47 protein-coding genes and 1 tRNA gene (2 of these 48 cut by a window edge) are annotated in these 57,484 nt (G+C 71.9%); 21 read left to right on the top strand and 27 right to left on the bottom strand.

Annotation, left to right across the window (positions count from 1 at the left end; all coding sequences use genetic code 11):
* Positions 1–1,827: the 5' portion of an ABC transporter permease gene (locus IPH07_19975; protein ID MBK6919683.1), read on the bottom strand. Its footprint begins 612 nt before the window's first position; the window shows 1,827 of its 2,439 coding nt (coding positions 1–1,827); it begins with the start codon at positions 1,825–1,827; the stop codon falls past the left edge of the window.
* Positions 1,824–2,462 (bottom strand): ABC transporter ATP-binding protein, encoded by a 639-nt coding sequence (locus IPH07_19970; GenBank protein MBK6919682.1) that lies wholly within the window; start codon positions 2,460–2,462, stop codon positions 1,824–1,826. The genes IPH07_19975 and IPH07_19970 overlap by 4 nt, the downstream gene beginning before the upstream one ends.
* 265 nt (positions 2,463–2,727) lie before the next feature.
* Between IPH07_19970 and IPH07_19965 the strand changes: the two genes are divergently transcribed.
* From IPH07_19965 to IPH07_19955, 3 genes are all read left to right on the top strand, one after another.
* Positions 2,728–4,137: a sigma-54-dependent Fis family transcriptional regulator gene (locus tag IPH07_19965; GenBank protein MBK6919681.1), complete on the top strand. Its 1,410-nt coding sequence runs from the start codon at positions 2,728–2,730 to the stop codon at positions 4,135–4,137.
* Complete coding sequence (locus IPH07_19960) at positions 4,134–5,456, top strand: PAS domain-containing sensor histidine kinase (GenBank protein MBK6919680.1); 1,323 nt, start codon at positions 4,134–4,136, stop codon at positions 5,454–5,456. The genes IPH07_19965 and IPH07_19960 overlap by 4 nt, the downstream gene beginning before the upstream one ends.
* A gap of 165 nt (positions 5,457–5,621) precedes the next feature.
* A complete protein-coding gene (locus IPH07_19955; protein MBK6919679.1) occupies positions 5,622–6,344 on the top strand; it encodes a hypothetical protein in 723 nt (240 codons plus the stop codon).
* A gap of 10 nt (positions 6,345–6,354) precedes the next feature.
* Here the strand turns inward: IPH07_19955 and IPH07_19950 are convergent, their stop codons facing one another.
* The 3 genes from IPH07_19950 to IPH07_19940 form a co-directional block, all read right to left on the bottom strand.
* On the bottom strand, positions 6,355–6,909 hold the full coding sequence (locus tag IPH07_19950) for a hypothetical protein (protein ID MBK6919678.1): 555 nt from the start codon (positions 6,907–6,909) through the stop codon (positions 6,355–6,357).
* Between the two features lie 124 nt (positions 6,910–7,033).
* On the bottom strand, positions 7,034–8,320 hold the full coding sequence (locus IPH07_19945; protein ID MBK6919677.1) for a VCBS repeat-containing protein: 1,287 nt from the start codon (positions 8,318–8,320) through the stop codon (positions 7,034–7,036).
* A 124-nt stretch (positions 8,321–8,444) separates the two neighbouring features.
* The gene (locus IPH07_19940; GenBank protein MBK6919676.1) at positions 8,445–9,398 is read right to left on the bottom strand and encodes a hypothetical protein; all 954 of its coding nucleotides are present in this window, start codon (positions 9,396–9,398) and stop codon (positions 8,445–8,447) included.
* Between IPH07_19940 and hemE the strand changes: the two genes are divergently transcribed.
* Both hemE and IPH07_19930 read left to right on the top strand, forming a co-directional pair.
* Positions 9,389–10,513, top strand: coding sequence for a uroporphyrinogen decarboxylase (gene hemE, locus IPH07_19935; protein MBK6919675.1), 1,125 nt, complete (start codon positions 9,389–9,391; stop codon positions 10,511–10,513). The genes IPH07_19940 and hemE overlap by 10 nt on opposite strands.
* Complete coding sequence (locus IPH07_19930) at positions 10,510–11,040, top strand: hypothetical protein (protein MBK6919674.1); 531 nt, start codon at positions 10,510–10,512, stop codon at positions 11,038–11,040. The genes hemE and IPH07_19930 overlap by 4 nt, the downstream gene beginning before the upstream one ends.
* 10 nt (positions 11,041–11,050) lie before the next feature.
* On the opposite strand, the gene IPH07_19925 is transcribed toward IPH07_19930, so the two are convergent.
* The 3 genes from IPH07_19925 to prmC form a co-directional block, all read right to left on the bottom strand.
* On the bottom strand, positions 11,051–13,525 hold the full coding sequence (locus IPH07_19925; protein ID MBK6919673.1) for a tetratricopeptide repeat protein: 2,475 nt from the start codon (positions 13,523–13,525) through the stop codon (positions 11,051–11,053).
* Between the two features lie 169 nt (positions 13,526–13,694).
* Entirely contained in the window at positions 13,695–14,363 is a 669-nt protein-coding gene (locus IPH07_19920) for a hypothetical protein (GenBank protein ID MBK6919672.1), read from the bottom strand.
* 67 nt (positions 14,364–14,430) lie between these two features.
* A complete protein-coding gene (gene prmC, locus IPH07_19915) occupies positions 14,431–15,378 on the bottom strand; it encodes a peptide chain release factor N(5)-glutamine methyltransferase (GenBank protein MBK6919671.1) in 948 nt (315 codons plus the stop codon).
* A gap of 209 nt (positions 15,379–15,587) precedes the next feature.
* On the opposite strand from prmC, the gene IPH07_19910 reads away from it, so the two are divergent.
* A complete protein-coding gene (locus IPH07_19910) occupies positions 15,588–16,616 on the top strand; it encodes a tetratricopeptide repeat protein (GenBank protein ID MBK6919670.1) in 1,029 nt (342 codons plus the stop codon).
* 16 nt (positions 16,617–16,632) lie between these two features.
* Here IPH07_19910 and IPH07_19905 read toward each other — a convergent pair whose 3' ends face one another.
* The 4 genes from IPH07_19905 to IPH07_19890 form a co-directional block, all read right to left on the bottom strand.
* Positions 16,633–17,238 carry a hypothetical protein gene (locus tag IPH07_19905; GenBank protein MBK6919669.1) on the bottom strand — a complete coding sequence of 202 codons (606 nt, stop codon included), beginning with the start codon at positions 17,236–17,238 and terminating at the stop codon, positions 16,633–16,635.
* A complete protein-coding gene (locus tag IPH07_19900) occupies positions 17,235–18,887 on the bottom strand; it encodes a VCBS repeat-containing protein (protein MBK6919668.1) in 1,653 nt (550 codons plus the stop codon). The genes IPH07_19905 and IPH07_19900 overlap by 4 nt, the downstream gene beginning before the upstream one ends.
* Positions 18,888–18,995: 108 nt before the next feature.
* On the bottom strand, positions 18,996–20,156 hold the full coding sequence (locus IPH07_19895; GenBank protein ID MBK6919667.1) for a class I SAM-dependent methyltransferase: 1,161 nt from the start codon (positions 20,154–20,156) through the stop codon (positions 18,996–18,998).
* A gap of 12 nt (positions 20,157–20,168) precedes the next feature.
* On the bottom strand, positions 20,169–21,467 hold the full coding sequence (locus IPH07_19890) for a c-type cytochrome (GenBank protein ID MBK6919666.1): 1,299 nt from the start codon (positions 21,465–21,467) through the stop codon (positions 20,169–20,171).
* A 55-nt stretch (positions 21,468–21,522) separates the two neighbouring features.
* On the opposite strand from IPH07_19890, the gene IPH07_19885 reads away from it, so the two are divergent.
* The 5 genes from IPH07_19885 (at position 21,523) to IPH07_19865 (ending at position 28,950) form a co-directional block, all read left to right on the top strand.
* Complete coding sequence (locus IPH07_19885) at positions 21,523–22,065, top strand: hypothetical protein (GenBank protein ID MBK6919665.1); 543 nt, start codon at positions 21,523–21,525, stop codon at positions 22,063–22,065.
* Between the two features lie 7 nt (positions 22,066–22,072).
* The gene (locus IPH07_19880) at positions 22,073–23,719 is read left to right on the top strand and encodes an ATP-binding protein (GenBank protein ID MBK6919664.1); all 1,647 of its coding nucleotides are present in this window, start codon (positions 22,073–22,075) and stop codon (positions 23,717–23,719) included.
* A complete protein-coding gene (locus tag IPH07_19875; protein ID MBK6919663.1) occupies positions 23,716–26,835 on the top strand; it encodes a hypothetical protein in 3,120 nt (1,039 codons plus the stop codon). Before IPH07_19880 ends, IPH07_19875 begins: the two co-directional genes overlap by 4 nt.
* Positions 26,836–26,881: 46 nt before the next feature.
* Positions 26,882–27,616 (top strand): patatin-like phospholipase family protein, encoded by a 735-nt coding sequence (locus IPH07_19870; protein ID MBK6919662.1) that lies wholly within the window; start codon positions 26,882–26,884, stop codon positions 27,614–27,616.
* A 122-nt stretch (positions 27,617–27,738) separates the two neighbouring features.
* On the top strand, positions 27,739–28,950 hold the full coding sequence (locus IPH07_19865; protein MBK6919661.1) for a hypothetical protein: 1,212 nt from the start codon (positions 27,739–27,741) through the stop codon (positions 28,948–28,950).
* Positions 28,951–28,974: 24 nt separating this feature from the next.
* Here the strand turns inward: IPH07_19865 and IPH07_19860 are convergent, their stop codons facing one another.
* Complete coding sequence (locus IPH07_19860) at positions 28,975–30,087, bottom strand: choice-of-anchor L domain-containing protein (protein MBK6919660.1); 1,113 nt, start codon at positions 30,085–30,087, stop codon at positions 28,975–28,977.
* A gap of 189 nt (positions 30,088–30,276) precedes the next feature.
* Between IPH07_19860 and IPH07_19855 the strand changes: the two genes are divergently transcribed.
* Positions 30,277–31,188 carry a 3'-5' exonuclease gene (locus IPH07_19855; GenBank protein ID MBK6919659.1) on the top strand — a complete coding sequence of 304 codons (912 nt, stop codon included), beginning with the start codon at positions 30,277–30,279 and terminating at the stop codon, positions 31,186–31,188.
* 39 nt (positions 31,189–31,227) lie between these two features.
* Here the strand turns inward: IPH07_19855 and IPH07_19850 are convergent, their stop codons facing one another.
* Positions 31,228–32,127 carry a serine acetyltransferase gene (locus tag IPH07_19850; GenBank protein MBK6919658.1) on the bottom strand — a complete coding sequence of 300 codons (900 nt, stop codon included), beginning with the start codon at positions 32,125–32,127 and terminating at the stop codon, positions 31,228–31,230.
* 149 nt (positions 32,128–32,276) lie between these two features.
* Here IPH07_19850 and IPH07_19845 point away from each other — a divergent pair, with 149 nt between their 5' ends.
* Positions 32,277–32,546: a hypothetical protein gene (locus IPH07_19845; protein MBK6919657.1), complete on the top strand. Its 270-nt coding sequence runs from the start codon at positions 32,277–32,279 to the stop codon at positions 32,544–32,546.
* A gap of 91 nt (positions 32,547–32,637) precedes the next feature.
* Here IPH07_19845 and IPH07_19840 read toward each other — a convergent pair whose 3' ends face one another.
* Positions 32,638–32,865, bottom strand: a complete 228-nt coding sequence (locus tag IPH07_19840) for a hypothetical protein (protein ID MBK6919656.1) — start codon at positions 32,863–32,865, stop codon at positions 32,638–32,640.
* A gap of 418 nt (positions 32,866–33,283) precedes the next feature.
* Between IPH07_19840 and IPH07_19835 the strand changes: the two genes are divergently transcribed.
* The 3 genes from IPH07_19835 to IPH07_19825 all read left to right on the top strand — a co-directional run bounded on the left by IPH07_19835 (position 33,284) and on the right by IPH07_19825 (position 35,667).
* Positions 33,284–34,816 carry a response regulator gene (locus tag IPH07_19835; GenBank protein ID MBK6919655.1) on the top strand — a complete coding sequence of 511 codons (1,533 nt, stop codon included), beginning with the start codon at positions 33,284–33,286 and terminating at the stop codon, positions 34,814–34,816.
* The gene (locus IPH07_19830) at positions 34,813–35,523 is read left to right on the top strand and encodes a hypothetical protein (protein ID MBK6919654.1); all 711 of its coding nucleotides are present in this window, start codon (positions 34,813–34,815) and stop codon (positions 35,521–35,523) included. The genes IPH07_19835 and IPH07_19830 overlap by 4 nt, the downstream gene beginning before the upstream one ends.
* A gap of 71 nt (positions 35,524–35,594) precedes the next feature.
* Positions 35,595–35,667, top strand: a tRNA-Phe gene (locus tag IPH07_19825).
* A 49-nt stretch (positions 35,668–35,716) separates the two neighbouring features.
* Here IPH07_19825 and IPH07_19820 read toward each other — a convergent pair.
* Both IPH07_19820 and IPH07_19815 read right to left on the bottom strand, forming a co-directional pair.
* Entirely contained in the window at positions 35,717–36,301 is a 585-nt protein-coding gene (locus IPH07_19820) for a hypothetical protein (GenBank protein ID MBK6919653.1), read from the bottom strand.
* Between the two features lie 137 nt (positions 36,302–36,438).
* Positions 36,439–37,737: a hypothetical protein gene (locus IPH07_19815; protein MBK6919652.1), complete on the bottom strand. Its 1,299-nt coding sequence runs from the start codon at positions 37,735–37,737 to the stop codon at positions 36,439–36,441.
* 202 nt (positions 37,738–37,939) lie between these two features.
* Here IPH07_19815 and IPH07_19810 point away from each other — a divergent pair, with 202 nt between their 5' ends.
* Entirely contained in the window at positions 37,940–40,852 is a 2,913-nt protein-coding gene (locus IPH07_19810; GenBank protein MBK6919651.1) for a serine/threonine protein kinase, read from the top strand.
* Between the two features lie 20 nt (positions 40,853–40,872).
* Complete coding sequence (locus IPH07_19805) at positions 40,873–41,475, top strand: RNA polymerase sigma factor (protein ID MBK6919650.1); 603 nt, start codon at positions 40,873–40,875, stop codon at positions 41,473–41,475.
* Positions 41,476–41,505: 30 nt separating this feature from the next.
* Here IPH07_19805 and IPH07_19800 read toward each other — a convergent pair whose 3' ends face one another.
* From IPH07_19800 to IPH07_19790, 3 genes are all read right to left on the bottom strand, one after another.
* A complete protein-coding gene (locus tag IPH07_19800) occupies positions 41,506–42,603 on the bottom strand; it encodes a hypothetical protein (protein ID MBK6919649.1) in 1,098 nt (365 codons plus the stop codon).
* A gap of 92 nt (positions 42,604–42,695) precedes the next feature.
* Positions 42,696–45,338 (bottom strand): glucosidase, encoded by a 2,643-nt coding sequence (locus IPH07_19795; GenBank protein ID MBK6919648.1) that lies wholly within the window; start codon positions 45,336–45,338, stop codon positions 42,696–42,698.
* A complete protein-coding gene (locus IPH07_19790) occupies positions 45,335–46,507 on the bottom strand; it encodes a hypothetical protein (GenBank protein MBK6919647.1) in 1,173 nt (390 codons plus the stop codon). Before IPH07_19790 ends, IPH07_19795 begins: the two co-directional genes overlap by 4 nt.
* Positions 46,508–46,779: 272 nt before the next feature.
* Here IPH07_19790 and IPH07_19785 point away from each other — a divergent pair, with 272 nt between their 5' ends.
* Together IPH07_19785 and IPH07_19780 are read left to right on the top strand one after the other, a co-directional pair.
* Positions 46,780–48,090: a VCBS repeat-containing protein gene (locus tag IPH07_19785; GenBank protein ID MBK6919646.1), complete on the top strand. Its 1,311-nt coding sequence runs from the start codon at positions 46,780–46,782 to the stop codon at positions 48,088–48,090.
* 61 nt (positions 48,091–48,151) lie between these two features.
* Positions 48,152–48,691 (top strand): DUF4112 domain-containing protein, encoded by a 540-nt coding sequence (locus IPH07_19780; GenBank protein ID MBK6919645.1) that lies wholly within the window; start codon positions 48,152–48,154, stop codon positions 48,689–48,691.
* A 26-nt stretch (positions 48,692–48,717) separates the two neighbouring features.
* On the opposite strand, the gene IPH07_19775 is transcribed toward IPH07_19780, so the two are convergent.
* The 5 genes from IPH07_19775 to IPH07_19755 are packed head-to-tail and all read right to left on the bottom strand — an operon-like array spanning position 48,718 to position 54,084.
* Complete coding sequence (locus IPH07_19775) at positions 48,718–50,256, bottom strand: hypothetical protein (protein ID MBK6919644.1); 1,539 nt, start codon at positions 50,254–50,256, stop codon at positions 48,718–48,720.
* Between the two features lie 15 nt (positions 50,257–50,271).
* A complete protein-coding gene (locus IPH07_19770; protein ID MBK6919643.1) occupies positions 50,272–51,438 on the bottom strand; it encodes a DUF2169 domain-containing protein in 1,167 nt (388 codons plus the stop codon).
* Entirely contained in the window at positions 51,435–52,364 is a 930-nt protein-coding gene (locus IPH07_19765) for a hypothetical protein (protein MBK6919642.1), read from the bottom strand. The genes IPH07_19770 and IPH07_19765 overlap by 4 nt, the downstream gene beginning before the upstream one ends.
* A 10-nt stretch (positions 52,365–52,374) precedes the next feature.
* Complete coding sequence (locus IPH07_19760; protein MBK6919641.1) at positions 52,375–53,448, bottom strand: DUF2169 domain-containing protein; 1,074 nt, start codon at positions 53,446–53,448, stop codon at positions 52,375–52,377.
* A 21-nt stretch (positions 53,449–53,469) separates the two neighbouring features.
* Positions 53,470–54,084, bottom strand: coding sequence for a hypothetical protein (locus IPH07_19755; protein MBK6919640.1), 615 nt, complete (start codon positions 54,082–54,084; stop codon positions 53,470–53,472).
* A 137-nt stretch (positions 54,085–54,221) separates the two neighbouring features.
* On the opposite strand from IPH07_19755, the gene IPH07_19750 reads away from it, so the two are divergent.
* Entirely contained in the window at positions 54,222–55,202 is a 981-nt protein-coding gene (locus tag IPH07_19750) for an alpha/beta fold hydrolase (protein MBK6919639.1), read from the top strand.
* A 4-nt stretch (positions 55,203–55,206) separates the two neighbouring features.
* Here the strand turns inward: IPH07_19750 and IPH07_19745 are convergent, their stop codons facing one another.
* Both IPH07_19745 and IPH07_19740 read right to left on the bottom strand, forming a co-directional pair.
* Complete coding sequence (locus IPH07_19745; GenBank protein MBK6919638.1) at positions 55,207–56,535, bottom strand: aminotransferase class III-fold pyridoxal phosphate-dependent enzyme; 1,329 nt, start codon at positions 56,533–56,535, stop codon at positions 55,207–55,209.
* Positions 56,536–56,610: 75 nt separating this feature from the next.
* Positions 56,611–57,484 carry the 3' portion of a hypothetical protein gene (locus IPH07_19740; protein ID MBK6919637.1) on the bottom strand. The gene runs 245 nt beyond the window's last position, so the window shows 874 of its 1,119 coding nt (coding positions 246–1,119); its start codon lies off the right edge, out of view — the gene reads right to left on this strand; its stop codon occupies positions 56,611–56,613.

Raw genomic sequence — 57,484 nt, 5'->3', positions numbered from 1 at the left:
GACCACGCCGACGACTCGCAGCGGTGTTTCGACGCCCGCGAGGTGGAGTCGACGATCGCAGGGGTCACCCTCGGGCCACCAGGCTTCGACGAAGGCCTGGTTCACGATCGCAACGCGCTCGGCGTCGAAGCCATCCGATGCGGCGAAGTTCCGCCCCTCGAGCAGGGCGAGGCCAAGCGTCGCGAACACGCGAGGACCCACGGCCGCGGTCGTCACCAGCCGTGGCGGTGGCGCCGGCCGGTTGCCCGCCGGATCGGTCGAGACGGTGCGCCGAAACTCGTTGGCGCCGAACGGGAGCGCAGTCGCCAGCTCGGCCTCGACCACGCCAGGTTGCGCACGGACGGCGGCGAGGCGTTGCTGCAGCTGCGCGAGGTCGTCGCTCGGGCGGCCGTCGGCCCCACCGGCATCGATCTCGATCGCCGCGAGCTCGTGCACCGCGAAGCCGGGGTCGATCGCGAGGGCCCGCGCGGCGCCGCGGACGAACAGCGCCGCACCGAGCAACGCCGTGAACGACACCGCGATCTGGAACACCACCAGCGTGGCACGGAGCCCGCGGTGCGTGGCTTGTCCGTGGCTCGCGTGATGTCGCAGCGGGCTCGCGAGATCGACCCGTGCCGCGCCGATCGCCGGCAGTAGACCGAAGCTCAACGCGGTCGCGGCCGAGATCGCGATCGCGAACCACAGCACGCCGGGGTCGAGCGCCGGTCGCAGTGACATGCCCCAGAGCATCGGGGGTCTCAGCCACCACAGCAGGTCGCGGATCCACGGCGCCAGGCACAGGCCCACCGCGCCCGCGCCCGCAGCCAACAGCGACGCGGTCGAGACCACCTGGCGGAACAACCGCCACGGGGTCGCACCGAGTGCACCACGCAGCGCGAGCTCGGTGCGCAGCGGCGACGCGCGGGTGATCAGCAGGCTGGCCGCGTTGGCGCAGGCGACCAACAGCACGAAGCCCGCCGCCGTCATCCCGATGCCGGCCGCCAGCACGAGCGCACCGCGTGCGTCGGGACCAAGCAGCGCGTGGGCGAGGGGGACCGCGCGAAGGCGCCGACGACCGACCTCATCGGGGTGCGCCTGGGCGATGGTCTCGGCGATCGCCGCCACGCGGGTGTGGAGCTGCTCCGGCGTGACCCCCGGTGCGAGGCGCACCAGCGCGTCGAAGGCGAGGAAGCGGCGGTGGCCGAACCATGGCAGCGACGGCAGTACCTCCGAGTGGGCCGCGTAGGGCAGGAACAGCTCCGCCTCGAGCATCGTCGTGCCGACGAAGCCCGGCGGGGCCACGCCGATGATGGTGAGCGCGCGGTCTTCGACCGTGAGCGAGCGCCCGAGCACGAGCGGGTCGCCCTCGAAAGCCTCGCGCCAGGTGCGGTCGCTGAGCACGACCTCGAGCACTGGCGCGCCGTGATCGACCGCGTCGAAGAAGCGGCCGAGCTGCGGTTGCAGCCCCAGCACCTCGAAGTAGTTCGAGGTCGCAATCACCGTGCGGCGCGGCTCGGTGCCGGCGGGTGTCTGCACGGTCGCGGTGACGCCCGCCAGCAGCGTGAGCTCGCCGAGCTGCTCGTTCGCGAGCTGCTGTGCGACGTCGAACGCGGTCGGGTCCGACACCGGCATGTGCCCCGGGTTGACGTCGTCGACCGTGTAGAGCGCCCAGACCTGGTCGGGGTCTCGCACGGGAGCGTCGCCCAGCACCAGCGCGCGAACGATCGAGTAGGTCGCGACCGTGAGGCCGATCGCGAGCGACAGCGTCGCGAGCATCGCGAGCGACACCCGTGGTCGTCGTCGCAGCTCGCGTGCGGCGAGTCGCAGGTCGTTCCAGAGGTGGATCATGCCGCCCAGGTCGCGTCCTCTCCGACCACGCGACCATCGAACAGTCGCACGACGCGTTCGGCCCAACGGGTGTGGCGGGGGTCGTGGGTCACGATGCACACGGTCGAGCCGCCGCGGTGAAGCTCTCGCAACAGCTCGAGCACGCCTTCGGCGTTGGTGGAGTCGAGGTTGCCGGTCGGTTCGTCGGCGAGCAGCAGGCGCGGCGCGCCGGCGATCGCTCGCGCGACCGCGACCCGCTGTTGCTGACCGCCCGAGAGCTGACTGGGGAGGTACCCACGGCGGTCGGCGAGCTCGAGTCGGTCGAGCACCTCGAGCACGCGCGCACGACGGCGTCGTGCCGGCGTGCCGCGGTAGACCAGCGGCAGCTCGACGTTCTCCTGCACCGTGAGGTCGGCGATGAGGTTGAAGCCCTGGAAGATGAAGCCGATGTCGCGGTTGCGTAGGCCCGCACGCGCGGCGGCATCGAGCGCGCTCACGTCGTGCTCGCCGAAGTGCATCGTGCCGGTGCTGGGGCGGTCGAGCAGTCCGAGCAGCGACAACAGCGTGGTCTTGCCGGAGCCCGATGGCCCGGAGATCGCGACGAACTCCCCACGCCCGATCGTGAGGTAGACCTTGCGCAGCGCGTGGGTCTCCATGTCCTCACTGACGTAGACCTTGCCCACGCCGTCGAGCCGGAGCAGGGGTTCGCAGGTGGGGCCGGCCGCAGCAGCGTCCGGTGGGTCGAGTTCGTCGCGCGCCACGGAAGTGGCGCGGCTCGCAAGAAGCGTGCCCGCAGCGCACGCGGCCGGCTCGCAGGCAATTGCAGCGGCCCGCGAAACCCCGTGGCGTCATCCCGTGTCCGCAGGTGGGACGAGGATTCCGCAGCCGAACAGGCGCGCGAACCGTCCCCAAGGGGCCCAGATGGATTCGAGCTGCCGTAGATTGAGCGAGTTGTCCACCGACGTCTCTGCGCCCACGCGAGTGCTGGTCGCCGATGATCAGCCCGATGTCCTCGACGCCCTGCGACTGCTGCTGAAGTCGGAGGGCTACGTGGTCGAGACTGCGAGCTCGCCCGCCAACGCGCTCGCGGCCGCGCGCGATCGCGAGTTCGACGTCGCGCTCGTCGATCTCAACTACTCGCGCGACACCACCTCCGGCGACGAGGGCATCGATCTCCTGCATCAGATCCTCGCGGTCGACACCACCTTGCCGGTGGTGGTGATGACGGCGTGGGGCAGCGTCGACGGGGCGGTCGCGGCCGTGCGCGCCGGCGCCCGCGACTACGTCGAGAAGCCGTGGAACAACGATCGCCTGGTGTCGGTGCTGCGCACGCAATCCGAGGTCGGTCGCGTCCTGCGGCACGCGCGAAGGCTCGAGCACGAGAACTCGCGCCTGCGTGACGACGGCGTGGACGAACTCATCGCACGCAGCCGCGCGATGTCGCCGGTGCTGCGCCTCATCGAGCGGGTCGCACCTTCGGACGCCAGTGTGCTGATCAGCGGCGAGCATGGCACCGGCAAGGAGCTCATCGCGCGCGCGCTGCATCGGGCCTCGGCGCGGGCCGCCCGGCCGCTCATCGTGATCAACGCTGGCGGGCTGCCCGACGGCGTGTTCGAGAGCGAGCTCTTCGGCCACGTGCGCGGTGCGTTCACGGACGCAAAGGCTGCCCGGCTCGGCTGCTTCGAGCTCGCCGACGGCGGCACCTTGCTGCTCGACGAGATCGGCAACATGCCGCTGTCGCAACAGGGCAAGCTGCTGCGCGTGCTGCAGACCGGCGAGTTCCACCCGGTGGGATCGTCGCGGGTGCGCAAGGTCGACGTGCGCGTGATGGCGGCGACCAACGCCGACTTGCGCGCGGAGGTCCGTGCGGGCCGCTTCCGCGAGGACCTGCTGTACCGCCTCAACACCGTCGAAATCGCCGTGCCGCCGCTGCGCGACCGCCTCGAGGACATCCCCGTGCTCGCGCAGCACTTCATCGCCCGCATGGGCACGCGCTACCGCAAGCACGTCGAGGGCTGCTCGACCGGTGCCGAGCGATCTCTGCGGGAGCATCGCTGGCCAGGCAACGTCCGCGAGCTCGAGCACGCGGTCGAGCGGGCGGTGTTGCTGGCCGAGGGCCCCCGCCTCGAGGCGGTCGACTTCGGGTTGTACCCCGCCGAGGTGCGTGACCCGGCGGGGTTCGAGGGCATGACGTTGGACGACGCCGAGGCGCTGCTCATCCGCCGTGCGCTCGAGCGACACGCGGGCAACGTCAGTCACGCCGCGGTCGCGCTGGGGCTGTCGAGGAGCGCCCTGTATCGCCGCCTGCATCGGCATGGACTGTCGCCATGATGCGGGAGCGTGCGGGCTACGGCCGTCATGTGGCCGTACGCGCGCTCGCGATCGTGGCGGCTCCGCTGGTGGCCGCGGTGGTGCTGGCTTGGCGCCCGGGTGGGTCGCCCGCCGTGCGGCTCGCGGCCGTGCTGGCCGCAGCGATGCTCTCGGGTGCGGCCGTCATCCTGCTGCTACGGGCCGTGCGGCGACCGCTGCGAGTGCTCGCGAACCTGCTGGGTGGCCTGCGTCGCGGCGACTTCACACTGCGCTCGGCGCTGTCCCACGGCGACGACGACTGGTCGCTGGTGATGGCCGAGGCCAACGCGTTGGCGGACACGCTCGGTGAGCAGCGGCTCGGTGCACTCGAGGCCAACGCCCTGCTGCGCAAGGTCATGGCCGAGATCGAGGTCGCGGTGTTCGCGTTCGACGACGCCCGCGCGTTGCGGTTGGTCAATCGCACCGGTGAGCGGTGGTTGGGCCTGTCGCGAGAGCGTATCGAGGCCCGCACCGCCGAGTCGCTCGGGCTCGCCGAGTTCCTCGAGGGCCCAGCTCCACGCACGGTCGAGCTCGCGTTCCCGGGCGCGGTCGGTCGCGGCGAGCTGCGTCGCAGCGACTTCCGCCAGCACGGACGTCCCCACGTGCTGGTGGTGGTGTCGGATCTGAGCCGCGTGCTGCGGCAGGAGGAGCTCGAGGCGTGGCGAAAGCTCGTGCGCGTGCTCAGCCACGAGATCAACAATTCGCTGACCCCGATCGCTTCGGTGGCGGCGAGCCTGCGATCGCTCGCCCGACGCGAGCCGCGGCCCGAAGACTACGAGTCGGATCTGGGTGGCGGGCTCGCACTCATCGAAGCCCGCGCCGAGTCGTTGCGGCGCTTCATGGCGAGCTATGCCCGGCTCGCGCGGCTGCCGACACCGCGCCGCGAGCGGCTGCGCGTGGGCGAGCTGGTCGCGCGGGTGGCGGGCCTGCACGAAGGCGTCACCATCGAGGCATGCGCCGACGGTGAGCTCGAGGCCGATCCCGATCAGCTCGAGCAGCTGCTCCTCAACTTGCTCGCCAATGCGGTCGACGCCGCAGGCGAGGTCCCGGGTGCCGGGGTTCGCGTGGCGTGGACGTGGACCGCGCGGGAGCTGTGCCTGCGGGTCGTCGACGACGGTCTCGGGCTCGCCAACAGCGCCAACGTGTTCGTGCCGTTCTTCAGCACCAAGCCCGGCGGCAGCGGCATCGGGCTCGCCCTCAGCCGCCAAATCGCGGAGTCCCACGGCGGGTCGGTGGTGCTCCGGAACCGTGGCGATGCGCGCGGTTGCGAGGCGATCGTGCGATTGCCGATCGTTGCTTGATTCTCGCCCGTGCCGAGGTGTGGGACGTGTAGACTGCGGCACCTACCACGGTGAGCGCACTTGGGCCCTTGTGAATCGAACGCCGCGGTCGATGCGTATGGTTGTGGCATCCGGGAACGTTCGAAGGCAGCGCGTTGTCCTGTGCGCGCGCCCACGGTTGATGTGATGACGTTGTCGCGAATCCGCCTGGCGATCTCGTGCCTGCTCCTTGGCGGGGCGGCCTGCTTCGTCGAGCCACCCGACGTCACCGGCCCGGGCACGACCACGTCGACCCAGGAGTGCGTCGCCGGCGGGGTCGGGTGCGCGTGCTACGGCAACGGCACCTGCGACGCCGGCCTCGAGTGCGCCGCGGGCCCGGCGGTCTGCGTGCCCGCGGGCTGCGAGCCGGGGCAGGCGTCGTGCACCTGCGATCACGACGCGTGCCTGATGCCCTTGGTTTGCATCGCGGGCGTCTGCGCGACGCCCCAGGGTGGCAGCTCGAGCGATGGCAGCAGCGGCGACTCGGGCGTCGCCGACGACGGTACCAGCTCGCAGTCGGTCACCAGCGAGGGCGAGACGGCCGCCGACTCCAGCAGCGGTGACGTCAGTGCGGGCTCGACGACGGACGTCGGCCCCAGCTGTGACGAGCTGATGTGCAACGAGTGCCCGAGCTGCGTCACCGAGGAGGACGGCGATTGTGCCGACGACGCGGCGGCGTGCGAGGCACTCGAGGGCTGTCCGGCGGCGGCGGCCTGCCTGGCGAACTGCGGCATCTCGGGGCTGTGCATCGACCCCTGCTGCGGTGGGCTCTCGGCCAGCGCGATCGCGGCGGCATCGGCGGTCAACGTGTGTCGTCGCGACGCCTGCTCGGTGCCGTGCCCGGACTACAACCCCGGCAGCTGCCAGTAGCGCGGTCGGCTCAGGCTGCGGGCGTGACCGTGAAGTCGCCGAACTCGAGCGCGCCGCCGGGCACCGCGATGCCCGTCGGCCCCTCGAAGTTCACGTCGATGGCGTCGCCGTCGGGGTTGTCGACGATCTGGAACACGTTGACCGAGTCGAAGCTCTCGAGCGCACCGGTGTTCAACAGACGCGTGCACTTGCCCCGTCCGCGGAACACGGCGCTGTTGCCCGTGATCGTCACCTGATCGAACTTCTTGTACCGACACGCCACCGAGATCGTCGTGCCCTGCGGCGCGAGCGGGTGGGCGACCAGCGCGAAGTCACCGGTGGCCTTGTTGCCCTGCAGTCGCACGCGGCCGCCGAAGCTGAACGACAGGCGCTGACCGGCACCCGAGACCGTGGCTACCGCTTGGCCACCACCACCACCACCACCACCGCCTCCGGTCCCGCCGCCGCCACCATGGCCGCCGTGATGGCCGCCGTGATGGCCACCGTGGTGATGATCGCCGTCGCCCGCAAACGCGAGGCAGGGGGTCGAGGCGAGGACGAGGGAGACGAGCAGCGAGGCGCGCATGGTGGTGTGCAGGTAGGGTCTCACGACGGCCGCGACGCAGCGAGATTCAGGGCCGGTGCAAACCTCTCCGGGTGCGATCGCACGGATCGAAGACCGAGGGTGCGACATGCTCCGACGTCGCGGTTCATGGGTTCGAGAGCAGCACGCCGACCGTGTTCGACAGCTGGTTGCTGGTCACGAGGTCCGGCACGCCATCCTCGTTCAGGTCGCCCGCGCGGACCGACGAGGGCAGCAGGCCGACGGGATAGTTGGCCGACGGCGTCAGGTTGCCGCTGCCGTCGCCCAGCGTGACGAGCACCGCGTTGTCGGTCTCGTCGGCGGTCGCGACATCGAGGAGACCGTCGCTGTCGAAGTCGCCGGCGGCAAGGGATCGGGGTTGGGTGCCGACCGCGACGTTGGCATGCGGTGCGAAGTTGCCGGCGCCGTCGGCCATGTACACCGTCATCGTCGAGACCCACGAGTTGCTGGCCACCAGGTCGAGCCAGCCGTTGTCGTCGAGGTCGACTGCGATCACGCCGAGCGTGCCGTCGCCGGTCGCGAGGCTGCCTGCGGGCACGAAGGTGCCGTCGCCGACGCCGAGCCAGATGAACACCTGCGCGCCCTCCGAAGCTGCGACCGCCATGTCGAGCACGCCGTCACCGGAGAGGTCGTCGAGGATGACCTCCCACGGGGTGCCGGGCGAGTCGTAGTCGACCGCGATCTCGAACTTGCCGTTGCCGAGATTGCGCAGGATCCGGATCTGTCCGCTGCCGCTGTTCGTGACCGCGAGGTCGAGGTCGCCGTCGCGGTCGATGTCGCCCGCGGCCGACATCACCGGGGTGTCACCGACCGCGTACGGCGTCGGGTCGTCGTAGCTCGCGGGCGACGATGCCATCAGGATGTTGAGGTTGGCGACGTAGGCGTTGGTCACGGCGAGGTCGGGCACTGTGTCGCCGTCGAAGTCGCCGACCGTGATCCCGACCGGCACGTCGCCGCCGGCCATCCACGCCTCGGGTGCACCGAGACCGCCGTGGCCGTCGCCGCGCAGGACCGATGCGACGTTGTTCGGGGTCTCGACGTGATCGAAGTCCGAGTTCGGCACCACCACATCGACGTGTCCGTCGAGATCGAGGTCGGCGAGCGCGAGCGCGCAGGGATCGATGCGCGAGGGGTACTCGATGCTCGGCAGATAGCAGAGCTCGCCCGGTTCGACGATGCCGTTGCCACACGTGCGCGCCTCGGGTGGGAAGTCGGGCGAAGGCGGCACGAAGGCAGCGCTGTCAGAGACCTCGTCGTCGTCGTCGCCACCGCGGCTGTCCTCGACGCCGGGCCCGTCGCTGTCGCTGGCACTGGCACCACCACTGGCGCCGGGTAGCTGACCGAACTCGAAGCCGGTGCGACCGCAGGCGGTTCCCGCCAGCGCCATTGCCATCGCGACATGTCCACGCATCGAGCCCCCCAGGGCGACCACGCCCGAAGCACCAGGGTAGCAGGGCGGCGCCGTCGCAGCACCCGGTCGGGGACGGATGACGCGGGGGGCGAGCGGCGGGTCTGCGTCAGCGGCAGAGGTCGGCATCGATGCCGCCGCTGTCACCGTTGCCACCGGGCGGCAGCAGCACTGGCAAACACGCGTCCTCGCCGGGATGCGCGTACTCGTAGCAGCAGCGCAGGGCGGCGCCGTCGGTCGCACAGGGTGCGCCCTTGGGCAGGCAGCACGGCGGGCCCTCGCGCGGCGTCACGCCCAAGCAGTCGGATCGGCACAGCACGTTGGCCTGCACCCCTTCTTGCGAGCAGAAGGGATACTGCTCGTCGAGGAAGGCGTCGTCGAAGTCTTCTCCGTCGCAGACCTCCGCGAGGCTGACGGTCTCGTCGAAGATCGACACCCGCAGCGGCCCGTCCTGGTTGTAGTTCCCGCAGTAGCCGCAGCTGGTGCGGTCGTAGGTGCAGTTGTCGAGGCAGCGCACCGCCGAGCCCGAGGTGTACGGCAGGTTCTGGTACGGCGAGCGCAACGGCTCGACCTGGTTGGGCTGGCCGAAGTTGGCGCCCGCGCACGGCCGCGGGTTCACGATGTCGCCGCCGTGCGAGATCTCGTCGCACTCTTCGCCGGGTTCGACGATGCCGTTGCCGCACGAATCGCAGGTCGACACGTCGAGCTTGCACGTCGAGGTGCAGGTCGGCTGGCCCTCGCCCCAACACGGGGTGCCGATGTTGTTGCCGTCGCACTCCTCGCCGGCGGCGACGTCGATGATGCCGTCGCCACAGTAGGCGCACTGGGCCTCGTCGTTGATGATGGTGCACTCGACCGGATCGCAGGCCGCGACGCCGCTGGGTCGGTTGGTGCCGACGCAGGCCTCGACGTACGAGTCGGGGTCCGCGGGATCGCACTCCTCGCCCGCGAGGCGATCGGTGGTGCCGTCACCACACGCGCGTGAGTGGGTGAGGTCGATCAGGCAGGCGTCGCCGACCACAGCAGCGGTCACGACCGCGAACAGCAGGCCCCATGGCCTCATCGCTCTGGAGTCTACACCGCCGACGATGGCCGCGCCCACTGGCGGCGCAGCCGCTCGCGTGCGCTGGCGGGGCCCGCGGTATAGTCCGGGGATCGATGGCGCGAGACCACAGCTTCCTGCAGGCCTGTCGCGGTGAACGACCCGAGCGCACGCCGATCTGGGTGATGCGCCAGGCCGGACGCTATCTCCCCGAGTACCGGGCCGTGCGCGCCAAGGTCAGCTTCGAGGAGCTGTGTCGCACGCCCGAGCTGTGCGCCGAGGTGACGCTGCAACCGATCGATCGCTTCGGCTTCGACGCCGCGATCCTCTTCTCGGACATCCTCGTCGTGTTCGACGCCATTGGCGTCCCCGTCAGCTTCAATCCCGCGCCGCAGATCGCGACCCCGGTGCGCACGGCGGCCGAGCTCGACGCGCTGCGGTGGGGCCGCGCCGGTGACCATCTCGGCTACGTGTTCGACGCGGTGCGCGCCTGCAAGGCGGCGCTCGCCGATCGGGTGCCGCTCATCGGCTTCTGCGGCGCGCCGATGACCACCGCGAGCTACATGATCGAGGGCGGCGGTTCACGCGAATTCGAGCACACCAAGGCGATGGCGTTCTGCGAGCCGGCGACGTTCGCTCGCATGCTCGAGCGCATCACCACGCTGCTGGTCGAGTACCTCGCCGGTCAGGTCGCCGCCGGCGCCGACGCCCTGCAGATCTTCGAGAGCTGGGGCGCCGCGTTCGCGCCCGATGACTACCGCGTGCACGTGTTGCCGCACCTGCGCCGGCTGGTGCAGGAGTGCAAGCCGCTCGGGGTCCCGATCATCTTGTTCGTGCGTGGCAACGCGAGCCTGCTGCGCGAGGTCGCGGAGCTGGGTGCCGACGTGGTCGGGATCGACTGGTCGATCGGGATGGCGGAGGCGATCGAGGTGGTCGGTCGCGACCGCGTCGTGCAGGGCAACCTCGACCCGATGACGCTGCTGGGGCCGCCGGAGCTGGTGGCCGACAAGGCCCGACGCATCCTCGCGGCGGGCACCCAGGCGCGCGCGCACATCTTCAACCTCGGGCACGGCATTTCTCGCCACACCGATCCCGCGGTGGTGCAGCACCTGGTCGACGTGGTCCACGGCGGATGAGTCGTTGCACGCCACCGTGGGGCGTCGCCGCCGTCGTCGTCGCGCTTGCCTGCGGTCCGCAGCAGGGGCCCACGACCGCGCCGAGCGGCGCGGCGTCGCCGGCCTCGACGTTGCCACCCAGTCGCCACGACACCGGCGCGCTGCTCGAGGGCAACGTTCCGCTCGCGCAAGGTGGCGTGCTGCCGCTCGTCGAGCTGCGCGGCAAGCTGGTGGTGGTCGAGGTGGTCGACGCGGCGCACCGCGACGACGCGGTCGAGTCGGACTACGCGGCGCTGCAGCGAGAGCTGGGCGAGCGGTTGGTGGTCGTGCTGGTCTCGCTCGATCACGACGGCTGGCAGGATCAGTCACCGCCGTTCGTGCTGGGCTGGGATCCCCAGGGCGCGTTCGCGGCGCGACTGCAGGCGGCGAGCCTGCCGACGGTGCTGCTCCTCGACCCGCAGGGGCGCATCGTCCAGCAGTACGCAGGCGCGCGCACGCCAGGGCATCGCGAGTTGGTCGCGGCCGTGCACGCCCACGCCGCCGGCTGACCGCGTCGCGCTACAGTCGGCGCAGGTTCTCGCGGTAGTCCTTCTCGGCGCGGGTGCCCTTGGCCAGCTCGACCGCGCGCTCGTAGGCGGCGCGCGCCTTGTCCTTCTGTCCGAAGCGCAGCAGGCAGTGGCCACGGATTTCGTGCGCGCGGGCGCTGTCGGGGTCGAGCGCGATGGCCCGATCGGCGCTGGTGCGGGCCGCGGCGGCCTCGCCGACGCCGAGCTCGGTCTTGGCGCGGATCGTCCACGCCTCGGCCGACCACGGCAGCCGCTCGGTGAGCTGATCGGTGATCGTCATCGCGATGCGCTCGTTGTCCTGGCGCACCCACAGGCGCGCCGCGAGCTCCCCTGCGACCAACAGCTCGGGGGCTGGTCGGTTCTCGTCGAGCAGGCGGACGAACGCGGAGCGGGCCCGCGGCGCGGCGACCTTGGGCTTGCCCATGCGGGCTTCGATCGACGCCCATGCGAAGAACAGCCGGCCCTGCTGCGCGTCCGGGGTCGGCGGGAAGCCGCGGCGCACCACCAGCTCGGCGGCCTTGCGATCGAACTGCCGGACGTAGGTCTCGGCCAGCAGCACCCGCGCGTCGATGTCGACCGGGTCCTGCTGCACGATCGCGGCGAGCGATCGCTGCGCCTCGACGACGTCGTCCTTGTCGCTGCCGACCAGCAACATGCGTGCCCGTGCGCGCGCGATCGCGTTCGGTGCGGCGCCCAGGGCCCGTGCGCGCTCGAGCACCGCCTCGGCATCGACGTCGCGCTCGCCCAGCGCGGCCGCGAGATCGACGTAGCGCACCAGCGTGTCGGCGGTGACGCCGGGAACCTCGACCAGCTCGGTCGCGGCCGCGAACGCGCGGCGCTCCTGGCCGGTGTCGGCCCACAGCTGGACCTGTCGCTCGCGGTAGCGCGGCAGCGTCGGCGCGGTCTCGACTGCGCGCTGCAGCAGTTGCTCGGCCGCGGTCATGCCCGCGGGGTCGCGCGCGCGCCGGCGATCGGCGATCTCCGCCAGCAGCAACATGGCCTCGGCCGGCAGCGGTTCGCGCTCGACGGCGCGTTCGAGCGCCTGCTTGGCCTTGCGCAGATCGACCTCGCCGTCCTGCAGCAGCAACGCCTCGCCCAGCCCGGTCCAGGCGCGTGGGGAGTACGGCTCCTCCTCCGCGAGTGCCTGCAGCTTGCGCAGCGCGACGGTCTTGTCGCCGGTCCGCAGCTCGACGCGCGCCCGTGCGACCTCGATCTCGATGCGGCCTGGGAGCAGCTCGTCGACGCGGCGGATCCACGGCTCGGCCTCCGCGAAACGTCGCTGCTCGACCAGCGCGAGCGCCTGGACGTACGCCACGCGGGGTTGCTCCTGCGGCAGCTTCGCGAGCTGCTCGAGCGCGGTCATGACGTCGCCGCGCACGTAGGTCATCCACGCGCGATCGATCGCGATCTCGTCGGCGGGCAGGTCGGCGCCATCGAGCCATGCGTCGGCGGCATCGGCGGCCCCGGCCTCGAGCGCGGTGTCGATCGCGAGCCGTACGGCCAGGCGATCCCAGCGCGGGATGCCCTCGCGGGCCTCCTCGAGCCGCGTGAGCCCCTCGTCGAGCTCACCGGCGCGCACGTGCACGACGGCGCGCGCCAACAGTGTGTTGTGGCGGTCGCGCAGCGGCAGCGCCTCACCGACCTCGAGCAGCTGGTCGGCCACGCTCGCGACGCCCGCGGCCTCGCGGCCGAGCAGCGCGTTGAACAGCGCCTCGTCGGCGGCCAGGCCCAGGTGCGCGCGTGCCAGCTCGCGCGCACGCTCCAGCTCACCGAGCGCCTCGGTGGGTCGGTCGAGCTGCAGCAGCAGCCGCGCTCGCACCCGGCGAAGCGCAGCGTTGGCGGCGCTCTCTCCGAGCGCGGCGTCGACCGCTGCGAGCGCGCGCTCCAGCTCGTCGTCGTCGTCGGGATGGTTGGAGATCGCGAGCTGGCCGGCGAGCCAGGTCGCCTCGGTGCGCACCAGCGGATCCTGACTGCCGTCGAGCTCTGCGAGAATCGCCGCGGCACCCTCGCGATCGGCATCGCCGAAGGCGAGGATCGCCTGCGCGAGTCGGGTGGGCTCGGCGTCGGCGGGGGCCTCGGCGATGGCGGCCTCGGCGAGGTCCCTGCGCTCGCCGAACTCGAGCCACAGGTGGGCCCGCAGCACCGCGCGCTCGGCCTCGGCGACGGGGCTCTGCCGGTCGCGTGCGATCGCGGCGTCGAGCACGTCGCCGGCAAGGCGGAGCTCCGCGGCGTCACCTTTGCTGGCGTGCTCGCGCGCGGTCGCCAGCGCGGCCGCGCGGGTGCGTCGCTCGCCGACGATCTTCAGCGTGACACCGGCGGCGAGCAGCGCAGCGGCGAGTGCGGTCAGCTGGGCGGCGCGCTTGATCACGCGCCGCCGCGCCTTGGCGTGCACCTCTGCGATGAGATCGCCGCGACTGGCGACCCTCAATCCGCTGGAGAACGATCGATCGGCACGCCCACGATCCACGCGGACGTCAGCGTACGCCGGGATCGCGCCTGCGATCCATCGACCGTGGGCGCGAAGGGGCGGGGCTCGCGAAAGCGTGAGCGGGCCGACGCAATCAGCGTCTCGACCCATCGTCGGGGACGGTGCGCCCGCTTGGTGCGTCGCCATCGGGCGGGCGCGTGCGAGCCCGTCAGCGCATCGAGATGCCGTCGTCGCCGGGCAACGGCGGGTCGTCGTCGGGCATCGAGACGCCGCGATGGGGGCCCCAGCCCGGCGGCGGGGCGGCGGGCTTGCGCTTGCTCGCCGTGGCCTTGCTGTTCGGGCGTCGACCCTTCTTGTTGTCCTCGCCGATGTGGTGGGCCTTGCGGTAGGGCAGCAGCCCCGGCAACCAGGGATGGTCGTCCTCGACGAACTCCGCGAACAGGCCCAGCCGCTCACCGCTCGCGCGGCGCTCGTCGACCAGCACGAACTTGCCCTCGTGGAACTGCCACAGCTGATCGACCATGGTGTGCTCGACCACCGTGCTGTCGTCGGCGTGCCACCAGATCTGCGCGCGCGAGGCCGCCACGCCGGTGGCCTTGTCGAGGTCGAGCCGCGTGAGCTCGTAGTCGACCACGACCAGATCCTCGGCGTACTCCTCGTGCGCAGCGAGGAATGCCTGCTGCGACTCGGCCGGCAAGAACTCGGCGGCGCGATCGATGTCACGCCAGCGCAGGGCCTTGTTGTAGTCGGTCGACGCATCGCGCAGCTTGGTCTGCATGCCGTCACCGGTCATGCAGCCGCCGACGAGCAGCGACAGGGCAAGCGCCGCGAGCGGCCTCGACCAAGAGGGGCGGACGCGGGGCGTGGGAGGGCGCATGGCGCCCACGCTACGACCCGATCGCGACCGGACGCCAGTTTTCGGCACCCGCCTCGGGGGCGCGGCGTCAGCCCGGCGCCCGGCGGCCCCGGACGATGCGGGCGACGCCGTCGTAGTCGTTGCGGGTCGCGGCCGCGAGCCCTCGCGCGCGCAGCATCGCGGCGGTGCGCTCGGCCTGATCGAAGCCGATCTCGAGGTACACGGCGCCGTCAGGGGCGAGCGCGTCGGTCTCGACGATCTGATCGAGCAGCGCCTCGACCACGCGCAGTCCGTCGGGGCCGCCGTCGAGTGCGAGCCGGGGCTCGTGGCGCGCGACCTCGGGGGCGAGCCCGGCGATCACGTCGGTCGCGATGTACGGAAGGTTGGCGGCGATGGCGACCCAGCCGTCGGGCGGGCGCGGGACACCCTGCATGAGGTCGGCGTCGACCCAGTGGATCGTCAGCCCGAGCCGCGTGCCGTTGTCGCGCGCGACCGCGAGTGCGTCGGGCGAGACGTCGCACGCGGTGACATCGAAGTGCGCGCGCCCGTGCTTGACGGCCAATGCGATCGCACCCGAGCCCGTGCCGACGTCGAGGATCGCGGCGTGCTCGCGACCCTGGGTGTCCTCGAGCAGCCAGTCGACCAAGTGTTCGGTCTCTGGCCGCGGCACCAACACGCGGGCGTCGACGGTGAGCTCGAGGCCGAGCGCATGGAACCCGCGCGTGCCCTCGATGTATGCGACCGGCTCCCGCGCGAGTCGTCGCCGCACCAGCTCGCGGAAGCGAGCCCGCGCGTCGTCATCGACCAGGCGATCGCGGTCGGTGTAGAGCGTGATGCGGTTGCAGCCGATCGCGCGTGCGAGCAGACGTTCGGCATCGAGGCGGGGTTGTTCGATCCCGAGCTCTGCGAAGCGGGCCTGCGTCCAATCGAGCAGCTCGCCGAGGCTCCAACGCGAGCGCGGCGCGCCCGAGGAGCCCGCAGCGGCACCGCCTGCGGTGTTCGGCGGTGCGGGCGCGGGTGGGGTGGAGTCCGTCACGTGGACCGAGAGTGTGGCGAAAGAGCCGCCGTGTTGCCCACAACAACAGCTCGTGTGTCGCCGCGTGGGCCCACGACCTCGTGTGCGCGTTCGCACCCTGGACGAAGGCGATGGTGCGACGCGCTCGAGTTCCGTAGGCTAGCAACGGAACCCCTGCGGACGCGGGTGGCCGCAAGACGGCCACCACGTGCGAGCAGGGCGAGGTCGCGATGCGAAGGACCTGGTCGACACTGTCCGGACTGCTGCTGATCGCCGCGCTGCTGCTGCTGGTGCCGCGCGCGGGGTTGTCGGCGACGCTGTCGAGCCGCGTGGCGGTCGAGCTGGCGACCGCGGTGCCGGCGGCGTCGCAACCGCGACCGCTGGTGGTGGTGCGGGCGCTGGGGCCGATGCCGCAGGACCGACTGCGCTCGGCCTGTCGCAGCCTGCTGCGCACCTACCCGGTGCGCTGCGAGATCGGTGCGCGCCGCGAGCTGGTCGGGGTCTGGTCGGGCTGGAACGTCGAGCGCGCGCAGCTCGACGCCCGCGCGGCGCTCGACGTGCTGTTCCGCGATCGCGAGGAGCACGCGTTGGTCGAGCTGAACCTCACCAGCGTCGACATCTTCGAGGAGAAGAAGCCGTACGTGTTCGGGCTCGCGAGCCTGACCGATCGCATCGCGCTGGTGTCGCTGTCGCGCATCGACGGCGACGGCAGCAAGCGGCTCGCGCGACGGCTGCACAAGCTGGTGCTCCACGAGGTCGGGCACACCCTCGGCCTCCACCACCACGACGATCCCTCGTGCGTGATGCGGCAAGATCCCACGACCGCCGCGCTCGACTCGGCGCCCGAAGGGCCCTGCGAGGTGTGCCACGGCCGGCTCGAGAGCGCGGCCGCGCGGCTCGTGCGTCCGGGCCAGAGCATGCTCGACCGCGCACGCGGGCTGTTGGTCCGCGGCAGCTTCGACGACGCGCGCCTGGTGCTGGCCGAGACGCTGCACAGCGGCGAGTTCGACGTGGACCTCCTACGCGGCTTCGCGACCGCGTTCTTCGAGGCGCGGCAGTACAACGAGTCCATCAGTGTGTTGAGGTTCGTGGTCAAGCGACACCCGGAGTCGGCGGAGGCGCACGTCGATCTCGGGCTCTGCTACCACCGACGCAACCGCGACGGCGATCGCGAGCTGGCGATCGAGCACCTCGAGACCGCGCTCGAGCTGCGCCCGGACTGGGAGCAGGTCGGCGACCTGCTCGAACAGCTGCTGTGATGGGCTCCCTCGGGTCTCACGCGGGCGCGTCCATGCGCCTGCGCAGGCCATCGATCCACCGCGGAAGCTCGGCGCGCAGACGGGCCTGCGCGCGCTCGAGCCACGCGCGGATCGGCATCAGTTCCTCCGGCATCGGTGTGAGTCGTGGATGGCGCCCGAGCACGTGCGCGAGGCGCTGCTGCACCTCGTGCGGATCGCGGTGTCCGTGCGGAGCGCCACGGCGGTGAAGCCGGGTCATCACCTCGCGCACGCCAGCGTCGAGCGGTAGCTCGATCGCCAGCGCCGCGACGAAATCGTCGACCAACGCGGCGTCGTGGGCGAGCTCGCCGTCGAGCAACAGCTCCAGGCCCACGTGGGCCACCGCGAGCCGGGGGCCGCGACGGACCCCGTCGGCGGCGAGCTCCTCACCGGCGTGGACGCACGCGGCGACGAACTCCGGCAGCCCGTGGAACGCGGCATCGGTGCGATGGTGCATCGCCACACCCGATGCGACGGCGCCGTGTCGAGGCACGAGCGCGCTCGCGCGGGCGATGGTCCGCAGATCGGGCAGCATGGCCCCGAGCACGAAGTACGGGTCGCGGTCGAACCACCGCGCCACCATCGCGTGCCCGAGCAGGTTCATGGGTCGGACAGCAGCACGGCGACCAGGTCGTCGCTCTGCACCGACACCAGTACGTCGGGCGCGCCGTCGCCGTCGACGTCGCCGATGGCGAGGTCGCTGGGGCCGTTGCCGACCATGAAGGTGCCGCCGTCGTCGAAGCCGCCGAGCCCGTTGCCGAGCAGCACGGTGATGGTGGTGTCGGCACCGTTGGCGACCACGAGGTCGAGGTTGCCGTCGCCGTCGAGGTCGGCGCCTTCGATCGCGAGCGGGCCGGAGCCGACTGGGTACGGCGTCGCCGGTCCGAAGCCGCCGATGCCGTTGCCGAGCGCGACCAGGACCTCGTCGCCGAGCTCGACCACGACGGCGACATCGAGATCGCCGTCGCCGTTGACGTCGGCGACCCACAGGGCGGTGCCGGCGACCGTGAGGTCGTAGTTGGCGGGTGCGCCGAAGGTGCCGCTGCCGTTACCGCCGCGCAGCGCCAGGGCGCTGCCCGAGATGGTCGCGAGATCGAGGTTCATGTCGCCCGTGAAGTCGGCGACCGCGAGCGCGACCGGGGCGTTGGCGACGCTGACGGTGGTCGCCGCGTCGAAGCCGGTGCCGTTGCCGAACAGCAGACTGACGTCGTCGGTGGCGTTGTTGACCACCGCGAGATCGTCGATGGTGTCCTCGTCGATGTCCGCGATCACGAAGCTGCGCGGGAGGTTGCCGACATCGAACACGACCTGGCTGGCGAACGCGCCACCGCCGGTGCCCGCGAGCAAGCCGATGTTGCCGGCCGACTCGTTGCACACCACGACGTCGAGCTCGGCGTCGCCGGTGAACTCGCCGATGCGCAGGTCCGCGGGGTTGTTGCCGACCGGATAGGGGGTGTCGAGTCCGAACTCGCCGGCGCCATCGCCCGCACGGACGCTGATCGCATCGTCGGCGCCGTTGGCCACCACGAGGTCGAGATCGGTGTCGGCGTCGAGGTCGGCGAGGGCGAGCGCGCGCGGACCGACCCCGACCAGCACCGACGTGCCGTCGACGAGGCACAGCTCACCGGGCACGACCTGGCCATCGCCGCAGGCCGGCTCGCCGGTGGTGGTGGTGCCGCTCGACGAGCCGCCGGAGCTGTCGACTGCGCCGCTGCTGCTGCCGCTGGTCGCATCACCGGTGGTGGTCGAGCTGCTGCCGCCGCTGGAGCCGTCGCCGCTGGTCGAGCCGTCGGTGTCGCCGGTGGTGCCGCCGTTGCCGGTGCCGACCACGAGGCCGTAGCCAAACGAAAGCGAGGGATCGGGCGCGGTGGTGGTGCGCTTGTCCGCGTCGACGCTCGCGCCCTCGAGCGGCTCGAAGCGATCGGCGGCGGCGCGCCCGACCGTCAGGCGGCTCACGTCGTAGGCCGATACGTCGGTGCCGCCGAAGTTGTAGGTCACGGCCGCCGGCATCATCAGCGGCATGTTGGGCTTCACGCGGTAGGCGGTGCCGATGCTCGCGGGGACGGTGGTGGTGAGCTGGATGCTCAGCTCGATGCTCGAGGCGAGTGCGCCGGGCGGGATCTCGATCGTCAGCACGGCGTCGGGCGAGCTGAGCGAGCCGCCCTCGGGCCCGATGAGCTTGCTCGCAACCTCCGGGCCGGGCATCAACGAGGGGTCAGCCTCCTCGCATGCCGTCAGCGGGAGCAACACCATCGAAGCCAGAACTGCGCGGCGCACGGATCAAAGCTACCACGCGCCGCGGCGCGCGGCCGCATCCGCGGCGCGTGGCGGCGAACGGCGCCACCGCGTCACGCACGTGCTTCAGTCCGCCGCGCTGGCCGGCGCCGCCGCGCTGGCCGACCGCGCCGCGTCGGCCGGCGCCGTCGCGCTGGCGGGCTTCGCCGCAGCGGTCGGCTTCATGAACTTCAGGGTCATGCGGTCGCTCTCGCCGATGGCCTCGTAGCGGGCTCGATCGACGTCACCGTCGGCGTAGGTCGGCGGCAGCGCCCACACACCCTTGGGGTGATCCTTGGTGTCCTTCGGGTTGGCGTTCAGCTCGGAGCGCGCGACCAGCTCGAAGCCGGCCGCAGTGACCTGCTCGACCAGCCACCCCTCGGGCAGGTAGCCCAGCTCCGGGTGCTGCGGGGTCGTCATGCTGGCGGGCGCACGGTGCTGCTCGATCGCCAGAATTCCGCCCGGCACCAGCGCGGCGTAGGCCTCGGCGAGGAACGGCTCGAGCCCGCCGCCCAGCATCATGTTTTGGGTCATGCGCATGACCATGATCGCATCGAGCGACGCGTCCGGGCCCATCTCGAACTTCAAGCCGACGTTGGGGATGCGTTCGATCTTGCCGTACAGCAGCGGCGCCGAGGCCAGCAACGCCGCCGAGGTGCGCGCCCGGTACTGCGCGCGTGCGCTGGGGTCGTCGCGCGCGTCCCAGGTGGCGATCGACAGCTTGCCCTGCGCGGCCAACAACGGCGCGAGCAACTCGGTCCACCAACCGCCGCCCGGCCCGACCTCGAACACACGCATCTTCGGCGTGATGCCGAAGAAGGCGAGGGTCTGCGCCGGGTGGCGCCACGGATCGCGCGAGGCGCTGTCGGGCTGGCGATGCGGGCTGCCGAGGATCGCCTTCATCGCCGCGCCGGTGCTGCGCCAGCGCGTGGCCATGAGCTTGCGTGCGTGCTGCTCGAGCGCGGGCGTCCAGCGCGTCGCGGCCTGTGCGGCCTTGGCCTCGATCTCGGCCGCGGCGGCGAGGATCCGTGCATCGTTGGCGGCGAGCTCGGCCGCTCGCGCGGACGCGGCGTCGGCCTCGACCGACGTGGCCGTCGGCGCCGTCGCTTCCGATCGAGCGGGCGCGGCGTCGGCGGGCTGCGCCGCGGTCGGTGGTTCGACGCGGCGCGCCGGGCTCGGGGTGCAGGCCACGAGCCAGACGGTGACGAGGACGAGGCTGCGAGGTGACGTCGAGCGGGCGTGGGGCACGGCGGCGCGAGCCTACCGCGACGGGTCGGCCTTGGGCGTGTCGGGGCCGCCAGGTGGCAGCTCGGGCGCGGCGATGTCGGCTGCCGGCAGCTCGCCGGTGAGCGAGCCGAGGAACGCCACGATCGCGCCGTTCTCGGCCGGCGTCAGCTGGCCGCGCGCGGCTTGGTGCTCGGCCATCTTGTCGACCATCGTCGAGAGCTCGGCGATCGATCCATCGTGCAGCCACGGCCCGGTCTGCGCGACGTTGCGCAGCAGCGGCACGCGGAACACGAACCGATCGATCGCGTTGCCGGTGATTGCACCGCGGCCCTCGTCGGTGAGGTCGGGCCACGGCTTGACGCTGCCCAGCTTCTGGAACTGCGCCCCACCAAGGCCGGGCCCGTTGTGGCACTGCGTGCAGCCGACATCGACGAACAGCTGCAGCCCCTCGAGCTCCTTCGGCTCGAGCGCCGCCAGGTCGCCCTTCAGGAACGCGTCGAACCGCGACGGCGTCATCAGCTTGCGCTCGAACGCACCGATGGCGCGCGTCATGTTGGCGTAGGTGATCGGATCGGCCTCGCCGGGGAACGCGGCCTCGAAGCGCTCGCGGTAGCCGGGGATCGACTTCAGCACCCGCACCACGCTGGCCTCGTCGGGCATCGCCATCTCGACCGGGTTGAGGATCGGCATGCCGGCTTGGGCCTCGACGTCGGCCGCGCGCCCGTCCCAGAACTGCGACAGCGCCAGCGCGGCGTTGTAGACGGTGGGCGAATTGCGGGCGCCGGTCTGGCCGTCGTGACCACCCGAGGTGCGCGCACGCTTGCCGTCGACCTCGCGCACGTCGATGCCGTAGCTCGCGAGCACGTGGCAGCTGTTGCACGAGAGGTCTTGGTTCTTCGACAGGCGTGTGTCGAAGTAGAGCGTGCGGCCGAGGTCGCGCTTGGCGTCGGTGATCGGGTTCGCGGGGTTGTCGACCTGCGCCGGCAGCGGCTGCAACAGCGCGCGCACGCGGTCGAGCACGGCCGCGGGCGAGGGGCCGGCGGCTGCGCTCGCGTCCGCGGCGTCGAAGCCAGAGGACTTGCCGCGGTGCAGGCGCTGCTTGTACGGCGGCAGCGGCTCCTTTTGATCGCAGGCCGCAGCGACGCCGGCGATGGCGACCACGAACGCGAGTGCGGTCGCCCGCGGTTGGGCGCTGCGGAGGCTGCCAGTCCGGGGATTCGTGCTCACGCTGCGGTGATTACCACCAAGGCCTGCGGCTGCAAATCGGGGGTGCGCGCGGAGCTTGCGGCCGCGCTCCCGCGGGGAACCGGGTGGGGGAGGCGCAGCGCGCATCGCCGCGCACCGTGGCTTGAACGGTGCCCCCGCGGCTGTCACGCTTGGAGCGTCCATGCCCCGCACCCGCGCATCGTTCACGGCACTCGTCCCCCTCGTGCTCGCCTGCGCCGCGTGCGGAGGGGGTGACACCGCCTCGCCGACCGAGCGCCTGTGGGTGTCGACGGTGCCGACCTCCGCGAAGCAGGAGATCAGCGCCTTCATCACCACGCGAACCCGCGACGACAAGTACATCGGCGCGTTCTTCCACGGCTCGGCGCTGCGCGGACGCCACGACGTGTTCTCGTGGGTGGCCGACGGGCGCGACGCCGCGAAGCTGACGTTCCTGCAGGACGGCAAGACCAGCCGCGTGCGCTTCGAGACCTGCAAGCCCTCGCGCGGCTTCGATCTATGCCTGATCGTCCACGGCGATCCCACCGGTGCCAAGCAGTACCAGTCGCGCAAGCGCTGGAACGTGCGACGGCCGGGCAAGCGCGCGCTGGCGGCGATGGACGTGCCGTCGACGATGGCCGAGCTCGCCGAGCACGACGACGCGCTCGCCGCCGACCTCGCGTCGGTGCTCGACGAGCGCGCGCTCGACCTGCCGGACCCGCAGTGATCCACCCGTGACGGTGACCGCCAGCTCGGTCGACGAGCTGCTCGCCCGTCTGGTCGCGCAGTTCGCCTCGCCGTACGACTTCCTGCGCGAGCTGGTCCAGAACGCGATGGATGCCGGCAGCGATCGCGTCGAGGTGGTCCTGCACGCCCACGCGCTGCCCGACGACGCGGTGGTGTTCGAGCTCGAGATCACCGATGCCGGCAGCGGCATGGACGAGGCCATCCTCGACGGCGAGCTCACTCGGCTGTTCGCGTCGGGCAAGCAGGGCGACCGCACGATGGCGGGCGGCTTCGGCGTCGGCTTCGTGAGTGTGTTCGCGTGGGAGCCCCACGCCGTGCTGCTGCAGACCGGTCGCGGCGGCGAGGCGTGGGAGCTGACGTTCGGCGCCGATCGGCGCTTCGAGAAGCATCGCCTCGACGAACCCGTGGAGGGCACCACCGTGCGGCTGTTCCGTCGCGGTCGCGCGGCCGAGCGCGACGGCATCGCCGAGGCCGTGCGCGACAGTCTGTGGCGATGGTGTCGCTTCTGTCCGGTGGAGCTGACCTTCGAGGACGTCGCCGCCGCACGCGGCCCGGAGCGCATCCACGACGTACCGCTGCCCAGCGACGAGGCGCTGGTCGCCACCCACGAGGTCGGCGACGCGAGCATCCGCGTCGCGTTCGCCGTGCCGCCCCACGTCACGCTGCTGCGGCACGGCCTGGTGCTTGCCGAAGGCGCGCCGGCCGATCTGCTGCCGCACGCGCGCGCGCACATCGAAGCCTCGTTCGATCACCTGCGAGTGTGGGCCGACTCGCCGGGCCTGCGCACCGACATCGGGCGCGATCACGTCGTCGACGACGTCGGGCGGCTGGCGGTCGAGCGGACGATCATCGCCAAGGTCCACGAGCTGCGCGGAGCTCTGGTCGAGCGCCTGGTCGCGCTGGCCGGCACCGCGGGGCCGTGGAGCGCACCGCTGCACCGCGAGTACGCCTATCTGCACGAGCACCTGCGATGCGAGCGCGACGCGATGGGCACGGCGCTCGATCGCCCTGCCGTGCTGCGGCGCGCGGGCGGGACCGCGACATCCTTCGGCGCGCTGGCGCGGGCAGCGAAGTTCGGCGTGGTCGGGTGGTGCGAGCCCGATGATGCGGTCGCGTTCGAGTCGGTCGCGCTGGCCGAGCCGTGCGGCGTGCCGGTGGTGTTCGCGACTGCGGCCGACGCCGATCCCGACCAAGGTTGGCTGACCGAGGCCCTGCAGGCAGTCGACCTCGAGCTGCGCCCGGTCGCCGCGGTGGTGCGACGGATCGCGCCGGTCGCCGGTGCGACCAGCTTCGTCGAGCTGCTCGCCGACGTGTTGCGCCGCTCGGGACACGCCCACGCGGTCGCGCTGGGTCGGTTCGGCGAGGTGCCCGACGCGCTGTGGTCGCTCGCGGTCGGCGACGACGTCGCCGTGGTCGCACCACGTCGCGTGCCCGACGATGACGCGCGACGACTGTGGCTCGACGAGCGCCACGTGCTGCTGCGCGCGGCGTTGGTGCACCTGCCGGTGCAACCGTTGGTCGCGCTGGCCGGGGTCGCGTTCGCGATCGCAGCGTCGTGGCCCGATACCGCTCGACTCGAGGCGGTGCGCGACGCGCTCGACGAGCTGCGTGCGTCGCAGGGGGGGCGCCCGTGAGCGACGACGCCGTCGACGGGGTGGTGGCATCGCGGCGCCGCAGCCACGGCCGCGGCGCCGCGCGATCGTTCACCGTCGCGCACGGCGAGGCGCTGCTGCGCCTGCGTGAGCGCCCCGACGCAGGCCCGTGGGACTGGACGTTGGTGCTGGTGCGCGCGCTGCTGGCCCTCACCGACGGCGTCGACGTCCGGGCGACCACGACCACCACCGACGCGGCGCACGTGCTCGCGATCGAGTGTGCGTTCGAGCCCGAGCTGCTCGATGGCCTCGAGCTGGGGTTGATCTACGACGCCGCGCTCGAGCCCGACCCCGGCGCCGGCGACGGCCGCCTGCGTCACCGGCAGCAGCGCTTCCGTCGGCTGCTCGCGCGCGCGTGCAACGAGGCCCTGGCGACGCGCCCACAGCGACTCGAGCTCGCGACCTCACTGGGCACGCGCAGCTTCGTGCGTCGCGAAGGCGCGGGTGACCCGTTCGTCGAGCGGCTCGGGGCCGAGCGCAGCCGTGCGGGGTTGTTGACGGTCCGCATCGAGCTCGAACGGACGGTGTCGCGGTGGTTCGACGGCCTGCGCTTCGGCGGTCGCGGACTTTTCGCGGCGGCACTCGAGCTGTGGCGCGCGCGGGTGCCCGGGCTCGTCGTCGATGGCGAGGTGATCCGCCTGCGCGTGCCGCCGGGCGAGGGCGCGTTGCTGCTCGGGACCCACGCACGCGTGCTGCTGGCGAGCGCCGAGCAGCGTCGTCGCTTGATCCGCGACGGCGTGGTCACGTGCTCGCTCGAGGCCCCGCTGCGCGAGGCCGGCCTGCCGCTCGAGGCGATCGACGGTGCCATCGAGTGCGCGGCCCTGCAGCTCACGGTCGACGAATCCGGCATCGTGCGCGACGACGCGTTCGCGCTGCTGGTCGCGTGGCTGCACGACGCGCTCGCCCACGCCGGCGAGCAGGGGCTGCGCAGCGCCAGCTGGGCGCAACAGCAGGACGCGATCGTCACGGCCGACGGTGCGGCGGTGTCGTCCGCGACGTTGCACGCCGAGCCCGGCGAGTCGCGCGAGCTCACCTACGTGTTCCGGCACGAGGCGCTGGCGCTGCCGCTGTCCGTGCGCGCACGCGTGCTCGCACTGTGGCCGAGCCAGCTCGAGCTGCTGGCCCGCGAGCAGCCGGGCCTGACGTTGGTGCCGGCACGGGCGGTGGTCCAGGGGCTCGAGGGCGATCGCCTCGACCTCACCGCGCTCGCCGAGGGCAGCCTGCCGCCGCTCACACTCCCGACCGCCACATGGCAGCGCGAGCGCGGCGAGAGCCTGGCGATCGTGGTCGAAGCCTACGTGCATCGCCATGCGGTCGCGTCGCAGTCGGACGCGCTGGTCGTCGTGCACGGGCGCGTGGTGCTGCGGGAGCGCGGCGAGGGCGACACGCCGCCGGGGGTCACGCTCACGATCCGACCGACGTTGTCCGCGGGGACCGCATCGCTGGCGAGCCAACCCGAGGCCATGCGCGCGTTGGTGCGGGCGGTGTGGCAGGACGTCGCGGGCCTGCACGATCGTCTGCTCGAGCACGTGCTCGGCTCCTCGCTCGATCCCACGCTGCGCGAGCGGGTGCCACTGCTGGCGCGCGCGGTCGAAGGCCTCGACGCGCGGGGCCTGGAGCTGCACTACGTCGCGACCGAAGGCCTCACGCGGCTGCAGTGGCGCGCGCATCCCTTGACCGCGCTGGTCGTCGCGCACGAGCGTGGGGGCCAGCCGCGCTCGCTCGGCGACGCGCTGCAGCGCGCCCGTGACGTCGGCGGCCTGGTGCTGGGCGAGCCCGCACGCCGCTGGTACGCGCTCGAGCAGGCCGACGGCCTCCACGACACCTGGATCGCCACACCGCTGGGCCAGACGCTGCTGCCGCGCGTGCTCGGTCGCGCCGCGCTGTGGCAGATGCCGTGTGTACCCGAGGGCTTCGCCCACGTCGCGCCGGCGATGCAGCAGCGCCGCACGCTGCTCGATCGCGACGAGGTCGCGCGCTTGCTCGGTCGCGGCGGTGCCGATGAGCACGCGCGCGCGAGCCTGCTCGCGCACCTGCTGGTTGCGACCATCACCGACGCCGACCCGATGGGTCTGGCGACAGTGCCGTTGCTGCCGGTGTTCGATCCCCGCGCGGTGGTGCCGGCGCGGCTGCTCTCGCTCGCGGCGGTGCGTGCCGATGGCCGTAGCTTCGCGATCGTGCCGCCGGGCACCGCGTCCCGCGACCTGGTCGGACCCGTGATCGAGCTGCCGCCAGGGCTCGCATCGCTGCTGCACGAGTGCCACCACTGGCCGCTGCAGCCACAGCCCGACGGGTCACGGGGCGACGCTGCGCCACCGCGCGAGGGTGCCCAGGGCGCCAGCGCCAACGCCCGCGCCGAGCCGGTGCTGCGGCATCCCATCGCCGACAAGCTCGCGGTCGGTGCGTTGGCGCTGATCGACGAAGGGCGCAGCGGCGTCGCGCTGTGGGCCCGCGGGCTGCACGTCGGCGATCTCGAGCTACCCGCACCGTTCGCGGCGCTGGGTGGACGGCTGTGGCTGAGCGACGCGGGGGTCCGCGCTGGTCGCCCGGCGATCGAGAAGCTCGTCACGGCGCAGGCGCGCGCGCTGTTCGTCGCGGCGCGTCGACAGGCCGGCCTCGCACCGCCGGGCAGCCCGCGACGACGGGCGCTCGAGCGCTTCATCGCCCACTGCGAGGCGGTGGCCGCCGCCGCCGATGGCGACGGCGTCGGCGCCCGACGGGCCGCGGCCCGCAGCCGCACGCGCGTGCTCTCGCCCGAGGCCGCGACCGCGGCTCGCCTGCCGCCGCTGCGTCGCCTGTGGTTGCCGGCGCTGGTGCGCCACGCGCTGGCGCGACCGGGTGGCTTCGAGCGCGCGTGGCTGTCGTGGAAGCTGGTCAAGGTCGCGCGACCCGACGCGGTCGCGTGGGATCTCGAGGTCGGTGGTCGTCACGCGTGGATCAAGCGCGCGGTCGACGACGACGCCGGCCCCGCCGACGTGCACCTCGCGGCGCTGGCCGTGGTCGCCGAGGCGTTGGCGCAGGGCCATGCCGAACCGCTGGCGGTGACCGCCGCGCTGCTGCGGATCCTCGCGACCGCCCATGTGAGCGCCCGCGTGTGAAACGACTTGCGGCCGCGCGCACGCATCGCGGATGCTCGCGGCCAGGTTGGGCACGCGACGCGAGTGGCTCGAGGCGCAGCCCTTCACGCTGGCGCTCTCGGCAGGGTTCTTTGGGTTCTTCTCGCACGCGGGCTTGCTCCACGCGCTCGAGGACGCTGGCTTGCGGCCGCGACGCATCGTCGGCGTCTCGGCGGGCGCGCTCGCGGGCGGGCTGTGGGCGGCCGGGTTGCCGGCGGCGTCGCTCATCCGCGAGCTGCTCGCGCTCGAGCGGCGGCAGTTCTGGGATCCCGGACTGCCGCTCGGTGGTCTGCTGCGCGGGCGCAAGTTCGCCGCCGAGCTGCGTCGCGTGCTGGCGCCGACCGGACGCCGCGACATCGAGCAGTGCGAGCGCCCCTTCGTCGCGATCGCGCACGACGTGCTCGCGCACCGTACCGTCGCGATCGAGCACGGTGATCTCGCCGACGCGATCCAGGCCTCGTGCACGGTGCCGCTGATGTTCCGGCCGATGCGCCTGCGCGGCCGCATCGTCGTGGATGGCGGGGTCTCCGATCGCATCGGCCGCGTCGCCCTCGCACCGGGCGAGCGCGTCTGCATGCACCTCATCCCCTCGCGCCGTCGCGTGACGCGATCGCGCGCGGCCGAGCGCATGCCCCCCGTGGATGCGCAGGTGATGATCACGCCCGGGGTGCCCGCGCTCGGTCCGTTCGCCTTGCAGCAGGCCGGCCGCGCGTACGAGATCACGCGCGAGCACGCGAGCGCGTGGCTCGCGGAGCCCTGCTAGCGCATCGCTCGCTGCAGGCGGCGTGAGGCCCGCGGCCGGGTTTGCAACGCGTGCACGGCGGGCCGCGAGGCGACGATCTTTTTTTCACCGCTTCGGGCGGCTCGGTGCATCGGGAAGGACGCATGCCCGCCACCCTGGCTCCGTCGCACGCCCGCTCCGCGTCCCTGCTCGCCCTCGCCGCGTTGCTCGCGGGCGGCTGCTTCGATCCGACTTCGAGCGCGGGCACCCTCGGCGCGAGCACGGGGGATGCGGCCAGCACCGGCGACGCCGCCAGCAGCGGATCGACCGGGGGCACCTCGGTGTCGACCACCGGCGCCGAGGGCAGCACCGGTGTCGACCCCAGCGACAGCAGCGGCTCGGGCAGCGACGACGGCGACACCACCGGGCCGGCGCCGGGTTGCTGCATGGCCGGCTGTGGCGGTGGCTGCGAGTCGCCACCCTGCGAGGAGACCGTGGTCGGTACGCCGCTGATGGGAGTCGAGGCGATCAGCGTGGCGCTGGTCGGCGACGCGGTGGCGTGGTCGTCCGGCGGCGGCAAGTCGATCTATCTCGCCGACCCGATCGCGGGCACCAGCGAGCCGCTCATCTACGTGCCCGAGAACACCTACGTCACCCAGATCGCCGCCGACGACACCCACGTGTACTTCCTCGATCACGACGGCCCCACGCTGCGACGTGTCGCGGCGCCCGGTGGCGTGCTCGATCTCGTCACGCAGGTGCCCGGTGGACTGGCCGGCTATGCGGGACTCGCGGTCGGCACCAACCACGTCTACTTCGCGATGGGCACCACCGGCGGCATCTATCGCGCGGCCAAGGACCTGACCGACGTGGCCCAGGCCGAGTTGGTCGCCAACGCCGCCTCGCCAGCGTCGCTCGCGATCGACGGCACCCACGTGTACTGGACCGAGTGGACGCAGGGCGACGAGAAGCTGGTGCGCCGCTTTCCGTTCGACTCGGTCGCCGTGACGACCGAGGGGACCACCGTCGCCAGCGGCAACTCCTACGTCAACGCGCTGGCCGTCGACGACGAGCGGGTCTACTTCAGCGACGGACCCAGCATCAAGAGCGCGCTCAAGCACGGCACCAATCAGGGTCTGCTGGTCGTCACCAACCTCCCGGAGAGCATCGCTGGGCTCGCGGTCGACGATTCGCACCTGTACTGGACGTTGGGTGACGGCAGCACGGGGGCGATCCAGCGCACGCCCAAGGCGGGCGGCGGCGCGGTCGAGACGTTGGCGTCGACCGACACGCCGTGGGGCCTCGCGCTGGGCTGCAACGCGGTCTACTGGACCAGCGGCGGCCGCAATCAGTCGCTCCGCACCGTGCCCAAATAGACCCGCGGCGGCGGGCCGTCGGCGTCAGCCCACCGGCGTCGTCATCGGGTGGTCGGTGCCCTCGCAGCCCCAGTGGAAGTTGTCGAGGAACACGTAGCTGTCGAGGATCGAGTCCGAGAGATCGAAGATCGCGAACACGACCGTGATCTGCTCGCCCGGGGTCACCGGCGCGGTGCTGTTGAGCCACTTGGTGCCCGCGTGCTGGCGCATGCAGGTGCCGGCGAACTCGGGACGATTGCCGCCGTCGTCGCGGAAGTCGAGGAAGCCGGCGTTGAGCGAGATGGGGTTGCCCATCTCGTCGAACGAGATGTTGCCGGTCCAGCTCTCCGACTCGAGCCAGCCGACGTACATGTCATTGAACTGGCTGCCGTAGTAGAACGGGTACTCGACCGAGAAGAACGCCAGGTCGTACGAGATCGAGTTGTTGGAGGGCGGCACCATGCCGACCACGCGCATCTCGGTGTAGTCGTTGGCCGCGACGCCCTGGCTGAACTGCGACTGGATCGTGTTCGAGCAGTCGCCGGTGCCGAGCAGTGCGTCGTTGGCGGTGCAGTCGCCACCGACGTCGTTGGTGCGCACGGGCATCGGCAGCGAGCCGCCGGGATCGAACGCGCCGAGGTCGTCGTTGCAGTGCGTCGGGCTGACGTCGAGGTCGCCGCCCGGGGTCTCGCTGTCGAGGTCGGAGACGAAGCCCGAGCCGAGCACGACGAACTTCGAGCCCTCGCGCGGTGCCCACTGCATGGTGCCGCCGAAGCCGGTGCGCAGGCCGATCGCCAGCGGGTTGCCGTCGAGCGTGCCTTGGATCTGCGACTCACCATCGCAGTTGAGGCCGAGGGCACGGAACGGGTCGGTCGAGTCGCCGTCGCACGGCGTGTGCTCGACCTCGACGCAGTCGTCGCAGACCTGACCCTCGGGACAGTCGACCGCGCCTCCGGTGGCGCCGACGTCGAGCTTCTCGACGCCGTCGTCGTCGGCCGCCGAGTCGCCCGCGCCCGTGAGGCTGCCACCCGAACCACCGCCGGTGAGGCTCAGCTGCGCCATCGTGTCGGCATCCGCAGTATCACCCTCGCGCTCGTCGGCGCAGGCGCTGACGACGACACAACACACCCACGACGCGAAGAAGCGGCCGACTCTCATGGCAGCACAACCTATCAGGGGCCCGCGCGACATCCAAGCAGGGGTTGCCGCAGGCGGGGGCGGGTTCCTCCGCCGACGTCCGTTTGCGTCCGTTTGCGTCCGCTTGCGCGTCACCGACGTCCGCTTGCGCGTTGGAGGCGGCGCCGTGGTACACCGCGGTCTCGCGCATGCGTTTGCGCGCATCCGACGATGGACGATTCCAAGCAGAATTCCCCGGTCAGCGGCCAACGTGCGGGCGTGCAAGCCGTGCGTGCGCCGACGCTCGACGAACTCGGTCCGCGCTTCGCCGCGTTCGTGGCGGGCCTGCGTCGGCCCGTGGTGTTCTTCGACATCGAGGCCACCGGTGCCGATCCGATCGCCGACCGCATCGTCGAGATCTCGGTGCTGCGTGTCAGCCCGCTGCCGGTCGGCATCGAGCCCGCCCGCACCTGGCGCATCGATCCCGGCGTTCGCATCCCCAGTGAGGCGAGTGACATCCACGGCATCCACAACGCCGACCTGGTGGGCGCGCCCCGCTTCGCCGACGTCGCCGCCGAGCTCGCCGCCGTGTTCGCGGACGCCGACCTCGCGGGTTTCTCGATCACCCGCTTCGACCTGCGCATTCTCCAGGCCGAGTTCGTGCGGGCCGGTCGCATGGTCGAGTTCTCGCGCGCACGGCTGGTCGACGCGCAGGTCATCTATCACCAGCGAGAGCCGCGCAACCTGGCGGCGGCGCTGCGGTTCTATCGCGGGCGCGAGCTGTTCGATGCCCACGGCGCCGAGGCCGACACGGTCGCTTCGCTCGAGGTGTTCGCGGGCCAGCTCGAGCGCTACGACGATCTCGGCGTCGACCTCGAGTCGCTGCACGGGCTGTCGGTGCAGCACAACGACGCCTACTGCGACACTGGTCGCCGCTTCGCATGGCGGGACAACGAGCCGGTGTTCAACTTCGGACGCCTGCGGGGCAAGAGCCTGCGCTGGGTGGCGTCCGATCCGACCGAGCGGGCGTACCTTCGGTGGATGGTCGAGGGCAACTTCGACGAGGACGCCAAGGACATCGTGCGCGATGCCCTGCGAGGTCGCATCCGGGCGACCGCCCGCGCGACTGCCCGCAGCGCCTGAGCACCGCCCGCTGCGTGGGCGTCGTGCGCGTGCGCGCGCTCAGCCGTCCTGTGCGACGAAGCGCAGCGAAGGCTTGTCGAGCATGACCGTGGTGCCCGGCGGGATGCTGTGGGTCAGCCACACGTTGCCGCCGACGGTCGAGCCGGCACCGATCACCGTGTCGCCGCCGAGGATCGTCGCGCCGGCGTAGATCGTCACGTCGTGCTCGATGGTCGGGTGTCGCTTGCGTCGCGCGTGGGCCTCGCGGCCGCTGACCGACAACGCGCCGAGCGTCACGCCCTGGTAGATCTTCACGCGATCGCCCAGCTGCGAGGTCTCGCCGATGACCACGCCGGTGCCGTGGTCGATGAAGAAGCTGTGGCCGATGGTGGCGCCGGGATGGATGTCGATGCCGGTCTGCCGATGCACGAGCTCGGACATCATGCGGGGGATGAGCGGCACGCCGCGCACGTGGAGGCAGTGCGCGATGCGATGCACCGCGATTGCCTCGATGCCCGGGTAGCTCATGATGATCTCCGAGGCGCTCCCGGCCGCTGGGTCACCCGCGAGCGCGGCCTGGACGTCGGTGTCGAGCAGCTCCCGCAGGGTGGGGATCTCTTGGATGACGCCGATCGCGATCGGCTGGGCGCGGACCAGGCTGGCGTTGGGCGTCTCGGCGCCGTCGGCCGCGAACGCCCGCGCGATCACGCGCTCGAGGCCGCGGAGCACCCTCGCGCAGCGCTCCCCCACGAAGTACCGGGACGTCAGCGCGTCGACCTGTTCCTCGACGAAGTAGCCCGGGAAGACGATGGTCAGCAGATCGGCCAGCAGCGCCGAGACCAGCGCCCGCGACGGTAGGTTGGCGCCGTCGAGGTGGTTGATGTTGCCGTGCAGGGCGTACGAGGCGACCACGTCATCGATCGCCTTCGCGAGCACCCGCGGGTCTGGCCCTGAGTTCATGGCTGCGGACGATAGCACCGGCACGCGCACCCGCTTGGGGAGCACCCCAGCTCGTCCGCGATCTTGGTTGGCGGAATTGCTCCGCGGTACACTGCGCGGCCGCTCGTCCTGGTCGCCGAACCCGGCGCCTCGTCCGGCCCTCGGAACGAATGACTGCCCACGCGCCGCGCTCGCTCGACCCGCTCGCACTGCTCGTCCGTGAGCTGCTGCTCTCCCGCAGCGAAGGGCTGGCGCCGGCGCAGCTCGCCGCGTTCATCCAAGGTTGGACCAGCGCGCTGGAGCTGCTGGCTCGCACCGACCTGACGGTGCCGGAGGTCGAACCCGTCGTGCACGCGGCGGTCGCGACCCTGGTCGGGCGAGTCGAGGCGGCCTCGCGGGAGGTCCTGTCGGAGGACGAAGACGACGCCGCCCCCGAGTAGGGCATGGGGACGGCGGCGTCTTTGGTGTGGCGACCGGGGGGGTCTTGCTCGGAGGCTCCGGCGATCGAAGCGGACCCTCGACCTGGCGCCGCTAGGCGCCTTCGAGTGCGCTCAGCTGCGTGACCTCCGCCGGGCGAGCCTCGCGCTGCTGCGCGGATGGCCAGTCGATGCGGTGCTTGATCATGCGGCGCTTGAGCGCGTGGCGGGTGATGCCCAGCAGGAGCGCGGCCTCGACGATGCTGCCGCCCTTCTCGAGGGCTTGCAGACACATCATCTTCTCGGCTTTGCGGAGGTTGAGGTCTTCCAGGAGAATCGCCATGTCCGCACTGTACGTGAAATCGAGCTGGTGGAAAAGCCTTTTCTTGTAAGAACAAATACCCGACGTGCTTTCGCAGAATGGGCGAAAAAGCCCACATTGGCCGAAAGGCCGCGCGCGGAGTCATGCGGGTGTTGTCACGCGCCGTGCATTCCCGCGCCGATCCACCATGGGACCGTGGCACATCGGCCCGGAACTGCGATCGCGGACGCGATGCGGACTACCCGATCAACTCGTGCCTTTGATGGATTGCGCGATCACGCGCTAATGGTGGATCGACCATATGCAACCGCGGCGAAACCGGGTTCCGATCTCGGCCAGGCGCGCGGAGACGACACAGGATTTCGGCCATCGATCGCCCTGCGCGCAGGCGCTCGAGCCCCCGCCCGAGGGCGAGTGGACCGCTGCGCGGCGGCCTGGGATGGGTACCGCGGGGCCGCGACCGGGATCTCCTGCGCTCGCGGCGAGCTGCGAACTCCCTGGTTTTCTTCGGTCGCGGCGGGTTCGCCCGATACCATCCTCCCCCGTGTCCGATCCGGCCCGAGCCGCGGCGAAGGTGCCGATGCGAGTTCTCGTCGTCGACGACGACGTGAACGTTCGCTTCCCGCTGGAACGGGCGCTGCGCAAGGCCGGCATGGAGACCGGCTCGGCGACGAGCGTTCGTCATGCGATCGATCGTCTACGCAGCGAGCCGTTCGACGCGGTGATCACCGACGTGCGCATCGCGGGCGCCGACGGCACTCAGATCCTGCAGTGGATCGGAAGCTACACGCCGTCGACCAAGGCGTTCATCGCATCGTCGGTGCTGACGCCGGAGATGCGCGAGCTCTACGGCGCCTCCGGCGACATCCGCATCTTCGACAAGCCCATCGACACCGAGGCGGTGATTGCTGCGCTCGAGGAGAGCGGGCCACGTCGCGGCTTCTACGGCAACGCGGTCGAGCTGGAGTTCTTCGACTACGTGCAGATGATCGCGCTGTCGGGTCGCGACAAGCTGGTCGAGGTCCACACCCCCAAGGGCCGCGGGCTCATCTGGTTCGAGCACGGCGACATCGTGCACTGCGAGTACGACCAATATCGCGGTGAGACCGCCTTCTACATGCTGCTCGCCGTCAACCGCGGCACCTTCCGCGAGCTGTTCAACCGTCGCGCGCCGCTGCACACGGTGACGCGCTCGAGCACGCACTTGCTCATGGAAGCCGCGCGACAGGCCGACGAGGGCACGCTCGGGATGATCGGCGCGGGCAAGGGCGAGGGCACCGCCGTGCCGCACGAGCTGGCACCCGAGCCGACGCCGCAGCCGGCCGCGGTGATCGAGGAGGTCGTGCCCGCCGACGAGGTCTCGTTCGAGGATCTGAACGACCTGAGCGACCTGGGCGACGTCATCGACCTCGAAGATCCGTTCGCCAATGACCCTGGGCCTCCCGTCGTGCCGTCGGTGCCCGCCGAGGAGCCCGCGGTGCCGCAGGTGGTCGGGCGCGTCGGACTCGACGAGTCCACCCACCCCATCGCCAAGCTGCGTTCGGCGACGAGCAAGCCCGAGCCGGTGCCGTTCGGCGAGTCGTCGATGGTCGGCTCCGACGACTCGGCGGCGCTCAGCACCGCGGCCGGTCACGCGATCTTCGACGATCCCGACACGCGCAGCGGGATGCTCGACCAATTCTGGCAGTTCGAAGGCATCAACGGCGTGGCGATCATCTCGAGCACGGGCAAGGTGCTCGCCGAGGACATGCGCACCAACAGCTCGCTGGTCACGCTCGCAGGCTTCTACATGCGCGGCGCAGCACGCATCGCGCGAACCCTCGGCTTCAACGTGTTCGACGGCGTCGTCGCGCGCTCGGTCAACGGGCAGCAGATGGTGATGGTCAGCATGGGCGCGGCCTCGGCCGTGCTGTCGGTGGCGCCGGGGGCCGATCCCGAGGCGGTGCGTGACGCCGTGATGGGGGTCGAATGAGCGGAGGCGGTACCCGCGAGCAGTTGCTCGATCTGCTCGAAGAGCTGGGCGCGATCCAAGGCGTGCGCGGGGCCCTCATCGCGACCTCGGACGGCGCGATGGCGGCGGGGGCACGCAGCGGTCTGCCGGCCGCCATCGCCAACGACGTCGCCAAGACCGTGCGACGCATGACCGTGGCGTCCGAGACGGTCGGCGTGCCGCTGCGCGAGCTCCTGATCAACTTCGGCCCCGCGCGCATGATGGTCATCCCGCTGACCGAGGACGCGACGGTGGTCGCGCTGCTCGAGCGCGACACCGCGGTCGCGCCGGTGCGTGCGCTGGTCGGCGTGCAGACGGACGCACTGCGCGAGCTGCTCTCGGCCCACACCAGCGGCGCCTTCGACTCGCCGATGTCGCAGGAGACCGAGGACGAGATCTCGCGCATCATGTCCGGTGATCTCGCGCCCGTGCTCGCCCGCATCCGCGATCAGTTCGCCGAGCAGTACGTGCGCACCGGCCACGACGCCGTGCGGGCCGAGAGCGTGGTGCGCGAACAGCTGCGCGAGTGGCTGCTGTGCTGCAACCCGTCGGCCTACACGCTGCCGCTGCTGGCCGACGGCCTCGGCCAGCTGCTCGACGAACATCCCCTCGCCCGCGGCGCCTTCATGGAAGCGGTGCAGAACACAATCCGCGTCGCCCAGGGCGACAGCGGTGCGGCCATCGGTTGAGGCTTGACGGCCGCCGGGGAGATCGCGTACCTACGTGACCCCCGGGTGCCGTAGGTGCCCGAGAGCGACCCGCCCAGGTAGCTCAGTTGGTAGAGCAACGGACTGAAAATCCGTGTGTCGCTGGTTCGATTCCGGCCCTGGGCACCGAAGCACGGTCGCGGACGAGGTCCCACGACGCGCCGTGCCGCTCGCGTCAGTTGCAGCGACTCGCGACCGCGCCGAACGTCGTCGGTGGGCTGGGCTCGTTGACGTGGCCCAACACGTTGGTGTCGACGAAGCGCAGCTGCATGCACGCGTCGTCCTGGGCGACGATCTCGACCGTTCCGGTCCAGCCGCTGTCGTGGTCCAGGGGCTCGGGGCATTCGCACGGCTCCGCCTCCCCGGGGCCTTGGCAGTCCGAGGACTGCACGGTCGAGCGTGCCCAGACGATCGTCCCCAACGCCTGCGGGCCACTCGCGGCCGGGTCGACGCGGACGCGCACTTGCCAGCCATCGTCGCAGGCGAGTCCGCCGCACTCGTGCGATGGACTGTTCGCGAGCACGACCTCGAGTGCGCCCGCGACCTCCGACATGCCCGCGGTCCGCACGAGGTCCAGGTCGTCGAGTGCCTCCGACGTGCACGGCACCGGCGCTGCGGTGGTGCTGTCCCCCTCGTCGGTCGAGGTGTCCGACCGCTCCGTCGTCGTGCTCGATGCACCGCCGTCGCCCGAGCCATCGCCCGCTGTGCTCGCTGCCGTCGGACCACACGCCACGACCGGACCCAGGATCCACCACCACATCCACCGAACCATACTGCCAGTGTAGCACCCGGCCCGAGCCCACGCGTGCCGGACTGTGCGCGATGCAGCGGGCGACGGCGTGCCGTCGCCGCCACCACGCGGGTTCGCGGAACTCCGACCCCACGCACGCGCACGCGTCAGCCGTTCGGGTCGTAGCCGACGTCGCAGCCGAAGCGGACCTCGACCTCGGCGGCGTCATCGGCCTGCACCGTCGCGCATGCCGACGGGCACAGGTGAATGGTGTCGCCGTCGAGCCAGAAGGCCTCGCCGTCGCACGCCGCTTCGTCGGGCACCTGGTGATGGACGTGGGTCTGGCCGTCGCCGGCGTGGTAGTCGAGCTCGATGGTGTCGGGGTCGATGGTGCCGCCGTCGGAGGGCACGGGCACCGCGATGTCGCACGACGCCGGCACGGTCTCGACCACGCCGGTGGCGACCGCATCGAACACGGCATCGAAGGCGTCGTACTCGCACAGCGGGAAGCGCAGGCCACCGGTCAGCACGCTGACCTGCTGCATGGGTTGCCCGGGCTCCTTGCCGCTGAAGCCGACGCAATCGCTGTTGATGATGGGTGCGTCGGGCGGCCACGGCAGCTCGGCGGGGTTGTTCTGCGCGAGCCCTGCGATGGTGTGGAAGATGTAGTTGCGGGCCTCGGGGGTGCCGAACTGCTCGGGGGCGAGCGCGAGCAGGTCGGCATCGAAGGCGGTGCCGCCGGCGATCGAGTTCGACATCGACGCGGCGTCGGTGATGCCGATGAAGACCTTGAGCGCGTCGGGGCGCGCCCACTCGCCCCAACCCATCGGGGGTACGGCGTAGAGCCCCGACTGGGCCGCCGACGGCGGCGCGGCGTAGGTGCCGAGGATCGCCTCGAGGAACGAACCCGAGCCGAGCCCGATCGAGTACTGGTAGAGCAGCGGCCCCACCGGTGCGAGCGGACCAGGTGGGTCGCAGCCGTCTTGACCGAGCGGTGACGGCAGGCACAGGCCCGCCCCGGCGCCGTAACCTGCGATCGCGATCACGCGATAGTCGAGCCCGCTGTCGGCGAGCTTCTGCGTGAGCGAGGTGCCGAGCGTCAGCTCGACCGCGTTGCTCACCGGCTGCATCGACGAGCTGGTGTCGACCACCAGGATCACGTCGATCGGCCGCAGCCGCAGCGATGCGCCGACGCTCGTGGCCGCGCAGTCCTCTCCATCGGGCAGCGGCAGATCGGTTGGCGCGCCGAGGTCGAGCTTGGCCGCGTTGCCGGTGGTCGGGTCGGCCTCGAGGGTGGTGCTGTCGCCGCCGTCGACCCCGACGATGCCGTCGTCGCCGCCGCCTTGCGGACGAGGGGGTTCGCCGGTGCAGCCGAGCGCGGGGCTCGCCAGCAGCAGCAGGGCGAGGGCGCACGGCGATCGAGTGTCGGCGGCGAAGCGCGAACGCGCGGTCTGGGGTGTCGGCATGGTCGGTCCTCGCGCGGCAATTGGCGCGCGGCGGCTCGCGGATCACGGGCTCGCGAATTTTCCCGATTCGCCGTCGCCCGCCCGCAGAACCGCCCCCAGCACCGCCACGAGATCGCACTCGCCGGCGCGCGCGCGCGCGGCTAGGGGCCCGGCCACGGCCGCCGCGCGAGCGCGGCGCGGCAGAGTTCGGTAGCGTGGGGTCGTGGATTCCACGGCCACCGTCGCGTGGGCCGAGCAGCTGCTCGACGCGGCGCTCGCAGGGGGTCCTGGCACCTCGACGATGCCCGGTCAGGCGGCGCTGCTCGACGAGGTGCGGGCGCGGCTCTTCGGCGGCGGCGTGTCGCAGATCCGCTTCGGTCGCTACGAGGTCACCGCCGCGCTCGGCTCGGGTGGCGCGGGCGTGGTGCTGCGCGGCCGCGATCCGCAGCTGGCACGCGAGGTCGCGATCAAGCTCGTGCGTGCCGATCGCGGCGCTCGGGACTCTGCGGGTGGCGACCAACGGCTGCTCCGCGAGGCCCAAGCGCTCGCGCGGCTCGCCCATCCCAACGTCGTCGCGGTCTACGACGTCGGTCGCTTCGACGGTCCGCTGCCGTGGATCGCCGAGGGCCGCATCGCCACCCGCGGCGTGTACCTCGTCATGGAGCTGGTCGAGGGCGAGGACCTCGCGAGCTGGCTCGCGACCCCGCGTGCGCCAGCCGAGATCGTGGCGGCGTTCGTGGCCGCTGGTCGCGGGCTCGCGGCCGCCCACGCCCAGGGACTCTTGCACCGCGACTTCAAGCCCCACAACGTGCTGGTCGGTCGCGATGGTCGTATCCGCGTGGCCGACTTCGGGCTCACGTTGCCCCGCGGCGGCACCGACGACAGCCTGGTGCCGCCATCGCCCCACGCGGTCGCGAGCGCACCTTGGGTCGAGACCGAACAGGGCGTGGTGCTGGGCACGCCCATGTTCATGGCGCCCGAGCAGCACGCCGGTGCGGTGCTCGATCCACGCGCCGATCAGTACGCGTTCTGCTTCGCGCTGCGGGTGGCGCTGTGGGGGCGCCCGCGCTTCACGACGATGGACGAGCTCGTGGCGCTCAAGCGCATGCCGCCGGTGCTACCGCGGCGAGCCGGGGTCTCGGCGCGACTGGTGCGGGTGATCGAGCGTGGCCTCGCCCCGGCGCCGTCGGATCGCTGGCCCGACATGTCCACGTTGCTGGCCGCGCTCGAGTCTGCGAGCCGTCGTGCGGCTCGGGGCCCGCGTGCACGCGCCGTCGCGCTCGTGCTCGGCGGCGTCGCGCTGACGGTGCAGGTGGGCGTGGCCATGCGGGGTCCGCCGACGCCGAGCGCGTGTGCCTCCGACGATCCCGGCTGGTCGCAGGTGTGGAACGGCGAGGCCCGCGAGGCCGTCGCCCGCGTGTTTGCCCGCGACGCACCGGGGGTCGCCGTGGGGGCGATGGCGGCGCTCGACGATCGCATGAGCGCGCTCGGTGCCGCGTGGGCCCGCGCGCGCACGCAAGCGTGCGAAGTGCAGCGCGACGCTGCGAGTGTCGCGTGCCTCGAGCGGGCCCGCGCCGGTGGCGTCGCACTCGTGCATCACTGGCGGGACGGCGGCGCCGAGGCGGCGTTCGGTGCGGTCGATGCCGTCGAGCAACTGGTCGACCCCGACGACTGCGGCGCGGCCCGCCGCTGGACGGTGCCCGACGGCGTCGATCCGCAGATGATCGAGATCGAAGCCCTGCTCGCGACCGGGCGCGTGCGCGAGGCCGCCGAGCAGGCGGCCGCGGCTGCACCGACCATGCTCGCGATCCGAAGTGGCGCCGACACCGGTGCGTCGCGGGTGTGGGCGGGGATCTCGATCGCGCGTGCGCTCGACCGCGACGGCCGCTACGCCGACGCCGAGCAGATGCTCGCGTGGAGCTTCGAACACGCGCAGGCGCTCGACGAGCGCGCGGCGGCGGTCCATGCGGCGGCGCTGTCGGTGGGGGTCACGGGCTTGCATCGCGGGCAGCTCGAGCTGGCCGATCACTGGGCGCGGCAGGCCTGGGCCGCGCTGGCCCGCGCCGGCGAAGCCACGCGGCTGCGCGCCGAGGTCGAGCGACAGCTCGGGCACCTCGCCGGTGCGCGTGGTCAGTGGGCGAGGGCGGCCGAACACTATCGCGTCGATCTCGAGCTGCAGCTCGCCGAGGGTGGTCCCGAGACCCTGGCGTCGATGCGCGCGCGCGACAACCTCGCTGGCGCGTGGACGCACCTGGGTGATCATGCGGCGGCGATCGACGCCTACGAGGCGGTGGTCGCTCACAAGCGACCTCGGCTGGGCGATCGTCATCCCGACCTCGCGATCACCCTGCACAACCTCGCGACCGCGTTGCTGGCATCGGGGCAACGCGCGCGCGCCGAGGCCACCTGTCGCGAGGCGTTGGCGATCTGGCGCGATGCCCTGGGCGAGCACCACCCCGACGTCGCGCTCGCGCACTACACCCTGGGCTCGATCCTGCTGGCCGGTGGCGACGCCGCGGCGGCGATCGTGGAGCTGCGGCAGGCGCTGTCGCTGCGTCGCGAGCTGCTCGGCGAAGAGCACGACGAGACCCTCGACACCGTCATCAACCTCGCCAGCGCGCTCGACGAGGCCGGCGACCCCGCGGCCGCACGCGCGTTGCTCGATCCCGTGGTCGCGATCCACGAGCGACCCGGCACGGTGCGGCCCAACCACGGCATCCTGCTCATCGACTACGCCAACGTGCTGCGACACCTCGACGAGCACGAGCTCGCCCGCGAGGTCGCGCGTCGGGCGGTCGCGACGATCGAAGCGCAACTCGGCGCCGACTCGATCGCGGCCGGGGTTGCGTGGCACAGCCTCGGCATCAGCGATCGCGAGCTCGGCGACCACGTCGCTGCGACGCGCGAGCTCGCGACGGCGCTGGCCCTGCTGGAGCGGCGGCTCGGTGCCGAGCACCCGCGGCTGGCCGGAGTCCACCACGATCTCGGGCTGCTCGCCCGCGCGCAGGGCGATCTCGCCGGTGCGCGCGTCGAGCTCACCCGTGCCGCCGCGATCAAGCGCACCGAAGGTGTCGACGATGCCGAGTCGGCGGCGATCGAGGCCGACCTCGCGGCCGTGGGGGGTGTGCCACCGTGAGCGACCATGAGTCGCGGGCGCTGCTCGAGGCCTGGCGCGGTGGCGACGCGAGGGCCGGCGATCGACTGCTGCAGCTGCACTTCCCCAGCCTGTGTCGCTTGTTCGCGGCGCGCGTGCCCACCCGTGCCGCCGATCTCATCCAGCGCACGATGCTGGCCTGCGTCGAGTCGCGCGAGCGTGTGCCCGCCGAGCTGCCGTTTCGCGCGTACCTGCTGGGCATCGCCCATCGCGTGTTGGTCGCCGAGTATCGCGAGCAGGATCGCGAGCAACGCCGCGACCGTGCGCTCGAGCTCTTCGATGCCGCGGCACTCACCTCGCCGAGCCAGGTCGCAGCGCGAAGACAGACCCAGCGATGGCTCCTGGCCGCGCTGCGGCAGCTTCCGCTCGATCTGCAGCTGCCGCTCGAGCTGCACTACTGGGAGGACTTGCCGCTGCCCGAGGTCGCGGTCGTGCTCGAGCTGCCGCTCGGCACCGTGAAGAGTCGCATGCGACGGGCCAAGCAGGCGCTGGTCGAGGCGCTGCAGGAGCGTGCGGGCAACACCGCGGTGGTCACGGTGGACGACCTCGCGCGGTGGGCCCGCGAGCTGCGGTGGTACCTCGGCCGCACCGGCGAGCCGTCGTGATCGACCGGCGTCTCGTCGTGTTCGCCGATGTCAGAAGCGGCCGGTCCACAGCACGCCGCCGGCGCGGCCCGTCGTCCACGCGGTCACGCTCGGGCGCCGCGCGTCGCGGCGCAGTGCCTTGCCGCGGTGCAGGTAGAGCAGTCCTGTGAACACCAGGGTGGTCGCCAGCCCGACGCCGAAGGTGGCGAAGCCTGCGATCTGCAGCTTCTCAAAGCTCTCGCCGTCGTTGCAGAGGCTGGTGACCCTCACGTTCTTCACCGTCTTGCCGCCATCTGACGACTGCCGTGCGAGCACGCAGTAGTCGGGCGTCGATGGCGGGATGTCGTTCGTGGCCTTGGCGTCGGTGAGGCTGTCCTGCACTGCTTTGGCCAGCTTCTCGGGCAGCGACGTGCGCAGCTGTGCCGAGGCGACGGCGCCGGAGACCAGGCCGAGGGTCGCGATTGCGATCCCGGTACCGAAGCCGGCCCACTGCCACCGCGGCGTACGGACGGCGAGTCCCCAGCGCAGGCGTCCGGGCGCAGCGTCCGGCGGGGCATCGCTCGCGACCTCGGGTGCCGGTGGCGGCGGTGGTGCGGGCGCAGCAAGCACGGGCGACGGCGAGGCTTGCGGTGCCCACGCGGGATCGCCTTCGACCGCCAGCGCGGTGATGGCATCCGCCACGACGCGGACGAAGCCCTCGCCCGCGAGCTGGTCGGACGCGAGCGGCTGTTGGTACTCGCGCACCAGCGTGCCGGTCACGACGTCGAGGCGGGCGAGTCGCAGCTGCCGGATGTCGTCGCTCGACAGCGCGCCGAACAGCAGGGACTGTGTGCGCAGCCGCCGACCCACGGCGGTCAGGCACGCGGTGTCGGCGAGTTCGCACTCGACCTCGTCGATCTGCAGTGCTGACTCGCCTTCGACCAGCCCGCGCGCGCGGGCTTCGTCGTGCAGCGCGGCGTCCATGCGCTCGCGCAGGTCGTCGTCGTCGCCCCGCAGGCGCAGCCAGGTGCCAGTCGTGGCCTCGGGGGCCGCCGCGGTGGCGTCTTCGGCGGCCGTCGCGGTGGCGTCTTCGGGGGCCGCCGCCGCGCTCGGGACCGGCGCTGCGAGCAGGAGCGCGAGACCGAGGGCCAGGGCGTTGCGCCGGGACATGCCGACAGGTTCCCGCCCGCGTGCCGATCCGTGAAGCCGCCGCGGCAAAAACCACGTCGCGGCGCCACGGCGGGCGCTCGCGGCCGGCCCGGTCAGCTCGAGCGGGGCTGCAGCAGCTTGGCCACCAGCGCGGTCCAGCCGGTCTGGTGCGATGCGCCCAGGCCCTCACCGGTGTCGCCGTGGAAGTACTCGAAGAAGCTCACGTAGTCGCGGAAGCGCGGGTCACTCTGGAGCCGCGCACGCGATCCATGCACCGGTCGTCGACCGTCGGCGTCGCGCAGGAACAACGCCGTGAGTCGCTGCGAGAGCAGCTCGGCGATCGCGGCCAGCGTCAGGTGTGTGCCCGAGCCGGTCGGACACTCGACCACGAACTCGTCGCCATAGTAGTGATGAAATTTCTGCAGCGACTCGATGAGCAGGAAGTTGATCGGGAACCAGATCGGCCCCCGCCAGTTCGAATTGCCGCCGAACAGCCCGGTGGTGGCCTCGCCCGGCTCGTAAGCGACGGTGACGGCGTGGCCATCGACCGGCAGGTGATAGGGCTGCTCGCGGTAGTGGGCCGACAGTGAGCGCACGCCGAACGGCGACAGGAACTCCGCGGGGTCGAGCATGCGTCGTAGCAGACGCTTGAGCCGACTGCCGCGCAGCAGCGACAGCAGCCGTCGCTCGCCGCGCCCGGGCTCTTGCCAGCGTGACACCAGCTTGGCCAGCTCTGGGCGGTGGGTCAGCACCCATTCGAGTCGCTCGCGGAACGCCGGTAGCTTCTCGAGCAGCGCCGGATCGATGACCTCGACCGCGCACATGGGGATCAACCCGACCAGCGATCGTAGCCGCAGCGGCACGCGCTGTCCGCCGGGGAGCGACAGCACGTCGTAGTAGAACTCGTCGTCGTCGTCCCACAGCCCCGGGCCTTCGTCGAGCTCGCGGGTCATGGCCTCGGCGATGTGTAGGAAGTGCTCGAAGAACTTGGTCGCGATGTCTTCGTAGACGGGGTTGTGCTGCGCCAGCTCCAACGCGATGCGCATCAGGTTGAGGCTGTACATCGCCATCCAGGCGGTGCCGTCGGCCTGATTGATGAAGCCCCCAGTGGGCAGCGGCTTGCTGCGGTCGAAAACGCCGATGTTGTCGAGCCCCAGGAAGCCGCCCTGGAAGATGTTGTGGCCCTCGCCGTCCTTGCGGTTCACCCACCAGGTGAAGTTGAGCATGAGTTTGTGGAACACGCCCTCGAGGAACGCGAGGTCGCCGCGCCCGCCGTGGTGCTTCTCCTCGATCTTGAACACGCGCCACGCCGCCCACGCGTGCACCGGCGGGTTGACGTCGTCGAAGGCCCACTCGTACGCCGGTAGCTGGCCGGACGGGTGCATGTACCACTCGCGCGTCAGCAACACGAGCTGGGCCTTGGCGAACTCGGGATCGATCATCGCCAGCGGCAGGCAGTGGAACGCGAGATCCCAGCTCGCGTACCACGGGTACTCCCAGGTGTCCGGCATCGAGATGACGTCGGCGTTGTTGAGGTGGCGCCAGTTGCTGTTGCGGCCGCCGCGGCGATCGCCGGGCGGTGGCGGCTGGTCGGGGTCGCCCTCGAGCCACTGGCGCACATCGTAGTGGTAGAACTGCTTCGACCACACGAGCCCCGCGAACGCCTGCCGTTGCACGGCGCGGGCGTCGGGCTCGGGCATGTCCGACTGCACTGCGTCGTAGAACGCGTCGGCCTCGGCGCGTCGGCGCTCGAACCATGCCGTGGCGTCGGCCAGCGGCGTCGTGCACGGCGCCGCGGTGCAGCGCAGCAAGGTCTGCACCTCTGGGCCCGGGGGGAGCTCGAACCGCTGCAGCGCACCGAACTTGCTGCCCGCGGCCTGATGCGCGAGCGCGTCGTGACGGCCGTCGACGACGTACTCGTGGAACGCGTCCTTGAAGGGCCCGTGCACGTCGTCGAGCCCGAACAGCCGCCGCACGTTGGTGTCGTTCTCGCTGAACAACGCCTCGGCCTCGAGCGCGTGGTAGAGCCACATCCGCCCCAGCTTGGGGTCGTCGAGCTCGACGACCCCGGGCTCGCGGCCGTGCATGCGTGGGCGCCGATGGCCAGGCGCGTGGGTCCACGACCAGCGGTTGCGCGAGCACGCCTGCGGCACGATCCACAGCGGCGCCGGCTCGGGCCCGCGGTTGATCGCGCGCACGCGCATGAGCGTGTCACCCGGCGCGCACTGGACGTACTCGACGAACACGTCGAAGTAGCGGTCGTCGTCGAACGCGTCGGTGTCGAGCAGCTCGAACTCGGCCTGCCCGCGCCCGCGCGCGCGGTTCTCCGCCAGCAAGCGCTCGTAGGGGAACGCGCGCTGGGGATACTTGTAGAGCATCGAGGCCCACGCGTGCGAGGGCAGTGCGTCGAGGTACCAGTAGAGCTCCTTGACGTCCTCGCCGTGGTTGCCCTCGGCGTTGGTCAGGCCGAACAGGCGCTCCTTGAGGATTGGATCGCGGCCGTTCCACAACGCGACCGAAAGGCACAGCAGCTGGTGATCGTCGCTCCAGCCGCCGAGCCCGTCTTCACCCCACCGGTACGCGCGACTGCGGGCATGGTCGTGGGGGAATGACTCCCATGCACTGCCCCGGGCGCTGTAGTCCTCGCGCACCGTGCCCCACTGGCGCTCGCTCAGGTATGGACCCCACCGCTGCCAGGGTTGCGCGTGATCTCGGATCGCGTCGAGTCGACGCTGTTCGTCGGTGCCGCGGGTCATCGACGTTGGCCGGCGAGTCGCTCACTGTTGGCGGCGCTGGCACGACCGACCGCGCGCACGTTGCCCTTTGCGCGATGGTGCTCGAAGAAGCTCAGGCTGGCGCCGACCACTGCGCCCAGGATCCATACCAGGTAGTAGGTCTTGTAGGCGGCACACGTGACCAGGTAGGCCAGCACCGCGACCGCGCCACCGAGCGCATGTGCCCGCAGCTTGCGCGATGCGCCGCCGAGCTCCCGCGCGAGCGCCAGGAGCGGCACCAGCAGCAGCATGGTCCCGAGGATGCCGAACTTCCACAGCTGGTAGGCCGCGAGGTTGTGCACGAAGGCCTTGTGGAAGCCATCGACGTCGACCATCGCGCCCAGACCCTGCCCGAAGAACGGCGCGGCCACGAACCCCGCCCACGCGGCCTCGACCTCGCGGAAGCGGCCCTCGATGGTCGAGCCCTGCCCGAAGCGCAGGTACTCGTTGCCCAGCTCGGCGAACGCCGACGACCACACCACCAGCGCGACCAGCAACACGGTCAGGCCCATCAGCGCTTGCGAGGGCTTGCGGACGTAGGCCGCGACCACCACGCCGAGAATCCAGCCGATCAGCATGCCGCGCGTCACCGACAACACGATGCCGACGATCATCACCACCGCGACCGCGGCGTGCAGCACCCACTTGCTGCGAGCGCTGCGCGACGGCGGTGCCGTGTCGCGCAGCACCGCCGCGAGGTAGAGCCCCACCAGCGGCAGGCCGGCGGTGATCTTGTAGTAGTTGAAGGTCGAGCGCACGCCGGCGGCGAACGAGTCCATCAGCGCGATCGAGACGATGCTGTCGATCACGCACACCCACAGCCCGGCCTGTAACACCCGACGCGCGCTACGGCCGGTACCACGGCCGCCGATCAACCCGATGATGAACAGCAGGTAGGGCAGCGCGTCCTCGATCGCCTGCTGCGACTCGCCGTTGTGCATGCTGCCCACGAGCACGCCGATGACGAGCGCGGCGCCCCACGGCGCCATGATCGCCAGCTCGTAGCGGGCCTTGCGGTCGGCGAAACCGAACAGCCCCGCGATGCCGCACAGCGCGAGGAAGCCGGCGATGAGCGGCGTGATGCCGTCGGGGTAGATGGGCAACGCGAGCGTGAGCAGCAGGCCCAGCACGGTCGCCGCCGTGGTGATCATCCGCGCCATCTTTTAGGGAGCTACGACCCGTCGGTCAGCGTAGCACGGGCGCCGCCCCCGGCTCGCGAGGGGTTCCAGCACGGGTCACCCCGAACTGAGCGCGATGGTCGACGCGCGCGCTCGCGGTGGTGCAGCGATGGACGGCGCACCGCGATTCCGTGATCGGTCGCGCGGCGGTCTCGTTCGACGTCGGCCCGATGTGCGTCCGCGCTCCGCCGGCGGCGCGCGCTCGACCCTTGCGGTCGCCCGCGACGGCGGGCACCTTGGAACCCATGGTTGGACAGCGAGGATGGGCGCGGGTGGTGGTGCTGTGGTGCGTGGTCGCGCCCGCGTGCGGCGACGACGTCGGCACCGGCACCGGCGACGGCAGCTCGAGCGACGGCGGCGAGACCACGTTTGCGTCCGCCGACGCGAGCGGGCCCTCCGGCAGCGCCTCGACCACCTCGGGGCCGACCACGACGGCGACCGCAACCACCGTGGACCCCGACAGCTCCTCCGGCAGCTCGGGCGCCGAGGGCTCGTCCAGCGGCGGCGAGCTCGACCCGTTCGGTCCGCCGCAGGCCCACGCGCTGGCGATCGACTTCGATCCGCTCGCGCTCGCGCTCGGGGACTTCGACGGTGACGGCGTGCTCGATCTGTTGGTGACCGGAACCCAGGCCGGCGTGGTTGCGGCGGCGACGCTGCAGGGCGACGGTGCCGGTGGCTTCGGCGATCCGATCGACGCCACGGTGCCGGCCTGCAGCGCGTTCCCGGTGGTCGGAGCGATCGACGACGACGGCATCGACGACCTCTTCTATGGCACCTGCGACGCGCAGGGCGTGTTCGCGCGCGGCAATGGTGACGGCACCTTCTCACCGGCCGATGTCATCGCGAGTTGGACCTCGGGCGCGCTGCGATCGAGTCGCTTCGCGGATTTCGACGGCGACGACCGTGACGACCTCGTGATGCTCACCGTGGACGCGGGCGGTGACGGCGTGCAGCTACACCTCGCGCTCGCGACCGACGACGCGACGCCGTGGCCGATCAGCAGCACGACCTTGGCGACGCCGCCGGGGTTCGAGCCCGCGGGACTCGAGCTCGCGCAGGTCGACGGCAGCGCTGCCGTCGACGTGGTGCTGGTCGACGACGGCGCGCTGGGGGTGGTGCGCAGCGTCGCTGGCCCCGGCTGGTCGCCGCTCGAGGTGCTGTCGGAGAGCGTGGCGCCGTTCTCGATCGATGCCGCCGACTTCGATGCCAGCGGCACCGACGAGCTGCTCGTGACCAGCCGCGCCGATCATGCGCTGCAACCGTTGCTGCGCATCGATGGCGCCTACGTCGCGCAGGCGGCGTTCGATCTGCCGTCGGCGCCGTTCGACGCCGCGATCGGCGGCCACGCCGACGCCATCGGCGTCGTGCTCGAGGACCTGCCCACGCTCTCGACCCTGCGCATCGACACCACCTCGGCGATCGTGTCCACCGGCAGCCACGACCTCGATGCGCCCGCCGTGCGGCTGCTGGCCGGCGATCTCGACGGCGACGGCGACGACGACCTGGTTGCGGCGACCTTCGCGGCGGGCTCGGTGACGGTCTTGCTGGCGCAGTAGCGCGTGAAAACTCCGTGGATGGGTTGCAACGCCGGCGTCCGTGCGCAGGTTGTGGCCACCCGTGTCCGCCGCCACCACGTCCGTGCAGCCCTGGTCGTCCCAGGACCCCGTCGTCGAGGCCGAGCAGATGGCCGAGCAGCACCTGGTGCGCACCGCCGAGGTCGAGCGCGTCGGCCACGTCGTGCGCTGGCTCGACGACCTCGTCCGCGTGCCGGGAACCCGCTTTGGCATCGGGCTCGACGCGATCCTCGGCGCGCTGGTGCCGGGCCTCGGCGATCTCGTCACCGGAGGCGTCGCCTTCACGGTGGTGGCGGCCGCCGTACGACGTGGCGTGCCGCGGGTCGTGATCGCGCGGATGCTGCTCAACATCGGCATCGACACGTTGCTCGGCGTGATCCCGGTGGCCGGCGATCTCTTCGACCTGTTGTGGCGCTCGAACACCCGCAACCTCGCGCTGCTCGAGCGGCACCAGCACGAGCTCGAGCCCCGCGCGCGCGCCGGTGACTATCTCGCGCTCGCGGCCGCGGGCACCATGATTGCGATCGGGGTCGCGGCGCCGTTCGTGCTGGTGGCGTGGGTGTGGTCGCTGCTCGCCGGCTGACGCCGCGTCCGCGCGGGCAAACGAGCTCAGCTCGCGATGGCCAGCCCGACCGCCACGCCGACGGCGATCGCGATCGCGGCCGCGGCGATGATGAGCCCGAGGAAGCGACGCTTCTCGCGGGTGCGCTCGAGCGTGTGCGTGAACGTAGCCTCTTCGTCGGGCGCGACCGTGGGCACGGCGTGCACCGACGCGGCACGTGGGTTCGTCGTCCGTGCGGCCTGCGGATGCGAGACGGGTGAGCCGAACACCGGCACCTGGGGCGGCGCGCCGATCGGCATCGCGGCGCTCGGGGGACGCGCGGGCGGGACCTGCGATGGATACGGCACCGGACTCGGCCCCTGCGCCGCAGGTGCAGCGCGGGGCTGAGGCGCGGCCGCTGGCACCACCATGCCCGGCGGGGCCGCGACCATCGGCGAGCTGCTCTCACGACGCATCTGCGCCAGCACGCCGTCGTCGATCGCGATCGTGTGCTCCGCGTCCGCGACCGCGGGCGGCCGCGCGCTCGGCATCCGCGGCGGAACCTGCATCGGTGGCGGCGGCAGCGAGGGTGGCGGCGGCAGCGAGGGTGGAGGCGGCGCGTGCATCGGCACCTGCGGCCCGGGGATGGCGACCGGTGCGTCGAGCAAGGGTGGCCCTCCGAGCTCGCTCTCGCGATCGCTGGCCGCGGCCTGCTCGCGCAGCAGATCGGTCACGAGCGCGGCCAGACGCGCGACCGGATCGCCAGTGCGGGTCCAGCCGCGCAGCAGGGCTGCGATCGCGGCCGGGTTGCGCGGGCGCTGGGCCGGCACGCGCGTGAGCAGTGCGATGCGCAGCGCCTCGAGCTGCGGCGGCACCGGTCGTGACAGCTCGGGCACGGTGCCGGCGAGCAGCGCCTGGTAGACCGCGCGCGCGTCGGCTTGATCGGCGCGGTACGGCCGACCGTCGAGCAGGCTGTGGAGGATCGCACCGACGCCGTAGACGTCGGCGGCGGGCGTGCGCGCCCTCGTGCCGACCCGCTCCGGTGCGGCGTAGCGCAGCTGGCCGATCTCGCGATCGAGCAGGCGGCTGGGATCATCGTCGCCCAGCGGCGCGCCGAACCCGGCCAGCGCGACCGCGCCGCTGCGATCGATCCACACCGCGCTGGGCTGCACGGCGCCATGGACGATGCCGGCTTGTTCACCGGCGTCGAGCTGCGCGTGGGCGTGGGCGAGCGCGGCCAACAAGCCCTCGGCGATGTGCACGACGACCGTGACGAACTCGGGCTCCGACGCTTGGCGCAGCCGCTCGAGCGTGGGCGCAAGCTCGGGGAGCCACAGGCCCGGTCGCCAGTCGCAGACCAGCGCGGTCCACGGCTCGGCGTCGATCTGCTCGCGCGCGTGCACGATGTTGGGGTGCTCGAGGAAGGCGCCGAGCTCGGCCTCGGTACCGAACGCCCGCGCCGATGGTGCGCGTCGCAGGCGGATGGTCACGGCGGCGGTGGCCGAGTCGCTGCGGCGCGCGAGCCAGCGCTGCTCGAGCTCGTCGCTGCGCTCGCAGCGGACCAGTGTGTATGCACCGAGGACGGCGCCGCGTTCGGGCTCCTGCACGGCGGCTCCAGTGTATCAAGCCGGACGCGGTGGCGTCACGCCGCCGGCCGGCACCGGTGGCGGCGCATGGTCGATCGGCGCGTCACCGTCGACCGACACCGTCAGTGGGATCGTGCGGTGGATGCCGGGGATGAAGCGGCGGTGCATGTGCGTGGTGACGGCGGCAAAGGTGAAGGTCGCGAGGTTCTCGTTGGGTCGCAGCACCACCAGCTGCGGTCGCGCGAGCAGCTGTTCGCGACGACCCTCGAGCGCAATTTCCACGTGGGGCGCAGCTGGCATCGCGCACGTCAGCGTGCGCGCGTCGGCCGACATGCCCGCGACCGCGAACGGCGTGCCCGCGGGCAGCTCTGGGAAGGCCAGCCCGGCCGCGGCCTCCTGTCGCGCGAGCTCGGGCAGGCCGGCACCACGGAACCCCCGGGGCAGCGCGCCGCTGCGCACCTCCGCCAGGCGCTCGTCGTCGGGCGCGGGGTACCACGCGTCGACGCCGAAGTGCAGACAGCGCGGGAACACGAACGGCGGCACCAGCTCGAAGCACACCGGCGGCGGGCGCAGATACCACTGCTCCGGGCTTGCCGCGGCGATGAGCTCCGGCGTCAGCGGTCGCGCGGGATCCTCGAGGTTGGGCAGCTGCAGGCCCGCGGGGATCGAGCCCACCACGTAGCCCCTACCCATGGGATTGCGCGGGTACACGCCGGGATGATCGGCGGCGCGCTCGAGCTGCGCCGCGAGGGTCTCTGCGGGTGGCACCGGCACGCGCAGGTCGGCGCCACCGTAGGCGTGGGCCCACGTCACCGGCATGCGCTCGAAGTGCTCCGGCTCGCTGAACCCGACGCGGCCGGCGGTGTGCTCGACCACCCGCGGCCCGAGCACGCGCACGGCGAGCTCGCGGTTGCCCACGCGAACGCCCACCGCCGACTCGCGCACGGGCGCCGGCGCGATCGCGTCGCCGACGACGGTGACGTCGCACGCGGGCTTGTCGATCCAGTAGTCGCTGCCGGGCGCGAGTCGAGCCGGCGTCGCGGGATCCCACACGTCGTGCAGCAGCGGCTGCGCGGTGGTGCGTCGGCCGGTGCCGAGGTCGATCGTGATCTTCACGATCGCGAAGATCAGCTGCGGCGCCTGCCCCCGCGGCAGCAGGCCCACGGTCGCGTCGTAGGTCTCGCGGGCGGACGTGCGCGTCATGTCGTCGGCTCCGCGGGCCCGATGGGCTCGCCCCAGTCGCGCCAGCCGGTGCCCAGCTCGGTGCGCTGGCCCTGGTCGTCGACCACGGCGACGCGGCCGGGGCCCTGCTCGACATGGGTGAGCGACGCCGTCGTGTCGCCCTCGGGCCCGCGCTTCACCGAGCCCGCGACGCCGCCGACGCGGGCCTCGGCGGTGCGCGTCTCCTGGCCCTGGGCATCGCGCTGCACGCCGTAGGACACCGTGACGTAGGGCCCGAGGTACTCCATGGTGCCGCCGTAGCTCTGCGGCCCCGAGACCAGCTTCGAGCGCACGTAGCCGGCGGCGTAGGTCAGCGCAGCCTTTGTCGCGCCCTCGACGAGGTAGCCGCCGAGCTTGCCGAACTCCGCCTCGACCGCCTTGCCCGCCGCGCCCGCGACCATGCCCACCACGATGGTGGTGGCGATCTCGGCCCAGCCGAGCACGTAGTCGGACTGCGACATCCCGAACACGACGGTGTTGAGGCGAGCAAACGGTGCGCAGCCGGTCGGCAGCCCGAATGGCACCGAGCACGCGGTCATCGGCGTCGGCGGCCACGCGGTCAACATGCCCGCGCCGGCGGGCTGCTTCTCGAGCAGCACCTTGGTCGAGCCGAAGTTCACCTTGCGGCCCGATAGCGCGGTCGCGACCACGTTGAGGGGATCGGGCGGCACGCTCACGTGGGGCAGGGCTACGCCGATGTCGTGGCCTTGCTGCGCCAGCGTCTTCTTGCGGTGCACGACACGGGTCGTCATCTTGTTGCAGCCGAGCGCGAAGCCAGGCGGCCAGAACATCGGCGCAGGCGCCTCGAGGGTCGGCGTGGCGGGACCCGCCAGCAGCGTCTCGTGCACGGTCATCGAGATGACCATGGGCCAGGCGATGTCGGTGGCGTTGAGGACGTAGAACGACATCTCGACTCCCTCACGGCGCCGATGCGCCGAACCAACCCTCGTCGACACGCAGTCGCAGCGCGCGACCCTTGGTGTGCACGGCCGCAACGTGGAAGCTGGCGCGGAAGACCAACACGCCGAGCCGCTCGTCCGGCAACAGCAGCAGCGTCTCCGGTCGCAGTCGCAGGCGTACCGCAGTGCCGCCGAAGTTGCCGTCGGCGCTCACCGCCAGCTGCGGCACCGTGAACGCGAGCACCTCGCCGTCGGGGCGCATGCCCGACAGCCGCACGCGCGGCGGTCTCGCCGGCAGCGGTAGGATCCAGTCCGGGTGCGCGCGCAGGGCCACGCGATCCTGCTGCAGGCGTGCGGCGGCCTCGGGGCTGTCGGCGGTGGGCCAGCCCTGCGGCGGCTGCAGGGCCAGGCCACAGTCGCGCGGCACCGTGGCCCAGCAGGTCGCGTCGACCACCTGCGTACGCGTGCGCAGATCGACGCCCGCGGCGACGAGGTTGGGCAGCGCGGCGGCGTCTTCGATCACAGGAAAGCCATCGGGCGCCCGTAACCACTTGCACAACGCACGCGCGTGCGGCTCGGGATCGAAGCCGCGGCCGTGACGGTTGACGGGATCCGCGACCTCGACGACGGCGTCGCGGTCGACGTGCACGCGCGCGTGGCCACCGAACGCGCGCGACCACGTCATCGGCATGCGTGCGAATGGTTGCGGCGCACCGGCGATGTGGCCGTCGGCGCTCGGCAACCACCGTCGATCGCCGGTGACGCGGACGCGTCGGCTCACGCCGTCGACCGCGAGCTCGACGTCGCACGCGGCCTGCGGCCCGCCGGTGGTGCACGCGTGGCCCAGCACCAGCACCTCGAAGCACGGCAGCTGCCGCGGCAGCACATCGCAGGGTAGCTCGCCGAGCTCGCTCGGCTCGTCGGCGTCGAGCACCGGCTTGGCGTTGGCGACCTCGAGATCGGGACGCTCGCCGGCGAGTGCGAAGGTGGCCTTGGCCACGAGCGTGCCCATGCGCGTGGTGTGTCCGCCGGGCTCGGGGCTGCGCGACAGCACCAGCTTGGCGGTCAGGCGGGTGGTGTTGACCAGGCGCATCGTGGTGGTCCCGGGCGGCTGTCAGTTGAGCTCGATCAGCTCGCCGCGTACGCGGACGTCACCGACGGCATCGATCTCGACGTCACCGATGGTGCTCTCCAGCTTGATCGCGCCGGCGCGCATGGTCAGCTTGCCTGGCACCTCGAGCGCGACGTCGGGCTGGGCCAGGCGCAGCTCGGGGCCCTGCGCACCGCAGCGGATCTCGAGCAGCGGTCGATCGCGATCGTCGCGGATCGTCACGCACTCGTCGGCGCGCAGCGACAGCGTCGCGGCTTCGCGGGCCGCGGGCGCCTCGACCGGCGCGTAGCCATCGAGCACCCCGGTGACGATCGGCTCGGGCCAGTTCTCGACGCCCTGCACGAGCACGCGGTCGCCGGTGCGCACCACCAGGTGGGCGAGCGATGGAATCCACGCCTGCGTGACATGGCCGCCCGACTCGACCTGCACGCGCACGCGACCGGGCAGGCTCGGGTGACGCTCGTCGACGCACAGGCCCACCGCCGTGATCGGGCCCCGCGGCGCCGGACCGCGCGCGCGGTTGTCGGCGAGATCGTCGACCAGTCGATCGAGGAGGCGCTCGCCGTCGCCGTCGGTGAGCTCCGTGCCCGCGGTGGTCTGCGTCCTGCGTTCACCCATGTCCACACCCGCCGGCCGTGACGCCATCACGACCCTCGAGACCCTACTATCCGGCTTCGCGGGGCCGCGCAAGGCTTCGATCCCAGGCGTCGGCGTGCGATGCTGCGGCGGTGCGCCGCGCTGGTGTGTCCACCGTCGTGACGAGCTTCGTGCGCGGAGCCACCGCGACGTGGTCGCAGCTGCATGCGCGTGCCGGTGGCCACTACTGGACCCTGGCGCCGCACCTGCGCGACCGCGTGCGCCCGGTGTCCGCACCCGCCGACGCACCGTGGTCGTGCGTGGTGCCCGACGAACGGATGGGCGAGGTCCGCCTCGGTGGGCGACTGCACCGCGGCGACGACACCTGCGTGCTGCTCGTGCATGGCCTCGGTGGCAGCGCCGACAGCCCCTACGTGCGGCGGGCCGCCCGTGCGATCGCAGCGCGCGGCTGGTCGTACCTGCGCGTGGATCTGCGCGGCGCCGACGGCCGCGGGGAGGACCTCTACCACGCGGGCCTGGTCGGCGACCTCGAGGTGGTCGTTGCAGACCCGGCGCTGGCGTTCGCGCGCACGCTGCTGGTGGTGGGCTTCTCGCTGGGTGGTCACGTCGCGCTGCACCTGGGACTTCGGCCCGGCGATGCGCGGCTGCGGGCGATCGCAGCCGTGTGCTCCCCGCTGGACCTCGCGCGCTCGGCCGCGGTGATCGACGCGCCCCGGGCCACGCTCTACCGCACCCACGTGCTGCGCGCGTTGGTCGAGGGCCACCGCCAGGTCGTGGCGCGCCGCGGCACACGGATGCCCGGCACCGCGGCCGAGATCGCAGCGATCCGCACGATCCGCGACTGGGACCGGGTGGTGGTGGTGCCGCGGCACGGCTTCGCCGATGTCGATGACTACTGGCGCCGGGCCTCGGTCGCGCCACACCTGCGCGCGCTCGAGCTGCCCGCGGCCTACTTCGGCGCGAGCTGGGACCCGATGGTCACGCGTGCGAGCGTCGAGCCGGCGCTGCGCGCCGCCGGCGATGCCATCGAGGTACGGTGGTTCGAGCGCGGCGGCCACGTCGGCTTCCCCGACGCGCTGGTCGAGGGCCGCTCGCTCGAGGCCGAGCTCGTGCGTTGGTGCGAGCGCTTCGCCGGCTGACCGATCAGGTGCACTTGGCGTCGGCGATCGCCAGCGCCTGATCGAGCGCAGCGAGGGCCTCGTCGATGCCGGCGTCGTCGATCGTGAGCGGCGGCGCGATCACCAGATGCGAGATCCAGCCCATGCAGAACACGCCGAGCTCCATCAGCTTGGCGGTGACGGCGTCGACCACCATGGGCTTGCGCGCGACCTTGTCGTCGGGCGTGTTGAACGGCTTGCGGCTGTCGCGGTTCTCGACCAGCTCGATGGCCCAGAACATCCCGAGTCCGCGCACGTCGCCGACGCTGGGGTGCTTGCTGGCGAGCCCGCGCAGGCGCTCCCCGAGCTGGGCACCGACGGTGCGGGCGCGCTCGATCAGCCCCAGCCGCTTGTACTCGCGGATCGCTGCGACCGCGGGCGCGAGCGTGAGCGGGTGCGCCTCGTAGGTGTGGCCGCAGGCGAAGAAGTGATCGTCGAAGTGATCGGCGATGGTGCGGCTGGTCGCGCACACGCCCAGCGGCGCCATCGCATTGGTCACGCCCTTGGCGGTCACGAGGATGTCGGGCACGACGCCCCAGTTGTCGACCGCGAACCACTGACCGGTGCGACCCCAGCCCGACATCACCTCGTCGGCGATGAGCAGCACGCCGCGACGCTTGCAGTGCTCGGCCAGCTTGGGCAGGTAGTCCGCGGGCGGCACCAGCACGCCGTTGGTGCCGACCACCGGCTCGACGATCACCGCGGCGATGTCGTGCTCGTGGTCGATCATGTAGCCGAGGTAGTCGGCGCACGCGAGCCCGCACTCGGGGTAGCTGCGCCCGAGCGGACAGCGGTAGCAGTTGGTCTCGGGCCCGTGCAGCACCCACGGCATGGTGCCGACCGGCTCGGTGGTCCAGCGACGCCAGTCGCCGGTGGCGGCCATCGAGCCCGCGGTCGAGCCGTGGTAGCTGGTGTAGCGCGCGATGATCTTCTGCTTGCCGGTGTACAGCCGCGCGATGCGGATCGCGGTCTCGTTGGCCTCGGTGCCGGAGGTCGCGAAGAAGAACTTGTCCAGCCCCTTGGGCATCACCGTGAGCAGCTCGAGCGCGAGCTCGGCCCGCACGTCGCACGCGAACGCGGGGCCGATGAACGCCAGCGACTGCGCCTGCTGGGCGATCGCGTCGGCCACGGCTTGGTTCTGGTGACCGAGGTTGGTGCACACCAGCTGCGAGGACAGATCGAGGTAGCGCTTGCCCTTGGCGTCCCAGAAGTGGCAGTCCTGCGCCTTGGTGACGTGCAGCGGCGCCCAGCCCTTCTGGTAGCGCCAGGTGCCGTAGGTGTGGTGCGCGGTCAGCTGCGAGATGTCGCGGTCCATGGTGCCCCCGGAGGCGGAAGATCGGCGCGGACCATAGCACGCGTCGGGGCGCGTCGGGGCGCAGCCGCCGGAGCGTCAGCCCGGCGGGTTGTAGTCGTCGCAGGCCTGGTCGATGGTCGACACCGCCGACTGGAAGAACGCGACGTACTCCTCGGCGGTGCCGCAGACGTTGCCGTGCACGCCGTGGTCGCCCCACAGGCCCACGAACTCCGCCCAGTGCTCACCGCGGGTCTGGCCCGAGGTCGCGCAGCCGTCCCACGCCGGCGTCAGGCCCAACACCACCACCGAGCTGGGATCGCCGAGCTTGGCGTCGACCACCGCGTCGTACCACTCTTGCGGCGTGCCGGAGTCCTCATAGTTGGGGTCGTCGCTGACGAACGCGACCACCAGCAGCGCGTCGTCGCGCAGGAAGCCCTCGTTGCACGCGCCGGCCATGTTGAGCTCGGGCGACAGCGCGGCGATCATGCCGTCCATGGGTCGCTCGGAGGGGTGACCCGCGACGCCGACGGTGGCCACGCACGCGAACGCGGCCCCGAGGTCGGGCTCGCCGGGCTCGATGTAGCGGTTGCCACCGGCCAAGGTGCACAGTGCGTCGCTGCTGTACTGCCCCGCGGGGTGGATGACGCCAGCGCCCCGCACCGCGTCGCACTCCTCGAATGCCGTGGTCTTGATGTAATTGTCGCAGGTGTTCGACGAGGGGTCGTTGCCCACGAAGCCGTTGACCGTGTTGCAGCGGCCCCACGCGTCGGTGTCGGTCACCATGATGTGGTAGTCGCTGTCGGCGCTGAGCGTGGCCGCGATGGCGTCCATGAAGCCCGGGAACGCGCCGACCAGCGAGGCCTGGTTGTCTTGCATCGACACCGAGTTGTCGATCACGAACAGGAAGTCGACACGCTTGCAGCCGTCGTCGGGCGTCGGACCGGTGCCGTCGTCGGCGCTGCCGAGATCG

This window comes from Deltaproteobacteria bacterium, from assembly GCA_016709225.1.
Lineage (GTDB): Bacteria > Myxococcota_A > Polyangia > Nannocystales > Nannocystaceae > Xiheibacterium > Xiheibacterium phototrophicum.
This window is presented reverse-complemented; position numbering and strand designations above follow the sequence as displayed.

Bases quoted from the DNA above. Each gene is read 5' to 3' on its own strand.
- IPH07_19970 (MBK6919682.1), bottom strand. From the start codon at position 2,462: ATGGAGACCCACGCGCTGCGCAAGGTCTACCTCACGATCGGGCGTGGG.
- IPH07_19965 (MBK6919681.1), top strand. From the start codon at position 2,728: ATGGATTCGAGCTGCCGTAGATTGAGCGAGTTGTCCACCGACGTCTCT.
- IPH07_19960 (MBK6919680.1), top strand. From the start codon at position 4,134: ATGATGCGGGAGCGTGCGGGCTACGGCCGTCATGTGGCCGTACGCGCG.
- IPH07_19955 (MBK6919679.1), top strand. From the start codon at position 5,622: ATGACGTTGTCGCGAATCCGCCTGGCGATCTCGTGCCTGCTCCTTGGC.
- IPH07_19950 (MBK6919678.1), bottom strand. From the start codon at position 6,909: ATGCGCGCCTCGCTGCTCGTCTCCCTCGTCCTCGCCTCGACCCCCTGC.
- IPH07_19945 (MBK6919677.1), bottom strand. From the start codon at position 8,320: ATGGCAATGGCGCTGGCGGGAACCGCCTGCGGTCGCACCGGCTTCGAG.
- hemE (MBK6919675.1), top strand. From the start codon at position 9,389: ATGGCCTCATCGCTCTGGAGTCTACACCGCCGACGATGGCCGCGCCCA.
- IPH07_19940 (MBK6919676.1), bottom strand. From the start codon at position 9,398: ATGAGGCCATGGGGCCTGCTGTTCGCGGTCGTGACCGCTGCTGTGGTC.
- IPH07_19930 (MBK6919674.1), top strand. From the start codon at position 10,510: ATGAGTCGTTGCACGCCACCGTGGGGCGTCGCCGCCGTCGTCGTCGCG.
- IPH07_19920 (MBK6919672.1), bottom strand. From the start codon at position 14,363: ATGCGCCCTCCCACGCCCCGCGTCCGCCCCTCTTGGTCGAGGCCGCTC.
- IPH07_19910 (MBK6919670.1), top strand. From the start codon at position 15,588: ATGCGAAGGACCTGGTCGACACTGTCCGGACTGCTGCTGATCGCCGCG.
- IPH07_19905 (MBK6919669.1), bottom strand. From the start codon at position 17,238: ATGAACCTGCTCGGGCACGCGATGGTGGCGCGGTGGTTCGACCGCGAC.
- IPH07_19900 (MBK6919668.1), bottom strand. From the start codon at position 18,887: ATGGTGTTGCTCCCGCTGACGGCATGCGAGGAGGCTGACCCCTCGTTG.
- IPH07_19890 (MBK6919666.1), bottom strand. From the start codon at position 21,467: ATGCGCGCTGCGCCTCCCCCACCCGGTTCCCCGCGGGAGCGCGGCCGC.
- IPH07_19885 (MBK6919665.1), top strand. From the start codon at position 21,523: ATGCCCCGCACCCGCGCATCGTTCACGGCACTCGTCCCCCTCGTGCTC.
- IPH07_19865 (MBK6919661.1), top strand. From the start codon at position 27,739: ATGCCCGCCACCCTGGCTCCGTCGCACGCCCGCTCCGCGTCCCTGCTC.
- IPH07_19860 (MBK6919660.1), bottom strand. From the start codon at position 30,087: ATGAGAGTCGGCCGCTTCTTCGCGTCGTGGGTGTGTTGTGTCGTCGTC.
- IPH07_19855 (MBK6919659.1), top strand. From the start codon at position 30,277: ATGGACGATTCCAAGCAGAATTCCCCGGTCAGCGGCCAACGTGCGGGC.
- IPH07_19850 (MBK6919658.1), bottom strand. From the start codon at position 32,127: ATGAACTCAGGGCCAGACCCGCGGGTGCTCGCGAAGGCGATCGATGAC.
- IPH07_19845 (MBK6919657.1), top strand. From the start codon at position 32,277: ATGACTGCCCACGCGCCGCGCTCGCTCGACCCGCTCGCACTGCTCGTC.
- IPH07_19840 (MBK6919656.1), bottom strand. From the start codon at position 32,865: ATGGCGATTCTCCTGGAAGACCTCAACCTCCGCAAAGCCGAGAAGATG.
- IPH07_19835 (MBK6919655.1), top strand. From the start codon at position 33,284: ATGGGTACCGCGGGGCCGCGACCGGGATCTCCTGCGCTCGCGGCGAGC.
- IPH07_19830 (MBK6919654.1), top strand. From the start codon at position 34,813: ATGAGCGGAGGCGGTACCCGCGAGCAGTTGCTCGATCTGCTCGAAGAG.
- IPH07_19820 (MBK6919653.1), bottom strand. From the start codon at position 36,301: ATGTGGTGGTGGATCCTGGGTCCGGTCGTGGCGTGTGGTCCGACGGCA.
- IPH07_19815 (MBK6919652.1), bottom strand. From the start codon at position 37,737: ATGCCGACACCCCAGACCGCGCGTTCGCGCTTCGCCGCCGACACTCGA.
- IPH07_19800 (MBK6919649.1), bottom strand. From the start codon at position 42,603: ATGTCCCGGCGCAACGCCCTGGCCCTCGGTCTCGCGCTCCTGCTCGCA.
- IPH07_19795 (MBK6919648.1), bottom strand. From the start codon at position 45,338: ATGACCCGCGGCACCGACGAACAGCGTCGACTCGACGCGATCCGAGAT.
- IPH07_19790 (MBK6919647.1), bottom strand. From the start codon at position 46,507: ATGATCACCACGGCGGCGACCGTGCTGGGCCTGCTGCTCACGCTCGCG.
- IPH07_19785 (MBK6919646.1), top strand. From the start codon at position 46,780: ATGGTTGGACAGCGAGGATGGGCGCGGGTGGTGGTGCTGTGGTGCGTG.
- IPH07_19770 (MBK6919643.1), bottom strand. From the start codon at position 51,438: ATGACGCGCACGTCCGCCCGCGAGACCTACGACGCGACCGTGGGCCTG.
- IPH07_19765 (MBK6919642.1), bottom strand. From the start codon at position 52,364: ATGTCGTTCTACGTCCTCAACGCCACCGACATCGCCTGGCCCATGGTC.
- IPH07_19760 (MBK6919641.1), bottom strand. From the start codon at position 53,448: ATGCGCCTGGTCAACACCACCCGCCTGACCGCCAAGCTGGTGCTGTCG.
- IPH07_19755 (MBK6919640.1), bottom strand. From the start codon at position 54,084: ATGGGTGAACGCAGGACGCAGACCACCGCGGGCACGGAGCTCACCGAC.
- IPH07_19745 (MBK6919638.1), bottom strand. From the start codon at position 56,535: ATGGACCGCGACATCTCGCAGCTGACCGCGCACCACACCTACGGCACC.